We start from the raw sequence: 55,190 nt of genomic DNA on the forward strand, positions 1-55,190 counted from the left end.
GTTTAGAACGTCGTGAGACAGTTCGGTCCCTATCTACCGTGGGCGTTGGAAATTTGAGAGGATCTGCTCCTAGTACGAGAGGACCAGAGTGGACGAACCTCTGGTGTACCGGTTGTGACGCCAGTCGCATCGCCGGGTAGCTATGTTCGGAAGGGATAACCGCTGAAAGCATCTAAGCGGGAAGCCTACCTCAAGATAAGATTTCCCTAGGACTTTATGTCCTCTAAAGAGCCGTTGAAGACTACGACGTTGATAGGTTGGATGTGGAAGCATAGTGATATGTGAAGCTGACCAATACTAATTGCTCGTGAGGCTTGACTATACAACACCCAAACAGTTGGTGTTGTGGTTCAAATCACTGCAAACAACTTGATTTAGTTATAAAGCTAAGTACAATGTGCAAATTAAATTAACTCAGATGTTCTGTTAATAACTCATTTGATGAAAGTTAGGCATACACAATGTGTAAATAAGACCCAACGAATAGTCATAAACAGTTGTGCTGGCGACAATAGCAAGAGTGAACCACCTGATCCCTTCCCGAACTCAGAAGTGAAACCTCTTAGCGCTGATGGTAGTGTGGAGTTATCCATGTGAGAGTAAGTCATCGCCAGCTCATTAATTCAAAATCCCCCTCCGCTAATCGCTGAGGGGGATTTTTTATGCGTGGGAGATAAAAAGGATAATAATGAAAGATGAGGGTAGGAATCTTACGTAATTTGGCGTTTATCTTAATTAAATAAAATGCTCTAAATAGTCATAATTATTATTTAAATTAAAATCTATATTTTTTATTCATATTTTTAATTAATTTTTACTATCAGCTAAATACTATATTTATATCTAATTTAAGTTAGGCTTTTATTGTTGTTTTTTATTTTATTTTCTAAAAGAAAATCGAGTATTAATAGTTGGTTTTATTTATTTTTAATGCGAATTAAATCAATTATTTAGACTAATGTTGAATTTTTATATCATTATAAGTTGTGTGAATATAACACCAAATTACTTTGATGAATGACTTCTGTTTGGGCTGAATTAGCACATTATAAAAACTGAAGGGCGCTAGTTAAAGTGCAATAAAACAATAGCTCATAGGAGGTGAATAATGTCAGCTAAAGCAGTTAATGTGAATGATATTATTGATCGTGCAAAATTTTCGGGTTTCCATTTTCAAGTTGTTGCTTGGTGTTTGCTAATTATTTTATTTGATGGTTATGACTTGGCAATTAATGGTGTGGTATTGCCATTATTAATGGAAGACTGGGGCTTAAGTGCTGTACAGGCGGGTATGCTTGCAAGTACCGCTTTAGCAGGCATGATGTTTGGTGCAATGATATTCGGCTCTTTGGCGGATAAAATTGGCCGTAAAAAAGTCATTATGATCTGTATTGTGCTTTTTAGCGGGCTTACCTGTGCAGGTGGTTTTGCATCAAACCCAACAGAATTTGCGGTTTTACGTTTCCTTGCGGGACTTGGAATTGGTGGGGTAATGCCAAACCTTGTTGCGCTGACATCTGAGTATGCACCACAAAAAATGCGTAGTACCTTAGTAACCACAATGTTTAGTGGTTATGCTGTGGGTGGTGTAATGGCTGCATTGTTAGGTGCGTGGTTTACTCCAAGTTTTGGTTGGCAAATTATGTTCTTTATTGCAGGTATTCCTTTGTTGTTGTTACCTGTTATTTGGAAGTTTTTGCCCGAGTCTTTGACTTTTATTGTGCAACAAAACCGTCAGGCGGAAGCACGTAAAATTGTTCGTCGTTTAGCACCAACGGTGACAGTAAAAGAAGATACAACTTTTGAGTTGCATCAGGTTGATGTGCCAGAATCTGCAAATGTTGTGAGCTTATTTAAACGTGGTCGTGCGGTAAATACCTTGTTGTTTTGGGTGGCGTTCTTCACCTGCTTACTGACTATGTATGCTTTAAGCAGTTGGTTGCCGAAGTTAATGATGGCAGCAGGCTACTCAATGGACAATAGCTTGATGTTTATGATGGTGATGAATATTGGTGCTGTGATTGGTATTGTGGGGGGAGGAGTTTTAGCCGATCGCTTCCATTTGAAACCTGTGCTGATGTGCTTGGGCATGATGGGTGCTGTTGTAATGAGCTTGATGGGCTTTCAATCGAATCAATTCCTTTTATATATTTTAGTATTCTTGGCGGGTGCTGCATCGATCGGTTCGCAAATGCTTCTTTATAGCTATGTCGCCCAGTATTATCCGCTTGCTGTTCGTTCAACTGGGATTGGTTGGTCGTCTGCGATTGGTCGTATGGGTGCAATCATTGGACCAATTTTAATTGGTAGTTTGTTGGGAATGAATTTGCCTGCACACTTTAACTTTATTGCAGTGGGTTTACCTGTGTTGATTACTGCTATTGCGGTTGCACTGATTATGCATGAGGATGAATCTGAAAAGCTTAAGTCTGGTTCGCCAGCGGCGGCCAAGGCTTAAGGCAGAAATTGATAAAAGAAGCCTCCAGTTATTGGGGGCTTTTTTGCATTATTGCTGATCGCATGCGGGCAAAAGGCAATGCCAGGAATTCAGTTCTGTTAAAATTTGATCGAGAATGCATTACCATTGTATTAATGGAAAAATTTAATTTTTCTGGATTTTCGAGGTGAAAAATTTTAGCTGTGCTGGCACTGGCGGGGTGGCTCATCTGCAAGTAAATCATCATCAGCCTATTATTCCTAAATACCCTGATCTAAATGGTCAGGATGCTTTTTATATGCGGATTAAATTTTAAAAAGTATTGAAACTCAATCAAAAACTAATGAATTCAGGATCTGGATTAAATGAAGAATATAAGCATCTTAGTATTTTTAAATTTTCTTTGTTTCTCAAGTTCGGCATTTTGTTCCGTAGAGGACGGTTTAACAGCGTATTCTAAGAAAAATTATACATTGGCTGTTAAAGAGTTTGAAAAATCCTCAGATAGAGGAGATGTTCAAGCAATCCATTATTTAGCAAGCATGTACTATCAAGGATATGGCGTTAAAAAGAATTTAGCCAAATCTGCCGCGTTATTTACACAGTCTGCAAATCAAAATTATGCGCCTTCTCTTTCGAATTTAGCTGTTATGTATTCAAAAGGGGAAGGTGTTAAAAAGGATATGGAAAAATCTTGGGAATATCAGATTAAAGCTGCTCAAGTAGGCGATGCGCAGTCTCAATTTAATTTAGGGCAAATGTATAGAAAAGGGGAATATGTTCAACAAAGTTTTCCTAAAGCGCTCTTATGGTATTTGAAATCAGCTGAACAATTTCATACTCCTGCTTATAATGAGATTGGACTTCTATATGCGCAAGGCCTAGGTATAAAAAAAGATTTTATTATTGGGTATGCATGGATTTATTTAGCTGCAGAAAGTGGCAATTCTGAGGCAAAGCTGAATCTGAAAAATTTTGATCAGATATTAGATTCAGCGCAAAAGCAGCAAGGCCAAACAATTGCTAAGTCTATTCTTCTGCAATATAAGGAAAGCGAAAAGTAGATGGCTTTAATTCAATATGCGTGTCAGAAAGTCATCATTGTGTATTTTTGATTTTTCATCTTAATTTATTATGAGATATTTGCTATGAAACTCAACTCATTCTCCCCAATTCCTGAAAACGATGATGAACTGCATTTACCTGAACTGGTGTATTGGGCTTCTTTAGGTGAACTCGCTGAAGTAGAAAAAAGTCTCGCCAATGGTGTAGATGTGAACTCGACCGATGATGAAGGCTATAGCGCACTTCAAGCAGCGGCTGAAAATGGCTATCTAGAAGTCGTGAAACTATTGGTTGAAAAAGGTGCGAATGTCTACTACAAAGGTGAATACACTGCGCTTCAACTGGCTGAAATGGCAGAACAAGTAGAAATTATTGAATACTTAAAAAGCCTGTAACTTTTAAAGATAAATAAAAGAGCCTGCTCAATATCAGGCTCTTTTGTTTTTATGGAGTCTTAAACGGACGAATTGGATTCAAGTTCTTTCAATATCACTTGATTAAAAGTGGGAAGATCTTCTGGATTACGTGAACTGATGAGTGTCCAACCACCTGCATTACATGTGTGAACGGCTTCATCGACCCATATAGCACCTGCATTTTCCAGATCGAGTCGTATACTTTGATGCGAAGTCAGATGTTTAGCTTGAATCCGTTCAGCATTAATCAAAACCCAAGGCGCATAACAAATCACAGCTATCGGTTTGGCTTGTTTGCTAAAACTCTGGATAATTTCGAGCGCTTTGGGATGTTGGCGTAATAGATCAGTATTAACTGCACCGCCGGGGATAATCAGCAAGTCGTAGTCGTCATAATGAACATGATCCAAATCGACGTCTGGAGGATAGCTTGCTGCCGAGTCTGAGTCCATTTTGACAGTTCGAACATCGCTAGCCTCTATGGCAGCATGAATGCATTCTATGCCTTTGGACTGTAGAAAATGGAGAGGATGAATTAGCTCATCATGCTCTACGCCTACATTTGAGGTTATGAACAATACTTTTTGAGTCATATAAACCCCCTAAAAAATGTCTATGCTTTAGCCTAACAAAGCAGCATGATTCAGATGTTTTGATTTAACGGACTCTTGTAAGTAAGTGAAAGCAGCCGATGTAGTGTTTCGTGTAATTCTGGACTGTGTGAAGGTATTAATGATCCTTTTCAATAATTGATATGCATTAAGACATCCATAAAGTCTAAAACTAGACAGAAAATGAAAAACAATCGGCTCAAAAAATGTAGGTTTTTTGAATTTTCTATGCTATAAAAAATAAAACGGCACAAAAATTGCTTATAAAGCGTGCTTTAAAAATAGTTGTATTGATGAGTAGGGTTTTATGAAGTTATCGGTTGGATTGAAAGTTTCGAACTCTTTGTCGCTAACCCCCCAATTACAACAAGCTATTCGATTGCTTCAATTGTCGAGCCTTGAACTTGAACAGGAAATTCAGATTCAACTCGACAGCAACCCGCTCCTAGAAAAAGTAGAAGAACAGTCATCTATCGAAAGCTTATCCAGTGTGCAAGAGCAAGAACAGGATAAGAAAGATTTGACCAACGAACTCAACGCCGACCATTTACCCGATGATTTACCCGTCGATACCGACTGGGATGATGTCTATACGCATCAACCAACCAGTTTGGGCGCGGCAGAATTTGAAGAGCGAGAAGATAATCGCCAAGGTCATTTGGGCTTAAAAGAGCATATGTTGGAGCAAATCAATCTGTTGCATTTTTCGCAAGTAGATATGTTGATTGCTTATTGCATTATTGACTCGTTGGACGATAAAGGTTTTTTAGACAGTGATATTTCAGAAATAACCACTTCAGTTCAACATCTTTTAACCAGCATGGACTATGACGACGAAGTCGAAGATGACGAAGTGGTTGTGGTGCTCAAGCATATTCAGCGTTTAGACCCACTTGGCGTTGGGGCGCGGAATCTTGCAGAGTGCTTAATGGTACAGTTGGAAGCCTTGCCGATGCAGACCGCGTGTCGAAATGATGCCATGAATCTGCTGAAAAACTATGAACTATTGATCAGCAATGAACTAGCGAAACTGATTAAACAAACGGGTTTAAATCAAGAGCAGCTCAAGTGCGCGGTTGATTTATTGAAAACCCTAAAAGCGTATCCAGGGCTTGAGTTTGAAGATAAAGACTCAGACTATCAAATTCCTGATGTCGTAGTAATGAAGAAAAGCGAACAATGGCAAGTGGCTTTAAATCCTGATGTGATGCCAAAACTTCGTGTGAACTCGTTTTATGCCAATATGATTAAGCGTGCTGATCAAAGTGAAGATAATCAGTACTTACGTAATCAAATGTTGGATGCGAAGAACTTTATTAAAAGTGTCGATGAACGCCATAAAACTTTACTGAAAGTGGCGACGTGTATCATTGAACATCAACGCGCATTTTTAGAAATTGGTGCTGAAGGGATGAAACCGTTGGTACTTCGAGATATTGCAGAAGAAGTTGAATTGCATGAGTCGACCGTCTCTCGGGTGACCACGAACAAATATATGCTGACGCCGCGCGGCTTGTTCGAGTTGAAATATTTCTTTTCAAGCCATGTGGGCACAACTTCAGGCGGTGAAGCATCTTCAACTGCAATTCGTGCCAAGATTAAAAAATTGATTGCTGAAGAGAATGCACGTAAACCGTTGTCTGATAACGCAATTGCTAATCTTTTAAAAGACGATGGGATTGATGTAGCGCGTCGGACAGTGGCGAAGTATCGTGAATCGTTACATATTCCGTCATCTTCTGAACGAAAAGTCTTGATCTAAAATTTAAAATCTGAGTATTCTAGACGTTCATTATGACAACATAATGAACCTTTTTTTTCTTTAAGGAATGGCTAAAATGATTTGATGCTTCTATGCGCGCTGGTTATTTTGTAGTCATTAAATCGTCTTGGCTTTTCCTCATTAATCCTAATGAAGGTGAGGGATAGATATATGCAAATAACAATTCGTGGACATCATTTGAGTATTACCCCAGCTATTGAAGATACCATTCGCTGCAAATTTGCAGAAATGACCAAGCATATTGATCAGGTGAACAGTATGCAGGTGAAGTTAACCAAAGATCATCAGGTCGATAAACATACTAAAAAAGGCAGTAGCAATCATATTGCAGAAGCAATTATCCGTTTACCGGGCATTGAATTTTTTGCTCAGGCTTCAGCAGATGATATGTATACGTCGATTAAAAAATTATCAGAAAAACTAAAAAGACAGCTCGATAAGCACCGTAAAATGCAGCAGGTTTACCAACCGATCGCCATTTAGTTTGATTTTTATGCAAAAAGAGGTTTTTTAAAACCTCTTTTTTTATATATAAAGTGTGCGGGTTTATGATTTATTTTTCAGATTTATAGTAAAATGGCAGGTTTTTACACCGTTGGTCCTATAAGAGGTCTTTGTGATGAATAGTGAACAGCTCACTGAAATTTTAAAAGCTGCTTTTCCTGAAGCTGAAGTTGCAGTTAGTGGGCAAGGCGGAAAGTTTGACTTACGTATTGTCGACGACCAATTCGAAGGCAAACGTCCTGTTGCACGTCAGCAAGCTGTTTATGCACCATTAAATTCTTATATCGCAAGTGGCGAAGTGCATGCGGTGACTATTCGTGCAATGACTAAAGAAGAATGGCGTAAAGCAAGCTTATTCGGAGCTTAAAATTAGATGGATAAATTTTTAATTCAAGGTGGCACTAAGCTCGAAGGCGAAGTTCGTATTTCGGGTGCTAAAAATGCTGCCTTGCCGTTGCTTGCAGCAATGATTTTGCCTGAAACCCCAACCAAGCTCACCAACGTGCCGCATTTAAAAGATGTAAATACCTTGGTGCAGTTGATTGGTGGTCTAGGCATTACCATGACCTATGAAGGTGACACGGTTACTGCGGATACCTCAACACTGGACAATCAGTTTGCACCGTATGAGCTGGTGAAAACTATGCGTGCATCTATTTTAGTGCTGGGCCCATTGGTGGCGCGCTATGGTAGTGCAAAAGTGTCTTTGCCAGGTGGATGTGCGATTGGTTCGCGTCCAGTCGATCAACACTTAAAAGCTTTAGAAGCTTTAGGTGCAGTGATTGAAGTTGAAGCGGGTTATGTACATGCTAAAGTTGATGGCCGTCTGAAAGGTGGCGAAGTCATTTTTGATATGGTGACCGTGGGTGGTACCGAAAATATCTTAATGGCTGCGGCGTTAGCAGAAGGTGTGACTACGATTCGTAATGCGGCACGTGAACCTGAAATTACGGACCTTGCGAAAATGTTGATCGCGATGGGTGCAAAAATTGAAGGATTAGACACAGATACCTTAGTGGTAACAGGTGTTGAAAAACTACATGGCTGTGAATACGCTGTAGTTGCTGACCGTATTGAAACTGGTTCGTATTTGGCTGCTGCGGCCATTACTGGTGGTCGTGTAAAAACTACACATACTGATCCAACTTTGATGGAATCGGTTTTGGAAAAGTTTGAAGAAATGGGCGCGGAAGTGACCCGTGGTGATGATTGGATTGAACTGGATATGATGGGTAAACGCCCGAAAGCAGTGAGTTTCCAAACGCTTCCACATCCAGACTTCCCAACCGATATGCAAGCACAGATTATGGCGGTCAATGCTATTGGCCGTGGTTTTGCTACTATTTCTGAAACGATTTTTGAAAACCGTTTTATGCATGTGCCTGAATTGTCACGTATGGGTGCCAATATTCAGGTCGAAGGTAATGATGCTGTCGTGACGGGTGTAGAGAAACTTTCTGCAGCACCTGTGATGGCAACAGATTTACGCGCTTCTTTCTCGCTGGTGCTAGCTGCACTTGCTGCGGATGGTGAGACGCTGATTGATCGTATCTATCATATTGACCGCGGTTATGAAGATATTGAAGCGAAATTACAAGGTATAGGCGCCCAAATTAAGCGAGTAAGTTCATGAGCGATATGAGAAACGATGATCCAAATTTTGACGTAATGGGCAATTTTGATCATGGTTTAACATTGGCATTGAGTAAAGGTCGTATTTTAAAAGAAACGCTGCCTTTACTTGAAACGGCTGGAATTAACTTACTGGAAGATCCTGATAAATCACGTAAGTTAATTTTCCCAACCACCCATAAACAAGTCCGTATTTTAATTTTACGTGCTTCTGACGTACCCACCTATGTGGAAAATGGTGCGGCTGATATTGGTGTTGCGGGTAAAGACGTGCTTATGGAACATGGCGCGCAAAACGTTTATGAACCGCTCGATTTAAAAATCGCAGTATGTAAACTGATGACCGCGGGCAAAGTTGGCATGGAGCGTCCCAAAGGGCGTTTAAAAATTGCCACTAAATACGTAAACTTAACCCGTCAGTACTATGCAAGCTTAGGTGAGCAAGTCGATGTGATTAAGTTGTACGGTTCAATGGAACTTGCACCGTTGGTGGGTTTGGGCGATTACATTGTTGACGTGGTTGATACTGGGAATACTTTACGTGCCAATGGTTTAGAACCTCTGGAAGAAATTTGTAAAGTGTCTTCACGTTTGATCGTGAACAAGGCAAGTTTCAAACGTAAGCAAGCATTGTTAAACCCAATTCTTGCACAGTTAGAAGCAGCAGTCGCTGAACGTGAAGCGTTAAAAAACAAATAAGTTGATCTTTTTTGTTTAAAGAAACCGCTATCGATGATGGCGGTTTTTTTGTACCTGCTCATTTTTAATATTTTTATTGGATTGAAATACAATAGGACTGAATTTGAGCCAGTTGATTCAAATTGTTAAAAGTATAGACATCACAAGCAGAAATTCGGGATGTCTGCTTGGCGTCATGAAATTGTGCTTCCCCCTGAACAATCACATGATGACCCGTTTGATGAATTGCTTGAATATGGAACTCATGCGCGACCGTCGTAAAATAATGTTCGATAGACTGGCAATGCTTGAGTACTTGATCAAAACCTGAAAGCCGTTGTTCACCCACAATTTCCCATGTAATGGTTTCTGAAAAATGCTGTTGGATTCGGCTAAATTGTCCCGTTGAAAAGTATGTGGCTATGTCCGTGAGGGTCATCTTGTTTTGCCTGTTTTTTAGTCATGTTTAATAATTCTAGTTTAAAAATATTGAATCAGATTCATTTCCCGATGAAGTTAAAAGTAATTTTTCATGACACTCCGTGTTTAGCTGGAGGATTGTTGCCCACAAAATACAGGAAACAAGGTAAACTAAAGCTTCCCTTTATTTTCATTGTGGATAAATTGATGCGACGTTTATCGACTCAAGATCAGAACTTTAAACAAGTCTTTGCTGATTTGTTGGCTTTTGAAACCGTGAGTGACCCAGAACTTTTAAAAACCGTAGATCAAATCATCGCTGATGTTCGTCAGCATGGTAATGCTCATGTTCTTAAACTCACTCAACAGTTCGATCGACATCCCGCGCATCAATTCTCAGATTTAGAACTGACCCAAGCACAGCTAAAAACCGCTTTTGAGGGTTTGAGTAGCGAAGTCCGCGAGGCGTTAGAGCTTGCTGCAAACCGTATTCGTGAGTTTCACCAAGCACAAAAACAAGAAGGCTGGACCTATGTGGACGCCTTGGGGAATACACTTGGGCAAAAAGTAACGCCTTTAGATCGCGTGGGTATTTATGTGCCAGGTGGTCTAGCTTCCTATCCATCTTCTGTGCTGATGAACGCTGTACCTGCGCATGTGGCAGGTGTACCTGAAATTATTATGGTGGTACCTGCACCGAATGGTGAATTGAATCCTTTGGTATTAGCAGCCGCTTATTTGGCTGGTGTCAGCCGTGTCTTTACCATTGGTGGGGCACAAGCGGTTGCGGCTTTAGCCTATGGTACAGAAACGATTCCAGCGGTGGATAAGATTACAGGGCCGGGCAACCGTTTTGTCGCGGCTGCGAAACGTGCAGTATTTGGTCAAGTCGGTATCGACATGATTGCAGGGCCATCTGAAATTTTAGTTTATGCTGAAGGCGTAAATAACGCACAATGGTTGGCAATGGATTTATTGTCCCAAGCTGAACACGATACTGTGGCACAAGCGGTGTTTATTACACCGGATGAACAGTTGTTAAATGATGTAGAACTGGCTATTGAAGCGCATTTGCAAGCTTTACCTAAAGCAGAGATTGCGCGTACATCGATTGCCAATCGTGGCGCATTAGTGCTTGTGAAAGACCGCGCTGAAGCCGTTGAGCTGATTAATCAAGTCGCGCCTGAGCATTTAGAACTGTGCCTAGATGAAGCACAGGAAATGGCTGAAGATATTCGCCATGCAGGCGCAATCTTCATGGGGCGTTATACCCCAGAGGCAATCGGCGACTATTGTGCAGGGCCCAACCACGTTTTGCCAACTTCAGGTACGGCACGCTTTTCCTCGCCGCTGGGTGTATATGATTTCCAAAAACGTTCAAGTTTGATTATGTGCTCTGAGCAAGGTGTGAAAACTTTGGCGAAAACCGCAGATATCTTAGCGCAACAAGAAAACTTAGATGCGCATGCGCGTTCGGCACGTTATCGTTATCAATAATATAAATTTAGATCTCTCATGTGTTCAGTAATGAATGTTCCTCTCCCTATGGGGGAGGTTAGGAGAGAGGAAAATATTTAATTCAGTTTGGGACATCATAAACCTCTCCCAAACCCTCTCCTAGAAGGAGAGGGCTTACATACAAGTAAGTTGAGTGCATAAATGAGATAGTCAATGTCAAATATCACTACAGAACAAATGCGTTTTTGGAGTCCTGAAGTACGTGAATTAGAACCGTATGTGCCAGGTGAACAACCGAAAATTCAAAATTTATTGAAGCTCAATACCAACGAAAACCCATATCCACCCTCACCAAAAGTGGTGGAGGCTGTTCAAGCAATTTTGTCAAACTCCGCAGATGTATTGCGTTTATATCCAGATCCAGATGCTTCTGCGTTAAAGCAGGCGATTGCGAAACAACAAAATGTTGCGGTGGAAAATGTCTTTGTTGGCAATGGTTCAGATGAGGTCTTAGCACATATTTTTAAAGCTTTTTTTGTGCAAGAGCTGCCTGTACTTTATCCCGATATTACCTATAGCTTCTATCCTGTTTATAGCCAATTCTTTGGGGTCAAAACCAAAATTTTGCCACTCAATGATGACTTTGAAATTGTGGTGGATGACTATAAACAAGCCAATGGCGGCATAATTATCACCAATCCAAATGCGCCAACCAGTATAGATATTGGTTTGGCAGCAATTGAGGAAGTACTTCAAGCCAATCCAAATTCAGTCGTGGTGATTGATGAAGCTTATGTGGACTTTGGTGCTGAATCGGCAGTCAGTTTGGTGGAAAAATACGAGAATTTAGTGGTGTGTCAAACCACGTCTAAGTCTCGTTCATTGGCCGGTTTACGGGTTGGTTTTGCGATTGCTCAACCGCATTTGATTGCGGCACTTGAAGCGGTGAAGAATAGTTTTAACTCTTATCCGATGGACCGTTTTGCGATAGCCGCTGCGGTCGCTTCATTTGAAGATCAAGCTTATTTCGAAGCGCAAAATCAAAAAGTGATTCAAAGCCGTGAACATTTGGTTGAACAATTGACCGCGCTGGGCTTTAACGTTTTACCATCAAGTGCCAACTTTATCTTTGCATCATTACCTAGCAAAGATGCGGCTGAATTAGCGGCTGAATTACGTGAACAAGGCATTATTGTGCGTTATTTCAATAAACCGCGTATTAACCAGTTTTTACGTATCACGGTTGGAACTGATCAACAAAATCAACGCTTAGTCGATACATTGAAAAATGATATTTTAAAATAAACTTTCAACAGTTTTGATCTTTGAAAAGTGAACCTTCACTGATGTGAAGGTTCACTTTTTTATTTTGGAGGCTATTCAGCGTCTGTTTGCACAAAGGTATTGAGTAAATTAAGCAGTGCTGAGACCTTGTCAAAACATTCTTGGTATTCAGCCTCACACTCTGATGCAATGGTAATTCCACCGCCAGCCCAAAGCGAAATCTCATCTTGGAATTTTTGAATAGAGCGAATCAGAATGTTCCAAGAACCCGTACCATCGAAATTAAAATAACCCATTGAGCCACAGTACGCTCCACGTGGTGCACCTTCGAGTTCTTCAATAATCTGCATCGCTCGAATTTTAGGTGCGCCTGTAATAGACCCGCCAGGTAGCGCAGAGAGCAGCACGTGAAAGGGATGGACTTCTGCCTTAAGTATTGCTTCGACTTCGCTGACCATATGATGGACTTGATTAAAGCTTTCAATATTAAACAGTTTAGGTGTTTTGACTGAGCCTGTTTCTGCATAAACACTCAAGTCATTACGCAGTAGATCAACAATCATCACATTTTCAGCTTGGTCTTTTTCCGAAGCCATCAAGCATTGTTTAGATTGTTCATCTAAGACTGGATCTGCAAAGCGCGGCATGGTGCCTTTAATCGGCTTAGTGATGATTTTACGATGGGTTTGAAAATCAATAAACAACTCGGGTGAACAGCTTAAGAGCTCAAAATCATCGATACGGAGATAGCCCGAGTAAGGTGCATCAGTCAATTGCCAAAATGCCTCGACCACACTTAGGAGTTGACCGTGTGCTTTGGCGGTAAACTCTTGTGTGAGATTGATTTGATAACAATCCCCAGCTTTGATGTATTCCTGTACTTGTTGAAAGGCTTGCTTGTATTGATTTTTAGTCCAGCGTGCTTGGCAGATTGACTCAAGTTGGAGTGAATGAGTTAAGGCCGATGGCTGTAATAAATACGATTCAATTTTGCGATAAATGCGTTCGGCTTGTGAATCACTACTGCAAAATAGCCAGCCTGCATCAGTCCATTGTAGATAACTGCTGTATAAACCTAAAAATAGGCTTGGCTGTGACTTAATTTGAACCGGAACGTGTTGCTGGGCGGCATAATCATAACTGACGAATCCAATGAGTCCGCCACTAAAAGATGCTTCTTTTTGTTCTGAGCTTGGCTGAATATTACTGGAAATGTCTATTTCTTCGTCATCACGGATATAACAAAAATCCTGTGTGCGTTGAAAGAAAAAGTGCTGGTTTTTTTGAAAAACTTGGTAACGTTCAGGTAAAAAAGCAATGACGGGTGCATCGGCATTTTGTAAATAGACTAACTGTGTGAGCTCATTCAACGCCTGTAGTATATGAGATACAGAGAAGGTTGAATCACAAATTATCTTTTTAAATGATTGGCTTAGAGTCATGCTAACGCAAATAGGATCAAAAAATTCAGGCTATTTTACCGCATTGTGCGTGTACGCATAGAGGAAATACCGTTTATCGGTAAGCTATGGATTGCGACCAACAGCAGTTGATCAAAAAATCACTCAGATATAACGTAGTTCAGGCAATAAAGTCACTCAAGGATAGGTGTTAATACTGCGACAAAATAAAAAAACAGTAACTAACACCGAGTGATCGATATCACAAAAATAAAGCTCTTAGGAGAGGAACACGATGAAAATTATTACTAAACTTGCTTTAGTTTCTTCAATGGCAATCAGTGCAAATGCAATGGCAATGCAAGCAATGGATGATGCTTCGCTCAGTGCCGCTACAGGTCAAGATGGTATAAATATCGGTATCGGTATTTCTAAAATCGAAATTGGTAAAGTCTTTGTTCATGATAATGATGGTTTAGCTGTTGCAAATGGCGGTACTGCCACGGCTGGTGCTATCGTTATTCAAGGTAATGGGAAAGATAATGCTGATGGTACAGCGCATGTAAATAAAGTTAACGGTATTGTCATTGGTGCAAACTATGATAATGCTGGGGCATATTTACTTCCTTCTCGTAACTTAGCTGACTTGAAAATTGACACAGATGCAAACGGTGGTAATGCATTTATTAACATTGCAGCTCAAGTTTCAGGTCTAGATATTAATATTGGTCAAATTGGTGTCGTGGCTTCAGCTGATATGCCTGCAACTGGTGCAACATCTATCCGCCGTGGTGGTACAGGTACGGTGAATCCGATTTTAAGTGGTTTATCACTGAAAACAGGTCCAATGTCTGCAAACATCCAACTAGGTGCTGCACCGCAAGGCGCAATGATCCAATTAAGCGCGACTATGGTTGGTGGTTTAGAAATTAAAGATCTCGGTATCTTAGATAACTCAACTAAAACAGCAACACGTGCAGCAGGCGAAATCTTTGTTGAAAGCATTAAAGTTGCAGATGCAAATTCTCTAGATTTAACACTGAATCAAAAAATTAGTGTGATTGGTGAAGAGGGTGCGAATAAGGGCTATATTCGTATGATTAGCACAAGTGGCGCGCACGATACTTATGTTAAAGGTGTACATTTGGGTAGCCGTAATGCTGCATCCATTGGTGATGTAGAGGTTCAAGGTATGCAAACTTACTTTAGCCCAGCTGCTGGTGTATACATGCCAGGTGCTGTGATTACCATTTCTGGTCACTAAAATTAGAGTTTAAGAAAGCGCGTGAATTCACGCGCTTTTTTTCTAAAATATATTCATAAAAAATGCAAAAAAGACTATTTTTTTTAGATAAAACACAGTATCTTCTTGAATGTATGGATATAGAGTATTAACTCTAAAAACAAAAAATGGGCGGGATGCCTATATTATTAAAAAAAGTAAAAAGCTATGTTAGAGATCGCATTGGGCTCAGCAATGATGTATTACTTTGCCACCGAAGCCTTTGATATTAAGAAAAAACCAGCGGAAGCGGTTTACTATACTGAAGTTTTAGACTCTCGAAATGCATCTTTTACCAGAATGCATCATGAACCTGTCCTAATTAACCCTGCTGTAGAAGACCAATTTCGAGGCATTGTCCGTCAAGCTTATGACTATAGTTGTGGTTCAGCAGCACTGACCACCTTAATCAATGGCTATGTCGGTGCTCAACTTACAGAACAACAAACCATGGATGGCTTGCTTCGCTATGGCGAATATGAGCGAATTATTGAGCGTCGTAGTTTTTCTTTATTGGACATGAAACGCTTTGTGACTGCACTTGGTTTAGAAAGTGGAGGCTACAAGGGCGAATTTGAAGATTTGGTTAAGCAAGGTCAACCTGCCATTGTTCCAATCTCCTATGCTGGTTTTAAACATTTTGTGGTGTATAAGGGCTATAAAGATGGACGGGTCTATGTTGCCGATCCTGCCTTAGGAAATATTAGTTTTGATGAACAACGTTTCAAGGATGTTTGGGAAAATAACACGTTGTTTTTAATTAATGTTCCGACTGAAATGCGTAAAAATATGTTGGCTTTACAGGAAGCCGATCTGCGACATGTAGATGATGCTACGGTCAATCGCTATGCACTCGTCGATATTCAATATCCGCAACACTATATGGAAAAAATAGCCGATCGTGCATCTACAATTCGCCTAGAGCGTAATAAAAATAAAGAGTCGGAATATTATGGACAGCCGACATACAATTTTCTCAGGCTTTATTATAAAAACAAATAAAGTGTGAAAAAAAAATAAAACAAGAACAATGGTGTAGGTAAGGACAATGATGAAGACATGGATGAATAAAACACTCCTCGCAGTGAGTGTGCAGATGATTCTTGGGGTGGCCTATGCTGCGGAAGAACCGAGCTTAGGAGGATATGAAACAGTCGGTGAAACTGTGACAGAACAAGCAGGATCTGATCAAATAAGTGAACCTGAGCAACCAGCAAAATCAGCATCCGTAACTACTGGAAGTGTTGAACAAGCAGCGTCTTCTGCATTGCAGCAGCAAGAGGGTGATGCAACTAAAGAGACCAACTTAGAAGAAGTTTTTACCTCAAATGAACGGCAGTATTCATTGATTAAACAAGGTGATATTTCATCTTATTACGACATTGATTATACCTACTATCGAGATACTCAACTTGATTTAGAGATGGCACAAGGTCAGCTCTATCAACTACGGGTACAAGAGAATGCTACGCACAGTCTAACCAATACCTTTACGGCACAGTATGGTTTAAGAGATAACTTAACCTTAACAGCATCATTGCCTTTGGTTGCCAAAACGGACTTATTAAAAGACACCTCTACAGCAGGTCTTGGGGACATTTCCTTTGGTGCGCGTTGGGAACCTTTTCCACTCAAAGCTGGCCGTTTGCCTTTGATTTTATTTGGTAACGTTTCCACCAAAACTGGGGATAGCCCTTATGAAATTAATGCCACTTCAGACTTAGCAACAGGCAAAGGGTATTATTCAGCAGGTATTGGGGCAAGTACGCGTAAATATATTGATCCCGTGGTGCTGTTTGCATCGGTCTCTGCAAACTATGGGTTTAAAGAATCGGGCTTAGATCAGCGCCGTGGTAGCCGTGTGATTGAAGAGTTTGAACCTGGGATTAGTGGTGGTTTTGCCTTCGGTTTTGCCTATTCCTTTAACTATGATGTCTCGATGACGATGTCATACCAACAAAGTTTCAATACTGGGGCTGAATTTACCTATAGCTCGGGGGAAAGTTACTCTCCAGCAGATCAAACCAGTTCAACTTTTGCGATTTCCTTAGGTGTACGCGTTTCACCTGAAACAATTGTGAATGGAACGGTTGGCCTTGGTTTAACAGAAGATGCACCTGATGTGTCATTAGGGTTGTCTTTCCCGTTAGATATTCTTGGTTTTGGAAAAAAGCTTAAATAATAGGGGAGTCGTATGAAAAATATCCGACTTAGCCCTTTGGTGTCTGCCATATTATTAACGGGCTATTCTAGTGTTACCTTTGCTGCGTTGGGGCAAAACTTATCAGTTGATATTCGCTCTTTGGCTATGGGCAATGCAGTCACTGCTGATCCACCTGGAATCAGTGCTATTCACTTTAACCCAGCAGCACTGACCAAAATTGAAGGCTTACAAACGGATGTGCAGGGTATTCTCGCTGATTTTAATATCGAGCGTGAGTTCTCTGTTCCCGCAGGTTATAACGTGTTTGGCTATTCAGATGACCCAATTGTTTGTAATGATGGGCCTGAAGTTGATGCCGATATCTGTACCGACTTTAAAGGGCCAGTCCGCGGTGATGTTGAATACCCGAGCTTATATGTACCTGGTTTGAAGAAAATGGTGGACTTGGGTAAAGGTATGCCTGTGGCGGCCCCGACTGCGGGTATAGCATATAATCCGCCAGGCTCTAAAATGACATTTGCAACTGCCATGTATGCGCCATTAATTGCAGGATTCGGTGCGGAAGATGGCAATCCTGGCAACTTTATGGGTCAACAAGTTGCGCTAGAACGGATCACCTATTTATCACCGTCTATGGCCTACCAAATCAATGATCAGCTTTCCATTGGTGGTTCAATTGGGATGTCTTATCAAGCTTTAGCATTAAAAAATGATTTACGTTTTCCCAATGAGTTGATTGGGATGCTGCGTATGATTGATGATGTAGTCTGTACCCCATTTAAAGAAAACTCTGATGTGATTACCGACATTCTCTTGCTGGGCATGTGTAATGCTGAAGAGGGAATGAATCCTTTCGGGCGCTTTGGTCAACTCGAACTTTCAGCAGAACAGTCTCTGAGCCCAAGCTATAACTTGGGTGTGCTGTGGGAGCCGACAGAAGATTTTAGTTTTGGTGTAGTCTACCAAAGTGCTGCCAAAATGCGGATGAAAGGTAAATATCACATAGACAATGCTAAAGCACCACAAGAACTCATTAAGGGGTTGATGTCCTCCCCAACAGGACAGATTCTGGCTGCTGTTATGGGATTTCCAAAGTCTGTGCCAGCCAGTGAGTCGGGTCTGGTATCAATGGATTTAGAATATCCAGCACATTTCCAAGCGGGGATTAAATATAAACTTTTACCCGATTTACAAGTCAATGTTGATGTGGGATGGACCGACTATAAAGCATGGGATAAATTTAAATTTGAATTTGACCGTCAAGTTTCGGCGCTCAAAATTGCAAAATTGCTTTCAGCCAATATCTCCGATAGTAGTTTGGCTTTACCTTTGGCTTTTGAGTCACCGTGGAACTACGGTATTGGGATTGAATATTCAGCAACAGATCGTTTAAAACTCCGTGCAGGCTATGAACCACGCACCAGTGCGATCCCTGATGATAAGCGGAATACCATGGTGCCGATTAACAATGCACGCTTGTTTGGTTTGGGTGTTGGTTATCGTTTTGATGCAGATACTGATTTAGATCTATCGATTGGTTTTTTGCAAAGCCGAGATAAAATTCCTGCAAATTCTAGTAGCTTAGCGAACCAAACTGGGGTAAATAATATTTTATTAAACCCGTATGCCGGTTTAAATGTAAAAACAGATACAACCATTACGATTTTAGGGTTGAACTATAGAACACGGTGGTAAGCACATTGAATACAATAAAAAGGATTTTATTGCCCTCATCACTATGCTTATTGGGTTGGATTTCGAATGCAAGTTTTGCGGGAGAGTTTTTTACGATTATTGGTCCAGATGGTAGATCGATGGTGGTACAAGGCAAAGCCAGTGAGTCCCCAGAAAAGCAAGTGAAACAGGGCCGTAAGCAGGAAGAAAAGGAAACGCGTGAAGTCTCTGAGGTCAGAGTACCAGTACTAATGCCCGCTCAGGAATTTGCACCACAGCCGATACAGCCTGTAACCGAAATGAAGGCTCATTTACCAGATACAAAGCCTGCGCCAAAAAAGAAACTTTCTGCTGAGAAGCAAGTCACTTCTTCTACAGTGATTCAGGCTGAGCGTCTATTAAGCAAAACTGAAACCAAGGTACTGGTTCAACAAAAAGTGATTGAAACCACTCAGCAGATCCCGCAAGCCCCAGTGAGTAATACTCAAACCATTAAGCCTGCATCAACGCCTCAAAGCATAACGCATACGGATTCGGTAAGTGCAGAGAAATCAACTGCATCCTCAAACATGTTTAATCAAATGGATGGAACTGATTACGTTCGCAATGAATATTTAGAAGACCGTGAATTTAACTTAGAAGGCAAACGTCGTTTTTATACCATGCCTGAAGGAGTGATTGATCATAAAACTGGAGCGACTCGTTTTCAGGTCATTGAGCGAGAAAAAGGAGTGAGTAAATCTGTCCTTAACGCTATGTTTAAACCAAAGCAAAAAGAAAACTTAGCACCGATTGCCTTAGCATCGACCTATTACCGAATGTCACAACAAGACACGATCGCTAGCTTAGGACAAACCTGTTTTAAGGATAAAAAGCTGAAAAAAGCAAAAAGCTTACAAGCCAATCACGATATTAATGTTTGGCCGAAAAAGCCGATCAAAGAAAATTTTGAATTTGAAATCATCAAAGTGGGCAGCAATATTCAAAATATTCAATTAAATTCGTATGCATCTACACAAAGTGATCCCACATTTTATTGGCCTTTTGCTGTGTTCTTAGACCAAAATGCCTGTGTGCTTGAAGGGGCAGGAGGGTTTAAAAATGATGAAAACTCACCCTCTATGTTATCGCATGAAATGATCGCAGGTATTTTACATGTACCTAAACAAAGCCATTATTTATTGTTGACACCACTCTCTTCCGCTGTAGATGTCGAACATAAAGTTCTAACCAATCATGGTCAGTTAAAATTAATCGCAATTCGCTAAAAATAAATAGAGTATGAAAATGAAAAAACAAATTTTATGGCCATTTACCTTGTCGACATTGGTTGTTGCCTTAGCTGGTTGTGGTGGAGAAAGTGCCAATGTGAATCCAGAGCCGAATCAAGTGAATTCTGTCAACGGAAGCTGTTTGCTAAAAGATAAAAACTGTGTTGAGTTTGCCTTAGATTATCCTGTTGATGGAATTAATTTTGTCTGTAGTAGCGACCCCGATAATACGTATATGACTCTGATGGAGCCGAAAACCAATGCGGCAACAGGCCGATGCTCTGAAGGGGACAAAATTCACTTCTTGTTGACTGGAAGTTCAGATAAACAGGTCGAACTCGGTACAGTTCCCTTATCTGAAATTGGCAATGTGAGTACGGCTTCAGCGTCACTGCCACGCCTCAGTATTTTAGATATGGCAAAAGGGCTAAATGGTAGAACGGCTGTAACCAGTTTGAGTCCAAACGATAAGACCGTAAAAATTGCGATGGCTTTGGCGAAAATTTTTCAAGCTTTAGGTCTAGAGCGTGGTGCTGGGGTGGTTGGTGATGTACAACCTTTTGGTATTTTAGCCTCTAAAAAAGCAGACTTATCACTCCTATTGGCATCAATTAGTGCTGAAGATTATGCTTCGGGAGCGTATGTCGATAAAATCCGACCATGGATTGATGTCAGTCAAGTCAGCAATGAAGATGCTTTTAAAGTGGTCCAAACATTGGTGCTCATGAATAACTCTGCCACTTACCAAGCTGACTTCCCGATTTTTGCAAACGCCCTATCGGACAAGACAGGGATTGGTTTACCGCAAGGCTTATATGGTTGTAATGCTACAGACTGTAAGACCAGTCCTGCTAATCTTCGCCATTTAATTGGAAGCTTTATTATTTTAACGGATCGACAAGGTTATACCTTTGGTTCAGGTGTACAGTGGCGTGGACCATTAAAAGAACAATTAGGCAGTGATTTGGCAACCAGTGTGACGGTCGATTTACTGAAAAATATTGAACCTGCCAAAATGAATGCTTTAGCACAAACGTCTTGGATTAACCCCTTAACTAAAAGTATTCAGCAACCGTTTAAGTTTAATCTGATAGATCCAAATTCGAATGATTTCACCATTACCCAAGGCAAGCTGTTTAATGATTATTTGATTGCAGGGACGGAAAAATTTTATAAACAATTAACTAAGGATCCGAATGCTAGCCCATCATCCTATGGTTTATGGCAGCAAAACTATGGCACAGATACCTTCAAAGGTTCATTTGATGCCTTTAAAATTTTTCCAATTGGCTATTTAGATAATGATGTATTTAAGTCTAAGAGCAATGTAGCGGCTGGACAGAAGTATATTTTTCCACTGTATGCCAACTTAATTTTTAAGGCTAAAAACTCTAGTGATACCATAGCTTTAGGCATTGCAATTGATGAATCGGGTGATATTCGTACTGATATGCAGTCCGCTAGTAATAAAACGACGGCGTGTACACCACTACTAACAACGGGTGCAACCTTAACGACAGATAACAATCAAGTACAGTACCGAATTGGAACACTGGGTGCGACAGATACTTCAAATAAAGCTGTAACCTTCCGTATCCTCTTGGCAAATCCTATCTTTGATAAAATTGATGGCGCGGTTATTGGTGCAAATACCAATATTGTGAGTGATGTAAATAGTGAAGGAAAACAAACCTCTACAGTGATTGGCGGGGCACGTGTTAATCTCGGTAATTTATTGTCTGCCAATGTTAATGAAAGTGCTTATATTTCCCTCAGTGATTTTTCTGGTGCAGGGGTAAAGTGGACCAATATCTATAAAGCGTATTTGAATAACTATTATGAAAAAAATAGCATCGCCAATCGAGCGGCTGCGGACTTCCGTGAGGGTGAGGTTTCAATTGAAATTGCTGAATGCTATAAGGTGTTAGCAAAATAATATCGTTGTAAACACAAAAAAAGCCCATCATCGATGGGCTTTTTTTGATATTAGGCAACATTAACCTGTATGGTCTAAGCGTGTACCTAGGGTTTCGAGATGAAGATTAAATTGATTACTTTTACGGTCAGCAAAATAGTGACGTAAGGTATGTTCGACACTTGGGAAAGCCAGTTCTGACCAAGGAATTTCATCTTCTTCAAATAAACGACATTCAATGCTTTCTTCGCCAGCACCAAATTTTCCATCCACTAAGTTCGCTTTAAAGAGCACATAAATTTGACCAATACGCGGAATATTGTACATGCAATATAGCTGTTCAATTTCAACTTCCGCTTCAGCTTCTTCACGGGTTTCTCGTGCAGCACCTTGTTCCATGGTTTCAAACAATTCCATGTAACCTGCTGGTAAAGTCCATAGCCCATAACGCGGTTCAATAGCGCGGCGGCATAACAATACTTTATTTTCCCAAAGTGCGAGTGCGCCACAAATCACTTTAGGATTCACATAATGAATAGAACTACAAGAGGTGCAAACACGACGCAATTGATGGTCGCCAAGAGGGATTTGTTCTGTTGTTTTTTGTCCGCAATTGCTGCAAAAGTCCATATTCATCATCAATGATAAAGTTCAGACTCAGCATAACTTAAAAATTAAATTTTGGCATCATTTCTCTTTTTTCAGTATCAAATTCAGCTATGATGAAAAAAATAATGATGGGGACGACGTTCAATGGATGAACATTCATTAACAGGCATACTGCAGCAACAGTTACGGTTTTCAAGCAAAATTAAATCGGCAGATGCAGCTGTGTTAATCGCGATCACCAATGAAGACGATCCCAAAGTTTTACTGACCCGTCGCTCTGTTTACCTATCTAATCATGCTGGTGAAGTGTCTTTTCCTGGCGGAAAAAGAGATCCGCAAGATACCAGTAATATCGTGGTTGCCTTGCGTGAAGCCTATGAAGAGACCGCATTGAATCCTTTTGATGTACAGTTGCTCGGTGATTTGCCAATGCAAAAAGCCCGTAATGGCATGCTGGTCAAACCTGTGGTTGGGCTGATTCCGCCTGAAGTTGAACTGGTTGCCCAGCCGACAGAAATTGATCGTATTTTCTTTGCATCACTCAAACAGCTGATGGAAGTGCCTGCGGTGCCTTATGAAGTTCGTTTTGCCCATCAATCTCTCTATTTTCCGAGTATGCGGGTGGAAAATGAAATTGTTTGGGGGCTAACAGCACGGATGTTGATTGCATTATTTCAATATGGTTTGGGCTACCATAAAGAGTGGCCATTTTTAGTCAATTCCCCGACTTTTCGGTTCCCCAAGTAAGTTGAGTATTTTAAGGAAAAAATATGTTGTACAAATTTAAAGGTCATTCCCCACAAGCAATGCATCAACCATGGAATGGTTGGGTTGCGGAAAATGCTACAGTGATCGGTCAAGTCGAATTGGGACAACAGGTTAGTATTTGGTTTGGGGCGGTCGTACGTGCAGACAATTGCAAAATTCGTTTAGGGGACTTTACCAATATTCAGGAAAATGCGGTTTTACATACCGATGCTGGGATTGAAATGAATATTGGCAATTATGTCACGATTGGGCATCAAGCCATGTTGCATGGTTGCACAGTGGGGGATAATAGTCTGATTGGGATTAATGCCGTAGTTTTAAACAATGCTGTGATTGGGAAAAATTGTATTATTGGTGCGAATGCGCTGATTCCGGAAGGTAAAGTCATTCCAAATAATTCTCTAGTCATGGGCTCACCGGGTAAAGTCGTCAAAACTTTGGATGAAACGGCTGAGGCACGTTTGAAAATGAGTGCACTGCATTATGCAGAACACTTTAAACAATTTATCGATTTAGAGCTGGCACAGTTATAAGCTTATTTTTCCCATTTAGCCTAGATTTTTCTAGGCTTTTTTAGCTCTGTTCTGAGAACATCTCGCCTAGTGCTTTTGAGTGGAGTATCATAGCCACGTTTTTATAGATTAAATCATTAAGGTTGTGCATGAAAGTGCTGGCATTGGAATCTGCAAATGAGCAGTGTTCCGTCTCTATTGTAGATGAAAATCAAGAACTTTTTTTCCAATTGGATACGCGCGCAAAAGCACAAACGCAAACGATTCTCCCAATGATTGAACAAGGGTTTTTACAGTTGGATATTAAGACAGAAGATTTGTCTTGTATCGCTTTTAGCCGTGGTCCCGGTTCTTTTAGCGGCGTTCGTATTAATGCCGCCGTGACTCAAGCTTTGGCATGGTCGAATGATTTGCCTGTGGTTCCTGTTTCAACCTTACAAGCGCTCGCACAAGCTGCGCATCGTGTGCATGGTCTAACCACAGTCACAGCAGTTTTAGACGCTCGCATGAGTGAAGTCTATATTGCAAGTTTTCAATTAGATGCAGATGGCATTATGCAAGCCGTCGATAAAGAACAGCTTTTAAGCTATGCAGCGGCTACTGAATGTACACCGTTTATTTTAGTTGGTTCAGGCGCAACCTTAATTGACCCATCACAAATACAATACAAAGATTTGAGTGCAACTGCGCAAGATATTGCCACAATTGCGCGCAAGAATGCACAGCAACAACACTGGGTGAGTGCCGAACTTGCACTTCCAGTCTATTTACGTGATAACGCTTGGAAAAAAATCCCGGAACAGGGCAAAGCATAATTAGGGTTTTTTATGGATCTTTTACTGCTGCTCAAAGCGGCAATTATGGGTATTGTTGAAGGTATTACTGAATTCCTACCCATTTCGAGTACTGGACATTTAATTTTAGCTTCAGAACTCATGAATTTCTGGACCAAAGAAAAAAGTGATGTCTTTGTGATCGCCATTCAAATGGGGGCTATTGCAGCTGTCATTTATGAATATTGGGCACGTTTGTGGGGAGCAGCAACGGGGATTTTTAGTGGTGAACCCCAAGGTCGCCGTCTTGGGATTGGACTAATTTTAGCGTCGATTCCTATTGTGCTGATTGGTCTGACATTTGGTCAAACGGTGAAAGAGCTTTTATTTAATGATATTGCCATTGCCATCGGTTTGATTGTGGGTGGCTTGATTATTATTTGGATTGAAAAGCATCCACCACAAGAGCGCGTCCATGAAGTTGAAGACCTGAGTGTGAAAGATGCGATTTGGATTGGTCTGATTCAAGTGTTGTCTTTAATTCCAGGGACATCACGTTCGGGGGCAACCATTATTGGCGCGATGTTCTTAGGTGTATCGCGCAAAGCAGCCACTGAGTTTTCATTCTTCTTGGGTATTCCAGTAATTATTGGTGCGGGTCTGTTAGATTTGTACCAAAGTGCGCATGTGTTTGACGGACAACAAGATTGGATCGTATTGGCAACAGGCATTATTGTTTCTTTTATCTCGGCTTTACTGTTGATTCGTGCTTTAGTCGCTTATGTGGCGAAGCGTGATTTCATGATTTTTGCATGGTATCGCATCGCTTCAGGCTTAGTGATTCTATTGTTTGCCTTTACGGGTTGGAAGTTATGGTAAGCCCAATGCGCTTATATGTGGAACAAGAGCACTTAGAAAAAGCACAGCACTATGTTGCTGTGCTTTTTTCTCGTGGTGTCGAGGTCAGTATTGAAGTCGCCGAAAAGTTAAATTCACGTTTCTTTCGTTTTCATCCTGAACTGGGTCTGTGTGCCGATGCCGATGGGCTTTGGCTTTGTGCCAATGGCATGAAAATGCAGCCGGATTGGAAAGCTGAAGTTCCACGTTTAAAGCGTGCGTCGTTAAAGTCTGAAATGATTGCTCGTGCTTGCCATTTGACTGAAAAACCTAAGCTCATTGATGCAACAGCAGGGCTTGGGCATGACTCACTGCTCATGGCATATTTGGGCGCCAATGTCACTTTGGTCGAACGCCATCCCATTTTATTCACCTTGTTAGAGTCAAGTAAGGAACAGGCTTTGCAGGATGCATTTTTAAACCCCGTGGTGACTCGAATTGACTTGGTTTTTTCAGATTCCGCACAGTATTTGCAGCAACAAGTAGAGCAGGGTAATACGGTTGATGTGGTTTATCTAGATCCGATGTTTCCACAACGTGATCAAAATCAGCAAGCGGTGAAAAAACAGGCGCAAGTGAAAAAGCAAATGCAGCTTTTACATATGTTACTGCCTGAAGATGGTGAAATGGATTTGGGTGATAATCTGCTTGGCTTAGCGCAAAAAGTGGCAAAACGGGTGGTGGTCAAACGTCCTCGCTTGGCCGTATTTTTGGCAAATCAAGAAACCACTCATCAGTGGCTGGGTGATGCATGCCGTTTTGATGCCTATTTTCAGCATGAACGCTTAGACTGAAGTGGAAGATTGCTTCAAAAGTATGCAAAGATTTGTTATATAGTTAAAAACATCATTGATAAAATGCTGATCAAGCATAAACTTAGTGTGTCCCTACGCAAGTCACAATTTAATTAGAATCTTATGATCGACTTCAAACCCTCCATCAATTTTTGGCATGATTTTAAAAGCAACCAAACTGCGGGGATGTGGTTGTTTCTAGGTTCACGACGCTCTTTGCAAATTGTCCATCCTTCGATTATGCAGCTCATCTTCTGGGGGATTTTAGGTGGCTCAGCCAATACTTTATTTAGCTGGTTGAGCGCAGGAGAGATCGGTGACTTTAACCCACAAGGTTTGGTCAGTTACGCACTTTGGCCTTTTATTGCCCTGATTGTTGGGATTTTTCTGTCTCAACGGGTGAATAATCCGCGTTTGATGTTGGTACCAGCACTGCTCTGGTTGGTGTTGGATACGCATATCGCGTTATTACAAAGTTTTATCCAATATTTGGGCATGGTTGATGTCCTGCCGTATTTCTTCTACGACTACCTGCCGAATGTGTTCATGGTGCTGTTTGTTTGGCAGAGTTTGGCGGTGGTGTGGGTATTTTCGCGTGAGCTGAAATGGCCTTGGTGGGAGCGTGCTCTGATTGTCTTGGCTACGCTGTTTACCCTTGTGGTTTGGCAAATGTCAGTGACCAGTCAGCCGATTTGGAAAGTAGAAGAAACGCCACCAACCTTTGCAGAAGATGCCTTTTATGCACAAAGTCGTTTACTGAATAAAGCACTAGAGTCTGTGCAATATGGTGAATTTGCCCAGTCACATTGGTATTTCCTTGGTGTGGCGGGAGCGAGTTATCAAGATGTATTCCGTTCGGAAGTTGAGCGAATCAAAGAACAGTTCGACACGCGTTTTGGTACGTTGGGCCGTTCGATGATGTTGGTGAATAACCCTGCTACACGAACAGAAATTCCGATTGCCTCTAAACACAGTATTGAAATGGCGCTGCGTCGTATGGGACAGCAGATGAACCGTGAAAGCGATGTGTTATTTTTATATATGACTTCGCATGGTTTACCGAACCAGTTCGAAATGGAAAATGCACCTTTAGACTTAACTCAGGTCGACCCGAAATGGTTACGTGAAACCTTAGATGCATCGGGTATTCGCTGGCGTGTGATTGTTATTTCATCGTGCTTCTCTGGAAGCTTTGTACCAGCACTGCAAAATGACAATACCTTGATCATTACTGCTTCGGCGGCGGACCGTCAGTCTTTTGGGTGTACCAATGAAGCTGATTATACTTATTTTGGTCGGGCGTTTTTTGATCAGGCGATGCGTGAACAAAGCAGTATAGAAACTGCTTTTAGCCAAGCACAAAAAACCGTGAGCCAATGGGAAACAGCACAAGGCTTTGAACCGTCTGAACCACAGTGGTCGATGGGTAAAAATATGGAGCTGATGCTTCCTCAACTTGAACAGCGCTTGTTTCCACCTAAAGCTGCTACAACCCCTTAATTTGGATCTAAAAAGGAACCCTGATGGAATTAGTACAATCTAACCGTAGTTTTGATGGTGAACAGCGTATTTACCGATTTAATTCCATCAGCCTTCAAGGCGAGAGCAAGTTTGGTATTTATTTACCCGCTCAAGCGCTAGCGGGGCAAGCGTGTCCAACATTATTTTATTTGGCAGGTTTAACCTGTACTGAAGATACCTTTGCCATTAAAGCGCATGCACAGCGTTTAGCAGCACAGCTAGGTCTGATTTTGGTAACGCCTGATACTTCTCCTCGTGGTGAACAGGTTGCGCAAGGTGATCATTGGGATATTGGGCAAGGGGCAGGTTTTTATATCAATGCCACCCAAGCGCCGTGGGCCAAGCATTTCCAGATGGAAAGCTATGTCGCTGAAGAGTTGTATGATTTAGTGATTCAGCAATTTTCTGTACAAGCAGAGCGTATTGGGATTTTCGGGCACAGCATGGGCGGTCATGGTGCTTTAACCTTGGCCTTGAAATATCCTGAGAAGTTTAAGTCGGTGTCTGCATTTGCCCCGATTTGTGCACCAAGCCAATGTCCTTGGGGTGAAAAAGCGTTTTCAAACTATTTAGGTTCAGATCAAGCTGAGTGGCTGAAACATGATGCAAGCGCTTTGGTCCAAACAAAAACAGCCCATTTCCCTGATATTTTAATTGATCAGGGTTTGAGTGATCAATTTTATAGTCAGCTCAATCCTGCATTATTTCAGCAAGCCTGTCAGGCTGCGGGCCAGCCACTGACGCTTCGCGAACATGCAGGCTATGACCATGGTTATTACTTTATTCAAAGTTTTATTGATGATCACCTACACTTTCATGCCGTACAGCTCGAATCTTAAATCTTGATTTGTCATATTTATTCTTAATTTTTGACTAGAAATCATCCAGCACTGGCATTAACATGGTTGGGTGATTGATTTTTGTTCTTAAAAAATAAAACAGTAAAATAATAGATAGGGTATACATGCAAAATTCAGAGGCATCTTTGCCACCTGTAGAGGCTTCTTTTGAAGCAAGCTGGCCACCTCCACCAGCCGTTCCCACGGATGAGCCAAACGCCTATTTGGGACAGACCTTTCGTTTCCAATTACGTGGTAATGCCCGAGAGTACTTTGGCATTTGGATTGTGAATATCTTATTGACCATTGTTACCTTCAGTTTATATGCACCTTGGGCGAAGGTTAGACGCTTACGCTATTTTTATGGCAATACGGTGTTTTATCGCCGCAAGTTTGATTTTACGGGTGTACCTACACGCATCCTGATTGGTCGAATTATTGCTTTGGGCGTGTACTTTGGCGCTTCAGCTTTGGCTCAAGTATCTTGGCAAGCTTCTTTAATTGGTTTCCTCATCATATTTCTACTTGTGCCGTGGTTGGTACGTTCTACTATTCGCTTTCGTGCCAGAAACAGTAAATTTGGTAATAGCCGCTTTTATTTTACAGGCACAAACAAAGAAGCCTATATCTTGGCGCTGAAAGGCATTTTGATTTACATCTTTACCCTCGGGATCTTTTTCCCAGTGCTGTTTTGGTATTTTAAAAAATACACGCTGGATAATTTACAACTCGGGCAGTTACGTTTTGAGCTACATGCCGATTGGCCTGACTATATGCGTGCCATGTATGTCCCAGTGTTTTTATTTATTGGGATCGTCTTTGTTTTAGGGTTATTCGTTGCCTTCACCCTTCAAGTTGGGAGCAGTTCTCCAACCCAGTTTGGGATCATCGTGGCGGTAATTTATATGATTGCTGCTTTTATGATTTGGCCGTTGATGATGGCTCGTATTTTTATTACCACATGGAATAAAGCCACGTTGGGGCGTAGTCCTTTCCAAACGGACTGTGGTCAAATGCATTATGCATGGATCGTGATGACCAACTGGATTTTAAAAATCCTCTCACTCGGTTTGTTATCGGCATGGGCTGCGGTACGTTTATATCAGTATCAAATTGAGTCATTAACTTTAACTCTAAAAAATGATCCAGATCGTATGTACAATTTGGCTCAAGATGACCCGAATGCCATTGCTGAAGAGCTGAGTGATATTTTTGACATCGATATTTCGCTGTAACGAGGCTTAAATGCAGGAACAAAACATCACCTTTTACGATGGGCAGATTTCTAAGCCTTATCCAGCCACGATTGCACCGATAGACCGAGAAACGGTGTTGATCTGTTATAACCAGCAGCAACGTCGTTATTACTATGCCGATATGCAGTTGATTGGGGCGTTGGGGCAGATTCAACCTGTGATTGAGTTGAAAGATGATGCAAGGATTGAATTTCCACAAGCATTGCCTGACTGGTTTGAGCTGAACAAAAAGCATGTACAGCATTCGATTTGGAAATTAGAGCGCTCACCAAGTCTTATTTTATTTAGTGTGGTGTTTGTTGCCGCTTTTATCTTCGCCATTTTAAGATGGGGTATCCCAAGCGCAGCACATTATGTCGCGATGCAACTACCTGCCGATACCATCTATAAACTCGGCGATGAAGCGCAAGAACAAGTGTTTAAGCTGACGGGACCTTCGACTGTCCCTCTTGCACGTCAAAAACAAATCATACAAAGCTATCAAGACCTTGTTGCCAATGGACAACCTGCCAAAGTACTGTTTCGTGCAGGTGGACAAATTGGAACGAATGCTTTAGCGCTGCCAAACAACACCATTATTCTGACCGATGAACTGGTTAATTTAGCCAAAGATGATCATGAAATTATTGGGGTTTTAGCACATGAGCAAGGGCACTTGGTCGAGCGACATAGCTTACAGCAAGCCTTATCGAGTTTAGGTTTTAGTGTGCTGTTGATTGCAGTGACGGGGGACAGTTCGGCCTTATTTACAACTTTGCCTGTGGCTTTGGTTGGTGCCAGCTATTCACGCAATTTTGAAAGTGATGCAGACTTGTATGCCATGCAAGTGCTGGATAAAAACCATATCTCCAGCTTACATTTGGCAAACTTTTTAGCGCGTATGGAAGCCGATGCACGTGCCGAAGAGGAAGAAAAGCAGCCGCAAGGGAAGTCCGAAGAAGAGGAGGAAGCTGGCATTGGTTCATTCTTCCAAAGTCACCCTGCGACCCAAGAGCGTATTGCGGCTATTCGCCAATTTAACCAACAGCAACGGTTATCAAACTAATTCATTCAGCCGCTGACTTAAACTTGTGTCCATGTTGCCGTGAGCGGCGTTTGTCCCATACGGATCAGGTGATCTAAAACTACGTGTTCTAAGTGACTCAGTTTCTCTTCACTCGCCTCAATGCTGACATGTAAATGTTCGGCTTGAGGGCTTAACCGTACCTGTGCTTCAGGCATGATAATGGTAAAACTACTGGGTTCTTGTTCGATTTCAAACTTATGTTTCCAGTGATTCACCAGTCGTTTTGCAATTCGAGCCGCATCTGTCGTGACAATATCCGCAGTACTTTTCATATTTACCTCGTCGATTGATCACTTACCATAACAGTTTCAAGCCAAATGAAAAGTTGAATGTTGCAACGCTACGTTGCAAATTTAGAAAGCTTAACGCTTTCTTTTTTCACAAGGCCCAGTTCAAAAGCTGAATTTGCTATAATGCTTTTATTCCCTTTTGTATAAGCCAGGTACACGCATGTCCAAGCCTTATTTAATTGCACCATCTATTCTCTCTGCTGACTTTGCCCGTTTAGGTGAAGACGTTGAACATGTACTTGCAGCAGGTGCAGACGTGGTTCACTTTGATGTGATGGATAACCACTATGTGCCAAACCTGACTTTTGGTGCGGGTATTTGTAAGGCACTCAAGAACTACGGCATCAAAGCCCCAATTGATGTGCATTTGATGGTAAAACCTGTCGATCGCATGATTGGTGACTTCTTAGAAGCAGGCGCTGACATTATTACCTTTCATCCAGAAGCCTCTGACCATATCGACCGTTCTTTACAGTTGATTAAATCAGGCGGTGCAAAAGCTGGTTTGGTCTTTAACCCAGCAACGCCGTTACATTATTTAGATTATGTGCTCGATAAAGTCGATCAAATTTTGTTGATGAGTGTGAACCCAGGTTTTGGCGGTCAAAAATTTATTCCGATGACTTTAGACAAACTACGTGAAGCACGCAAAATTATTGATGCTTCAGGGCGTGATATTCGCTTAGAAGTCGATGGTGGCGTGTCGCCTGCAAATATTCGCGAGATTGCAGAAGCGGGTGCAGATATGTTTGTTGCTGGTTCAGCTATTTTTGGAAAACCAGATTATAAAGCTGTGATTGATGATATGCGTGCAGAGCTTGCAAAAGTGGGTGCGGTAAAGGTTTAAGCTCGCAGGTATAAATACTATGCGTTCTGTGGATAACTTTATGGATAAGGTGGTGGATATCTATGTTGATAACGATATGGATAACTTGATTAATATTCAAACGTTTACACAGCAATGGTTTAGTATTTAGACGTTAAATGTATAAAAAGGACTCATTTGAGTCCTTTTTTATGGTGTGAAAGCCTGATTGTTACTGGTGCTTTATTCATCTGTGCTTAAAAATAGCGCTGTTTAAAAAATAACTTTATTGTTTAAGTGTGCGTAGGCGCTAAACTGTCGCAGTAATTGAATTTAAATTTATAATCTTGTGTATAAGCCATTCTTTGCTTATCCTGTTGATTGGGATCAGCAACAAAAGCTCAGGCATTTACATGCACAGAGCGTTTTGTTGCGTTGAAATATCATTCTTCACTGACTAAATAGGATTGATTGTGCGTTCATTGCTCAAGACACATTCTTGGTTTGTCTTACTCATTACCTTGGTAATGGGGTGGAGTGGTATTGCCCAAGCTTCGGCAGCGCCGATGCATCAAATGATGCAGCTGAGTATGCAGGCTGCAACCAGTGAGCAAAGTTCTGCGCATGCAACAGGTATGCAAACCATGCCGGACTGTCATCAAGCGAAATCATCGAGTCCAGTCTCTGGACATCAAATGCATATGGCTCAAAGCGACATGACAGCGAAGAGCAACTGTCATGCGTCGGATATGCTGCACAATAAGCAAGTTCAGTGTCAGGAGTGTGCACAGTATCACTGCCAAACAACGCTGACACTTTTAGAGGTTGAACCGCTTGCATTGGTTCAGCTTGAAGCCGCTTTAGCACAATCAACACCCCATTTTCGCTATCAAGCTCAACATTTAGTGGGCTATTGGCAAGAAATTCTACGTCCTCCTAAAGCCTAATCCTGATTTTTAAAACTTTATTTTTAAAATTATTAGGATTTAGTCATGTCTATTCAATTTAAACAAAGCCTCATCCTTGGGCTGTGTCTGATGTCATCTTCTTGGAGCTTTGCCGCAGTCAAAGAATACCAATTGGTGATTGATGAAAGTCCCGTCAACTTAACCGGTAAGTCGCTCAAACGGATTAGTGTCAACGGACAGTTTCCAGCTCCCTTGCTCGAATTTGAAGAGGGCGATGAGGCGGTCATTCGCGTTAAAAACAACTTAAACAAACAAGATTCATCGATCCACTGGCATGGTTTGCTTCTGCCCGGGCTGATGGATGGTGTGCCCGGTTTTAACGGTTTCAATGGTATTCAGCCGAAGAGCGAATTTGTCTATAAGTTCAAAGTGCGCCAAAGTGGCACCTATTGGTACCATGCGCATTCTAAAGGACAGGAACAAGATGGGCTGTATGGTGCATTGGTTATCTATCCCAAAGATAAAAAGCCTTTAGTTCAGCATGAAAAAGTAGAGCGTGATTATGTGGTGATGCTGTCGGACTTCCATGAGCAGAGCAGTGAACAAATTCAGAAGAATTTGAAAATTTCTGCCGAGTATTATCAAAATCAGCGTGAAACCGTTGGTGACGTGTGGAAACAAGTACAGCGCGAGGGCTTAAAAGCCGCGTGGCAAGACCGTTCCATGTGGAACCAAATGCGCATGCTAAAAACTGATCTGTCGGATGTCACGGGTTATACCTTCCTGATTAATGGTAAAACGCCTGAGCAGAACTGGACAGGTATGTTTAAGCCGAATGAAAAGGTTCGGTTGCGTTTTATCAATGCCTCCGCCATGTCTTTTTTTGATATCCGTATTCCTAATCTAAAAATGACCGTGGTCAGTGCAGATGGTCAACCCGTCAAACCCGTTGCAGTGGATGAGTTTAGGATTGGAACGGCTGAAACTTATGATGTGATTGTGGAACCGAAAGCAGGGCATTATCAAATTGAAGCAGAGTCGATTGACCGTTCAGGCTACGCCATTGGAACTTTACACAATGAGTTGACTCCAATGGCACAGAGCATACATATGCCTGCGCCACGTCCACGCTCATTGTTGACCATGGAAGATATGGGACACGGCTCAGAACATTCAGGTATGGATCATTCACAGATGAACCATGAAACAATGCCTGAAATGGATCACTCAAAGATGAATCATGAAGCGATGCCTGCAATGGATCATTCAAAGATGAATCATGAAGCCATGTCTGCAATGGATCATTCGAAGATGAACCATGAAACAATGCCTGAAATGGATCACTCAAAGATGAATCATGAAGCGATGCCTGAAATGGATCATTCGAAGATGAATCATGCGGCGATGGCTGGTATGGATCATTCAAAGATGAATCATGAGACCATGTCTGAGATGGATCATACACAGATGGGTCATGTGCAACAGAATACGACAGCAAGTTTGGTACAGAAAGCTGTTACACCAGTGTATGGTTGGGCGAATGCCTCTACGCCTAAAGGTGATAAGGCATTGCAATATAGCGATCTCAAATCCTTAGAGCCTCAAAAAGATACCCGTGAGGCGACGAGCGAGTTAGTGATTCGTTTGGGTGGAACTATGGAGCGCTATTTGTGGACCATCAACGGGAAAAAATTTAGCGACGCTGAACCGTTGAAAGTGAAGTACGGCGAGCGTATTCGGATCAAATTTATCAATGACAGCATGATGGCGCATCCGATGCATTTGCACGGTATGTTTATGCAACTGGAAAATGGGCAAGCCGCAGCTGATATGCCGAATAAGCACACTTTGATTGTGCCACCGGGCAAAACAGTGACTGCTTTACTAACTGCCGATGAGTTAGGCGAATGGGCCATTCACTGTCATCTGCTTTACCACATGAGCTCAGGCATGATGAATAAACTGATTGTGGCCAATGTCAGTGACGCTCAAGTGTCCACCACGCCAATTCAAGGGCAAAAAACAGCAGCTCAAGCTGAGCCAAAAGGAGATGAACATGCGCATCACTAATCTTTTTTCAGGTTTTGTCTTAGCTGTTAGTGTCTTATTGAGTTCGTTTGCCATGGCTGCTGAATCTCATGCACAGCATGAAAAACAAAAAGCCAAATCAACAAGCCAAGTTCAGTCCAAAGATATGGCACATGAGCATCATCAGCATAGTGCCGATGAGCATGTTCAGATGCAGAAACAGAAAAATGCGGTTGGTCAGCCTTCATCGGAGAAGCAAGCTCAGACTCAACCAAGTAAGCAGTCGAAGGCTCAGAAAGGAGATCATCATGCGCACCATTAATCTTTTTTCAAAAAGCATATTGAGCAGTTCTTTAGTGTTGATGAGTGCTACGGCTATGGCGCATGAAGGGCATCATATGCCTGCTGAAGCAAATGAAAATATGTCCATGACAACCGAGTCTGTGATGTCACAACATACACAGCATCAGGCGATGACCACTCCAACTCAAGCTGCTCCACAGGCTAGCGCACAACATGTACAGCAGATGAATCATGATTCAACAGCACATACGCATGATCACCGCAAAGAGCACGGTGCACAAATTTATGCGGTCACCACCGTCGATAACAAGTGGTTGCTGAATGAAGACGGCGATGGTGGTTTAAAGTCTGAGTTTGAAACCCGTATCGGGACAGATGAAAATAAGCTGTTTATCAAAGTGCATGCGGATAAGCAGGAATCGCATAAGGCTGAGTATGATGCCAAAGTGCTGTATAGCCGTATGATCTCAGACTTTTGGGATATACAGGCGGGTGCACGATACCGAGCTGAAAAGGTGGAGTATGAACAGCATGGATGGGATACGGAAGAAAAAGTGGATGGGGTACTTGGCTTACATGGTTTAGCGCCGTATTTCTTTGAAACCGATGCCTACGTATATGCTGGTGCAGACAACTATGCTGCGTTTAGTTTAGAAACTGAGCGAGACTTGTTACTGACCCAAAAGCTGATTTTTAAACCTTATTTAGATATGAACATTATTTTCAGTGATGACTCTAAATATGCCAAAAAATCTGGTCTCAGTAGCGCAGCCGTCGGTCTTGAGACGCGTTATGAGATCAGCAAAAAAGTCATGCCTTATGTGGACATTGCCTATGAATATAGCAAAGGCAGTGAAGCGACGGCTTGGCAAGCTGAAAGCGATGAAGAGAAAGGTTGGCAGTATGGAATGGGTCTTCGCTTTAAGTTTTAAGTCGGACGTTTAGGTTTAAAGTGAATATCTGAGATTGCACCAAGGTTGTGCTGAAAGAGTGATCTGCTGGTTCAGATCACTCTTTTTTGCGCTTTAATGATTTCTAAGTGTGAAAATAATTCATTTTGGTGCGTGTTTTGCTATAATTTAAGGCATATTTAGGAGGAACGACCTCCCTCATATTGAGAAAATTCGTCAGGACGGCCTGACTCTAGTAAAGAGGAGTCAGTAGCATGGCTTGGGTTTTTCTTATCTTTGCAGGTCTGTTTGAAATCGTTTGGGCATATTCAATGAAGCTGTCCGAAGGGTTTAGCAAACTTACACCCAGCATCATTACCATTGTGTTCATGATTTTAAGTTTTGGTTTACTGGCCTATGCAATGCGAACCTTGCCGCTAGGGACCGCGTATACCATTTGGACAGGAATTGGTGCGATTGGATCTTTCTTGGTGGGGATTTTTATTTTAGGTGAGCCCGCAACAGCTATGCGGATGTTTGCTGCGGTGCTGATTGTATCGGGTCTGATTTTGATGAAACTCTCATCAAGCTAAATTCATTCAAATATGTAGAGCTTCAAGCGATCCTTCGTTTGAAGCTTTGTTGTTTCTGCTCTGAATAAAAGGTGTGTTGCGTATGGCGTGGGTGATTTTAATTATCGCAGGTTTGCTCGAAGTGGTTTGGGCTTATGCGATGAAAGTATCGGATGGTTTTACTAAACTGACGCCGAGTATTTTGACCCTCGTATTTATGGTGGCCAGTTTTGCGCTGCTGTCTTATGCCATGAAGACCTTACCTTTGGGCACTGCCTATACCGTTTGGACAGGGATTGGCGCGATTGGTTCATTTTTGGTTGGTATTTTGATTTTGGGTGAACCTGCCAATGCCATGCGGATGCTCGCAGCCGTTTTAATCATTTCTGGACTTGTACTAATGAAACTTTCATCGTCATAATGTTGCATACATAGACAATTTTTGCGGTGAAGCATGCGCTTATTTTTTAAATATATGCCATCTCCTGTCGGGGTACTGAGACTGGTGGCACATGATCAAGCCTTGGTTGCCGTATTGTGGGAAAATGAAAACCCAAAACGGGTACGCTTAGCTGAGTTGGTTGAACACAATCAGCATCCGATTTTGTTGGAAACAGAGAAACAGTTGAGCGAGTATTTTGAGGCAAAGCGTCAAAGTTTTGATTTGCCTTTGGATTTTGCTGGAACAGATTTTCAGAAGCGAGTTTGGCAGGCTTTATTGCAAATTCCGTTTGGTGAAACCCGAAGCTATAAAGATATTGCGCTACAGATTGGCAATGTAAAAGCCGTTCGTGCAGTGGGTGCAGCCAATGGTAAAAATCCGATTTCAATTATTGCGCCGTGTCATCGGGTTGTGGGTGCGAATGGAAAATTGGTCGGCTTTGCAGGCGGTCTGGACAATAAAGATATTTTATTGACGCTTGAGAAAATTGCGAATTAAGATCGTTTTTCGGAGTTTTTATGCTCGTATTTTAGTTTAATAATTTTAAAATCAGTACCTTGTCTTTTAATCTGTATTCTTTTGAAGAATCGTGTCTCTAACTCAAATAACGATGAATAATATGATGAGTCAAATTGTGGGGAATGTGTTTTCAGAACTGTGGTGGATGCTACTGATCTTGTTCGGGATCGGCCTTTTAAAAGCGTTTAAGCCTTATCTGAAAGGAAAATTCGGCGAGTTCGCAGTTCAAGCGCATGTGAAATTATATTTGGATGAGCGTTATACTTTAATTAACGATGTGACTTTGCCTGATGAGCAGGGCGGAACGACTCAAATTGACCATATTGTATTGAGCCCCTTTGGTGTTTTTGTGATTGAAACCAAAAACTATAAGGGATGGATTTTTGGTGGTGAACGACAAAAGATGTGGACGCAGAAAATTTATAAAAAGAGCTTTAAATTTCAAAATCCGCTGCATCAAAATTATAAACACATCAAAGTGCTGCAAAGTGTGTTGCAAGATATTGTTGATGTAGATTATATCCATTCTGCTGTGGTGTTTATGCCTGAATGCGAGTTTAAAACTGCGATGCCCAGTACGGTATTTAAAGGTAAGGCATGGGTCGATTATATTAAGACCTTTAACACAGAAGTGATTCCAGCGATGAAACTGAAACGGATTCAGCTTCGGATTGAAAAAGAAGTGTTAGAAAAGTCATGGAAAACCAACCGTGAGCATGTGGCACATTTAAAACAACGCCATCAAGATGGTTAAATACTCCATTCCAAAGGTGACACATTCATTTTGCGCCGAAAATAAAATCTAGAATTTAAAAAAAAGCCAGTCCATTTCTTAATGGACTGGCTTTTACCTTTGCAGTTTTTTTCTAACTTAAAAACGCTTTGGAATTTTTTGACCGCCTTCAACAGGTGTTTCTGCCTGTTTTAATACGCCAAAGAGCCATGTTTCGGCATGATGTACTGCGACTTTAACACTGTCACCTTGTGCCAAACGACCAGCAATAAAACTTGCCAGCGAACAACCTGAACCGTGATATTCACCGGCTAAACGCGGGCAGCGAGTTTCAGAAATGAGCTCGCTATTCACAAACAGGGCATTACGAATATAGTCTGGTGTGTCTTCATGACCACCTTTGACCAGTACCGCTTTGGCACCCATTTCGAACAGTTTTTGTGTTGCGGCATCTAAGTCATCAAGACCTGTTAACGCTCGTAGTTCAACTGTATTTGGGGTAATAATGTCCGCCAATGGGATCAGCTCAACAAAGGCTTTGACTAAGGTTGCTTGATCACCCAATGAACCCCCACTGTTCGCCACTAAAACAGGGTCGAGCACATACTTGTACTCAGGATATTCACGTAGAAACTCAGCCAGTGCTGCAATATTATCTGTGGTACCTAACATGCCAGATTTTACGGCTTTAATCGGTAAATCACCGACAACAGCGTGCGCCTGAGCTAACAGCAATTCTTTTGACGTCGCTTCAAAGCCAAACACTTGTTGCGAGTTTTGAACAGTGAGTGCTGTACACGCAATGGCTGCATGCGCACCACTTTGACCAATCGCTTCGATATCGGCCTGTAAACCAGCACCACCTGAAGGGTCTAAACCAGAAAAGCACAGTACGGTTGCGCGCACAGAAATATCCTTGTTGCGAAAATTTGCGATAGTATAGGCAACTTTGGCAGAACTCTCGATAGTATTTTATTTAAAGCCCAAGAAGGATCAGCTGTGATTAAAAATATTTTGCTAGATTTAGATGGAACATTAACAGATCCGAAAGTTGGCATTACCACCAGTGCGCGTTATGGCTTAAACAAAGTCGGACATCCCATTGCTGAAGATCTAAATATTGACTGGATTATTGGGCCACCACTAAAAGCATCTTTGGCAAAACTCTTAAATGTTGCAGTGGACGATGTTTTGGCAGAGCAAGCTTTATTGGGCTATCGTGAGCGTTTTGCGGTGAAAGGTTTATATGAAAACCATTTATTTGCCGATGTTGAACCGACCTTAAAAAAACTAATCGAGCAGGGCTATCACTTGTATTTGGCGACAGCAAAACCAGAAGTCTATGCCCGTCAAATCTTAGAGCATTTCAATTTACTGCAATACTTTGTGCACCCTTATGGCAGTGAATTGAATGGTGAGCGGACCAATAAGGGAGAGTTGATTGCTTATATTTTAGAAAAAGAGCAGTTAAAAGCAGAAGAATGTCTGATGGTTGGCGATCGTGAGCATGACATTTTGGGTGCACGTCGCAACGGCATTGAAACCATTGCGGTGGAATACGGTTATGGTTCTGATCAAGAGTTGACGGAAGCCGCACCTAAAGCGCGAATTAAAACCTTTGCCGATGTCTTGGACTTGATTTAACGCAGATAGGGTTTAATTCGGACAGAATTTAAAGAACGTCTTTTCGGCTGCGCACGACTTTTCTATATTGAAACAGTCGTGCGCAGTGATTAAAAATTAAATGCCTAATATTATTCTAATTTAATTCGCTAACAGTGCAGGATTGGCCTGTTGATGGGGAATGCTAAGGCTGTTGAAGCCATCACCGCGAAATTTACGATCCACTTCTAAAAGCACATGGGTTTGATGTTGCTCTGCCACAAAGGACACTTCAACTTCATTGATACTGTTGAACAATTGCGTAGGTTTAAATTCAAGTTCTTGATAACAACCAATGCTCGAGTGGAAGCCATGGCCACGCAGTTGACCTTTTTCAACATCGACGGTCATCAACTGAAAACCGCATTGCTGCATGGCTTGAATAAACGCCTGCATAGCCGGTGTCGGTAAGATCTGTAAATAGTCTTTGTCAGTGGCATCGAGTCCCCAGTCCACATCGAGATGCGTATGTAACCACACTCGGGTTTTATTGACACGGCAAGGCACATCTGTAACTGGCGTTTCAAAGGGTAGTTGAATCGAAAAAGGAAATGCGTGTGATTGATGGGCTTGTAACTCAAAAGCCCCGCTAATGTGCCATTCGGCAATACTTAAGGCGCTATTGTATTCAGCATCATCTGACTCAACCTCGGCTGTGGTCATGAGCTTTAAATAAATACCGTTGATAATTTTATTAGACGCGGCACCTTTAAAAATAACCTCACCCTGAATGGCTTGACCCGCTTGTGGCGCGGTGGTGTGTAAACGAGTATCGACTTGAATGCCTTGTAAGCCAAGACTAGACATAAGTTTGTTAAACATGGTGCAGAACTTCCAATAGGGAATCGATAGATTTTAAACATTTAAAGTGAATGCATTTTTAAAATGCGTATTTTTAATAAGCTGTTAGCGAATGTCCAAATAAAAACTTTCTTTGACTTCTTCCATCACAATATAACTGTGTGATGACGCTGAAGAGGGCAGTTTTTTCAGTAAATCACCCAATAGGCGTCGGTAGGCACTCATTTCTTTTAAACGGGCTTTGACCAAATAATCGAATTCACCTGAAATCAGATGGCATTCTAAAACCTCAGGGATTTCGACCAAGTCACGTGCCACTTGATCAAACACATCGCCAGACTTGGCTGATAGCTTAATTTCTAAAAACACCAATAAGTTTCGATCGACCAGTTGTGGATTGAGGCGTGCGTAGTAACCCATGATAATACCATCGCGCTCTAAGCGTTTGACGCGTTCCGAACACGGCGTGGTCGAAAGGTTAACGCGAGAGGCCAATTCACTAATCGCAATTCGTCCATCACGCTGCAAAATGTCTAAAATCTGCTGATCAATCCGATCTAATTTACGCATTATAAATTTCCTATGTTTAGAATTTTAGCGCGACAAAAATGGCGATTTACCTAGATTATAATGTTAAAAACAGTGAAAAAAACTATTAACCTAAAAATATACTAGTGAAATAAACTAGTGTATGTAAGGGATCAGTCATGCGTGTAATTGTCTTAGGTAGTGGTGTCATCGGTGTTGCAAGTGCGTATTACCTTGCACAACAAGGCGCAAGCGTTACGGTTTTAGACCGTCAAGCTGGTCCTGCTGAAGAAACTAGCTTTGGTAACGCAGGGCAAATCTCTCCAGGTTATTCTACACCGTGGGCTGCACCTGGTATTCCGTTTAAAGCCGTAAAGTGGATGTTCCAACATCATGCACCGTTAGCGATTAACATTGATGGTAGCATGTGGCAGTTAAATTGGATGGCGCAAATGTTGAAAAACTGCAATCCACAAAGCTATGCCATTAACAAAGAGCGTATGACGCGTGTTGCTGAATACAGCCGTGACTGCTTACGTGAACTGCGTAAAGAAACAGGCATTCACTATGAAAACCGTGCGAAAGGAACTTTGCAGGTTTTCCGTAATGAAGCACAGCTTGATGCAGTACAACGTGACATCCAAGTGTTAAAAGAATGTGGCGTCGACTACGAATTATTATTGAAAGATGACTTAGCCAAAGTTGAGCCAGCTTTAGCCTATGCCAAAGACAAACTGGTCGGTGGTTTACATTTGCCGAATGATGAAACAGGTGACTGTTACTTATTTACCAATGCTTTGGCAAATCTTGCGAAAGACATGGGCGTAGAATTTAAATTTAACCAAAATGTTGAAAAACTAGTGGTTGACGGGGATGAAATCAAAGGTGTAGTGGTTGATGGTCAAGTGCTTACAGCAGACCGTTATGTGCTTGCTTTCGGTAGTTATTCACGTGATTTCTTAAAACCATTGAATTTGAATTTGCCTGTATATCCTGTCAAAGGCTACTCACTGACCATTCCAATTGTAGATCCTGCATTTGCACCACAGTCTACGGTGCTTGATGAAACTTATAAAATTGCCATTACGCGTTTTGACCAACGTATCCGTGTGGGTGGTATGGCTGAACTGAGTGGTTTCAACCACGGTTTAAACCAAGACCGCCGTGCGACCTTGGAGATGGTGACTCAAGACTTATTCCCAGGTGGAAATTTAGCTGAAGCAAGTTTCTGGACGGGTTTACGTCCAATGACACCAGACTCTACACCAATTATTGGTGCAACTCGTTTTAAAAACTTATTCTTGAATACAGGACATGGCACCTTGGGTTGGACCATGGCATGTGGTTCAGGCAAGCTTATTAGTGACTTGGTGATGAATCATCAACCAGACATCAGTACTGAAGGTCTATCGATTCAACGTTATCCTTCAGCAGCCTAATTCGTTTTAGGTCATATTGATTCAAGGAAGAAGAAAATGCCACGTCCAATTACTGCAGTGATTCATAGTCAATCACTGCAGCATAATTTAAATGTTGCTCGCACGAAAATGCCGAATAGCCAAGTCTATGCGGTGGTCAAAGCCAATGCCTATGGTCATGGGATTGAACGCGTTTATCAAGCGTTCAAGTCTGCTGATGGTTTTGCGCTGCTTGATTTGGCAGAAGCAAAACGCATCCGTGCTTTGGGCTGGACAGGCCCAGTTCTGTTACTCGAAGGTATTTTCTCAGAGCAAGACTTATTCGACTGTCATGAGTTGGGTCTCAGCTTCAGTATTCATAGTGAATATCAACTCGAGTGGCTAGCGCGTTTTCCGCTGGCGGCACAGTTCGATGTCTATTTAAAAATGAACAGCGGCATGAACCGTTTAGGTTTCCGTCCTGAACAGTACCGTCAAGTGTGGCAACAGCTTTCCAATTTGCCTCAAGTTCAACGTTTGACCCATATGATGCATTTTTCGGATGCCGATGGCGAGCGTTTCGGACGTGATGGCATTGAGCATCAATGTCAGTTATTTGATGCCATTACGCATGATCTACCAGGTGCACGTTCAGTCAGTAACAGTGCAGCCATCTTACGCCATGAGCAGTTGCAGTCGGATGTGATCCGTAGCGGCATCATGCTCTATGGCAGCTCTCCAGATTATCCAAGCCACTCGATTCAAGACTGGGACTTGCAACCAGCCATGAGTTTGCGTAGTGAGCTGATTGCTATTCAGCAGCTAAAAGCAGGCGATAGCGTCGGGTATGGCTCAAAGTTCATTGCTGAAAGCGACATGCGTGTGGGTATCGTGGCTTGTGGTTATGCCGATGGTTATCAACGGATTACCGCAACAGGTACACCTATTTTAGTCGATGGACAACGCAGTAGCTTAGTCGGACGTGTCAGCATGGATATGTTGGCGGTCGATTTATCTCACCTCCCAAATGCCCAAGTCGGCAGTGAAGTGGTGCTGTGGGGTACATCGAAACAGGGCACTGTGCTCAGCATTGATGAAGTCGCAGCAGGTTCAGGCACGATTGGCTATGAGCTGATGTGTGCTGTCACTGCACGTGTCAATTTCATCCAAGATTAAATTTTATTTTTATACAGTTTCATACAAGGAAAGACCTATGTCACATTCAGACATTCAAAAATTCAACACCAACGAAGTCATGAGTGCAGTCACTGTGTTTAATCAAGTGGTGTATTTGTCAGGGCAAGTGCCAAAAAATACCGACAATGATGTCGCAGGTCAGACCCGTGAAATTTTAGCAACAATTGATGAGCTTTTAGCTTTGGCAAATACAGATAAATCACGTTTGTTATCTGCTCAGCTTTACATCAAAAATCTCTCTGATTTTTCTACAGTCAATGCTATTTGGATTGATTGGATGAATGGTTGTGTAGCGCCTTCACGTGCCACGATTCAGGCTGATTTGGTTAATCCAAACTGGTTGATCGAAATTGCAGTAACTGCTGCACAAAACTAATTTTTTAAACTCTCCCCGTGTATATCAGCGCTTGGGTTTCAACCGAAGTGCTGATGAGCGTATAAATGCCGCCCGTTAGGATAACGAGCACTGTATGAACATGGTTTATACGCAAAAAAGGACTTTAACAGGATGTTAAATTATGACGACTACCCCACAAGCTGACGGTGCAAATGCATCATCGCATGAATTACAACGGAAATTATCCAACCGCCACCTGCAATTGATTGCCATTGGTGGCGCGATTGGTACGGGCCTGTTCATGGGTTCGGGCAAAACTATCTCTCTTGCTGGTCCTTCTATCCTAATCATTTATATGATTATCGGGACCATGTTCTTCTTCCTAATGCGTGCATTGGGCGAAATTTTATTGTCAAATTTGCACTATAAGTCGTTTATCGACATGGCTCATGATCTGATTGGGCCAGGTGCGGGTTACTATATCGGTTGGTCTTATTGGCTCGGTTGGGTCTTAGTCGGTATTGCGGACTTGGCAGCCATTATTAACTATCTCGGCTTTTGGCTCCCGCCAGACATGGCCTTTACTCCCATGGGGCAGGCTTTAATCAGTGTCGGCTGTGTGCTGTTTGTCCTTGGGTTAAATTTGCTGACTGTGAAACTCTTTGGTGAAATTGAATTTTGGTTTGCTTTAATCAAAATTTTAGCCATTTTAGGGCTGATCGTGATAGGCGGCTTTATGGTATTCAGCCATTTTCACTCACCGGATGGCACGGCTTCCAGCTTTACCAATGTCTGGTCGCATGGCGGCATGTTTCCTAAAGGTGCCGATGGCTTCTTGGCCGGTTTTCAAATTGCACTCTTTGCCTTTGTCGGTGTAGAGCTAATTGGAACCATGGCTGCTGAAACCAAAGATCCTGAAAAGAACTTACCGAAAGCAGTGAATGCGATTCCAACCCGTATCATTTTGTTCTATGTCTTGTCATTATTTGTAGTGATGTCGGTGACTCCGTGGAATCAAATTCCTGCGGATCAAAGCCCGTTCGTTTCACTATTTTTACATGCAGGTATCCCAACTTCAGCCATCATTATGAACTTGGTTGTGCTGTCTTCAGTGATGTCTTCAATGAATAGTGGTGTGTTCTCTACATCACGGATGCTGTTTGGTTTGGCAAGAGAAGGGCAAGCACCACAGAGCCTAGCGCGTCTATCAAAACGTGCGGTGCCAGCAAAAGGCTTATTCTTCTCATGTGCTTTTATCATGGCAGGTGCTGCGCTGCAGTACTTTGTACCAAACACGGTTGAAGCCTTTACATTAGCCAGCTCATTGTGTGTGATTCTGTTCATCAGTATCTGGAGCATTATTATGGTGTGCTATATCCGCTACCGTAAATTGCGTCCTGAGCTTCATGCAAAATCGACCTTTAAGATGCCGGGCGGTGTTTGGATGTCTTATGTGGTCTTAATCTTCTTGTTCTTTACGTTGATTATTTTGAGTTTAGAGGCGGATACTCTTCGTGCACTCATGATCAGTCCACTATGGGTGATTATTTTAGCCGTGACGTATCAACTGCTGTACAAACCACGTATGAAAAAACGTCTGTTAGGGCAGCAATTGGATAACTAAGTAACATTTATTCTGTACTCGTGATGTTTGAAAGAAAGCCCTGCATAAGTAGGGCTTTCTTTTTACTTGAGCTGAATTAATGGGTTCTAACTAAGTGTTAGATAATTGTATGATTTTATATATAAAAGCTGTCTAAATCAGGTGATTTTACTTTTAATGAGGCACTTTAAAATTTTAACAATGATTTATGCGTAATTATAAAATAGACATCCTGCGTGGCGTGTCCATCCTGTTGGTACTGATTCACCATTTCAATATTCCTTATAAATTACACGATACCTTTCTCGGCATCTCAATTGGGGGCGAGAGCTTAAGTACTTTGATTGCAAGAAATGGCAACTATGGTGTGACCATGTTTTTTGTCATTTCAGGTTTTTTGATTACTCAGCATACCTTGCAGCGCAGTGGTTCTTTAGCGCAGATTAAGCTGAAAGATTTTTATATCCGTCGTATTGCCCGAATCATGCCGTGTCTGGTGTTATTGGTCGCGATGGTCAGTGTGCTTGGAAGCTTAGGATTGCAACCCTTTATCAATCAGTCGCCCAATGGCAAAGAGGTGTCCTATGCTGTGACTGTTCTTTCAGCTTTGAGTTTCTGGATGAATCTATTGATTATTGAATACGGCTGGGTGAACTATGCCTTGGGCGTATTGTGGTCTTTATCGGTTGAAGAGGTCTTCTATTTAGCATTTCCTATACTGTATTTAGTGCTTGGTCGAGGTAAAGGCTTTATTGTTTTTCTGTTCGCTGTCATCGCGTATGCACCATATTTTCGTGCCCTCCATTTTGGTGAGGAAAGTGGTGCTTATTTGTATCATTATTTTTCTAGTTTCGATGGAATTGCCATTGGCTGCCTTACCGCAATGTATGCACAACATTTTAAAGCTGCTATTTACAATCCAAAAGTAATTGTTGCTGTGACAGTGTTGCTGATGACTGCTTTATATTTTTATGCACCCATCAAAGAGGTGAGTACTTGGGGCATCAGTGCATTTGCGCTACTTACGGCGTTACTCATATTGTGTTTTACCCAAGACCCGAAGTTAAACCTACCTCATCCACGGCACGGAGTTTGGTCTGGATTGGACAGCGCAGCTATGAAATGTATCTGTTTCATTTGATTGTTCTCGGCTTAATGAAGGTGGTGTATTTCCCAAAAGAAACTTTAGCGGCTGAAAAGCTGATGTTGTTGCCTGTTTATTTTATCGCGGTGTTTATTTTGAGTTGGGCGATTGAGAAATATTATTAGACCCCGCTCAATTTGAAGATTCGTCAATCTTGGATACGCTCGTAGCGTGGATCTTGAGTTGTACTGTTGATTTTTTTACAGACATTAAAAAGCCCCGAATCAATCGGGGCCTTTTAAGTGTGGGATTTTAAAATGTCGGTTTAACCACGACTAAAATCACCACAGCAAATAAAATGAGGGTCGGCATTTCATTAAAGAAGCGCCAGAACTTGTGTGACTTGTAGTGCGCATGACCAATCAATTTCTTACGGTAATAACCGCAAACAAAATGGTAAATCACCAACAGTCCAACCAAGCCGACTTTGAGGTAGAACCACAGGGCTTCATGGTAGTGGCGCGTTGCATCACCCCAATCCACCAAGAAGTGTGCCGTGATCAGTGTTGCAATCATCGACGGCCACATAATGCCACGGTACAACTTGCGTTCCATAACCTCGAAACGTTGATGACTGACGGCATCATCACTCATGGCATGGTAAACATAGAGCCGTGGTAAGTAGAACAATGCAGCGAACCAACACACCACGGCAATAATATGTAATGCTTTTACCCACAAGAAAGCATCAGAAGGAGCATCCATCAAGTCACCCTAAAATGGGCGGCTTAGCCTTCCCATTTTTTGAAAATGAGACATGCATTTACGCCGCCAAAACCGAAACTGTTACTCATCACAGTATTCAATTTTGCGTCACGTTTTTCAAGCACGATATCAAATGGTTTTGCGCCTTCATCCAGTTCAGTCACGTTGATGTTTGGTGCAATAAAGTCATTTTGCATCATTAGGACTGAGTAGATCGCTTCTTGCACACCAGCAGCACCCAAGCTATGACCTGTCATTGACTTGGTTGAACTCAGCGGAGGAACTTGACCTTCGCCAAATGCACGTTCCATTGCTTTTAATTCAGTGATGTCACCAGCAGGCGTCGACGTACCATGCGTATTCACATAGTCAATTTTGTCTACGCCGTGTTGTTTTGCTTCTTCAAGTGCCATCAGTACACAACGTGTCGCACCTTCACCCGATGGCGCAACCATGTCTGCACCGTCAGAGTTTGCAGCATAGCCTACAACTTCAGCCAAAATATTGGCACCACGTGCTTGCGCATGTTCTAAAGACTCAAGCACTACAAAACCGCCACCGCCAGCAATCACGAAACCATCGCGGTCAGCAGAGTAAGGACGAGACGCTGTTTCTGGTGTGTCATTGTATTTTGAGCACAGTGCACCCATCGCATCAAACAACAAGCTTTGAGACCAGTGATCTTCTTCACCACCGCCTGCAAGCATTAAGTCTTGCTTGCCCAATTGAATCAGGTTATAGGCATAACCAATTGCATCAGCAGACGTTGCGCATGCGCTGGTAATGGTGTGTGCAACACCTTGCATTTTAAAAGCAACACCAACGTTTGCCGTAATTGTGTTCGACATATTACGTGGTACGAAGAACGGACCAACTTTACGTGCACCTTTGGTGTCTAACAATTCTTTCATTTCAACTACAGATGCAGTTGAACCACCACCTGAACCGCCCGCGATACCATAGCGTGGATTGCCACCAATTTGCTCTGCTGTTAAGCCTGCATTTTCAACCGCAGCAACCGCAGCATTGTATGCATACATGGCACAAACACCCATAAAGCGTTTTAGCTTACGGTCGATACCATCAAAGTCTTGTTCAGCAGCAGCACTGATATGGCTTTTAAAATTAAGTTCAGCATAGGTTGGGTTAAAACGTGTCCCAGAAATCCCGTTTTGTAATGCATGAGTAACTTCTTCCAAAGTATTACCGATACATGAGTTGATACCCATGCCAGTGATTACTACACGTTTCATTTAAAGATCCCTTATATGGTGGTTTTGCAGAGTTGCGCTTAAAGATGAATCAACAATTTATTTCTAAGCCAATTGCAACTCTTATGTTTTCAATGCAGATCATAATAGCAGAAAGAATTTTTAATTCTTATGGCAAATCCTATGCCAATTTGACTTGTCTTAAAATCGGGAGCAGGGCATTTCAACTTTACTAAAAGACACATATTCTTATTGAGATAAATGCGTACTACACCTAGTATTTAGCTAGAAATGAAAGATTATAAAGTACGGGGTACGGAATGGCGGATTCAAACAATAAACAGCGCAGTGGTTTCTTTTCAAATGCCTTCGGAGTGGCTAAAAAGCTCAGCCATACAGGTTTAAACATATTAAACCAAGTGAACCCAGATACGGCCTCAGCACTGACCAATGCTACAACTGGTGATAGTGCGAGTACGAAAACAAAATCGAAAAATAAGCGTTATGAACACCCGCAGCAAGTCTTAAGAGACCATCTGCCGACAGTATCACGTCATTTATTAGGACGTCATTATGTCAACGCAAATCGAGTGGCACATTTTGTGTCGCCACAACTTTCCGATAAAGCCGCAGATTATTTTTTTAGCCAGCTCAATCAATTTAGCTCGAGTATGAGCTCGGTCGATGCCGTTTTAGATGAAGCGGGCGTGCGTGATTTAGAAATGCTGACCCAAGATGTCGACCGTTCAAAACGGATTAGCCAGGCATTGTCCGAACAAAATAAAATTATTGCTATCTTGCAAGGCGCACTGACTGGAGCAACGGGCTTTGTGGGCTCAACGGTAGATGTACCCGCTTCCTTGGTGATGTCGTTACGTATGATTTACCAAGTGGGGCGTTCTTATGGTTTTGACTTAACTAAAGAATCCGATCAAGACATCGTCCAGTTTATTTTTAAACAGATTGATCTTGGGCTGATTGCGGAAAAACAAACTTTGTTGATGGCGATAAAAGCCATTTCAAGTACCTTGCAAACCCATGATGTCTCTCAGTTACAACAGCTTTTAGGTTCAAGTAATGATATTGAAGCCTTAAAGAAATGGTTGACCAATGCCGATGGTCAGCTGAAATGGGGGCAGTCGATTGCCAACTTATCACTACTGAATAAGCTAGCAAAACTCACACCCATTGCCAGTGCAGGGGTGAGCGCAGCCTATAGTTGGCGCCTTGTTGATGATGTACACCAAAAAGCACAACTGGTTTTTTCACAAGCCCGCCAGTATATCATCCAACAAAAAGATACCAGCCTGAGTGCTTTAACTGCATATGAGCGCTCACTTGAGCTTTTGGTGAAAGCCTCGCCAAGACTGCTGTCACAGCGCAGTACATCAGATACCGATGGCCCAAATTTAAAGCTTGGGGCTGAAGTAGAGTTAAGTGGTCATCAAAGCATTGCCAAGGTTAAAATCCAGAAAAAGTCCGACAAAGTCACAGAGCCTGTCGCAACTGAAGAGCGAGTTCAACAAGGGTTGGAACAGCTCGCAGATCAAATGGTTGAACCCCATGATGCTGTCGCACCGCAGCAACCAGCCTTACACGTGGAAGAAGATCTTGCAGATTTATATCCAATGGATGAGGTTGAAGAGACCATACAGAATAATAATGATTCTTTAGTACCAAATGAACCTACTACGGCTTCAAAAGTTGCAGCAAAACCTGCGGTAGAGCCGACTGAAAAAAAGGTTACAAAAAGACGAAATGCTCCAAGTAAAAAATAAACCCTTTAAAATAGATAGAAATTTGTAAAAGCCCTGATTTGGTCAGCATTACATGTATTTTGAAATGTTGACCATTTTTACGTCTTAGCTTACAATTGCATGCCCTCAAAAAGTCGTCTTTTTTTGGTTTTTTTTTTAAGGGAGAATTGCCAAATGGCAACAACAAATAAGTTGATCCGTAAGGGTCGTACGACTTTAGTTGAAAAATCTAAAGTTCCTGCGTTGAAGGCTTGTCCACAACGTCGTGGTGTTTGTACACGTGTTTACACAACTACACCTAAAAAACCTAACTCAGCAATGCGTAAAGTTTGCCGTGTGCGTTTAACTTCTGGCTTTGAAGTTTCTAGCTACATCGGTGGTGAAGGCCACAACCTACAAGAGCACAGTGTTGTTCTTATCCGTGGTGGTCGTGTTAAAGACTTACCAGGTGTACGTTACCATACCGTTCGTGGTTCTTTAGACTGTGCTGGTGTGAAAGATCGTAACCAGTCTCGTTCTAAATACGGTACTAAACGTCCTAAGAAATAATCTTTCGAGATTAACCTCTTAGTTCGCTAGAACTGCAATCCTTTATCGTCTCGCTTGTCTGATTTCTGCATTAATTTTGTGAAATTCAAGCGACGTGTAGTAAGGCCAGCGAAAGCACATGACACTTTGTGCTACGGCTGGATTAACCTGAAGTGTCATATATATAGGTAGTTTAAAATGCCAAGACGTCGCGTAGTTGCTGCTCGTGAAATCCTTCCGGATCCTAAGTTCAGCAGCCAAACAATCGCTAAATTCATGAACCACGTAATGCAAGATGGTAAAAAATCTATTGCTGAAAGTATCGTTTACGGTGCTTTAGACCGCGTTCAAGAAAAAAACAAAGTAGACCCAGTTGAATTTTTCGAGACTACTCTTGAAAAAGTTCGTCCTATGGTTGAAGTAAAAGCACGCCGTGTTGGTGGTGCTACTTATCAAGTACCTATGGAAGTACGCCCATCCCGTCGTACTGCTCTAGCTATGCGTTGGTTAGTAGATGCTGCTGCTAAGCGTTCTGAAAAAACTATGGCTTTACGTCTTGCTGGTGAGTTGCTTGATGCAGCTGAAGGTAAAGGCGCAGCGGTTAAAAAACGTGATGACGTGCATCGTATGGCTGAAGCCAACAAAGCATTCTCTCACTACCGCTTCTAAGCGACTAAAACAGCCCCTATTCAGGAGGGTGACAGCTTGGTTTACGCCAAACTGTCATCGAATCGCTTTAAGCTGTTCGTCAGCTTAAAGCGCCTGTTTTAAACAACAAAATTTAGGAATGCAAGAAATCATGGCTCGTCAAACCCCAATTTCTCGTTATCGTAACATTGGTATTTCTGCGCACATTGATGCGGGTAAAACCAAAACTACAGAACTTTTTTTTTTATACACTGGTTTATCAAAAAAATTTGGTTAAGAACACGACGGTGCAGCAACAATGGACTGGATGGAGCAAGAGCAAGAACGTGGTATTACCATTACTTCTGCTGCTACGACTACATTCTGGTCAGGTATGTCTAAACAGTTCCCTGAACACCGTATCAACGTAATTGATACACCGGGACACGTTGACTTCACAATTGAAGTTGAACGTTCTATGCGTGTTCTTGATGGTGCGTGTATGGTTTACTGTGCTGTAGGTGGTGTACAACCTCAGTCTGAAACTGTATGGCGTCAAGCGAATAAATACCAAGTGCCTCGTTTAGCATTCGTGAACAAGATGGACCGTACTGGTGCAAACTTCTTCCGTGTTGTTGAACAAATGAAGACACGTTTAGGTGCAGCTCCTGTACCTGTAGTAATCCCTGTTGGCGCTGAAGAAAACTTCCAAGGCGTAATCGACTTGATCGAAATGAAAGCGATCATTTGGGATGAAGCTTCACAAGGTATGCAGTTCGAATACGGTGAAATCCCAGCTGAACTTCAAGCTACTGCTGAAGAATGGCGTGTAAACATGGTTGAAGCTGCTGCTGAAGCTTCTGAAGAGCTAATGGACAAATACCTAGAAGAAGGCGAACTATCTAAAGAAGATATCGTTGCTGGTCTACGTGTTCAAACTTTGGCTTGTCAAATTCAACCAATGCTTTGTGGTACAGCGTTCAAAAACAAAGGTGTTCAACGTATGTTGGACGCAGTAATTGAATTCTTACCGTCGCCTACAGAAGTTAAAGCGATTGAAGGTGTTCTTGACGACAAAGCTGAAACTAAAGCGATTCGTGAAGCATCTGACGAAGCTCCGTTCTCTGCGCTTGCGTTCAAAATCATGAACGACAAATTCGTAGGTAACTTAACTTTCGTACGTGTTTACTCTGGTGTACTTAAACAAGGTGATTCTGTTTATAACCCAGTTAAATCTAAACGTGAACGTATCGGCCGTATCGTGCAAATGCACGCGAACGATCGTCAAGACGTTGAAGAAATTCGTGCGGGTGATATCGCTGCGTGTGTAGGTCTTAAAGACGTTACGACGGGTGATACACTTTGTGATGAGAAAAATGTCATCACACTTGAGCGTATGGAATTCCCAGAGCCAGTAATTGCATTGGCTGTTGAACCAAAAACTAAAGCTGACCAAGAAAAAATGTCAATTGCTTTAGGTCGTTTGGCTAAGGAAGATCCATCATTCCGCGTTCGTACTGACGAAGAGTCAGGTCAAACAATTATTGCTGGTATGGGTGAACTTCACCTTGACATCATTGTTGACCGTATGAAGCGTGAATTCGGTGTTGAAGCAAACATTGGTAAACCAATGGTTTCTTACCGTGAAACGATCAAGAAGACAGTTGAACAAGAGGGTAAATTCGTACGTCAAACTGGTGGTAAAGGTAAATTTGGTCACGTATACGTACGTTTAGAGCCAATGGATCCTGAATCAGAAAAAGATTACGAATTCGTTGAAGAAGTTGTTGGTGGTGTAGTTCCTAAAGAATTCTTCGGTGCTGTGGATAAAGGTATCCAAGAGCGTATGAAGAATGGTGTCCTTGCTGGTTACCCAGTTGTTGGCATCAAAGCTACATTGTTTGACGGTTCTTACCACGATGTCGATTCGGACGAATTATCGTTCAAAATGGCAGGTTCTTACGCATTCCGTGACGGTTTCATGAAAGCAGATCCGATCTTGCTTGAACCGATCATGAAAGTTGAAGTAGAAACTCCAGAAGACTACATGGGCGATATCATGGGTGACTTAAACCGTCGTCGTGGTATGGTTCAAGGTATGGATGACTTGCCTGGTGGTACTAAAGCAATTAAAGCTGAAGTTCCACTTGCAGAGATGTTTGGTTACGCGACTCAAATGCGTTCTATGTCTCAAGGCCGTGCAACATACTCTATGGAATTTGCTAAATATGCTGAAACTCCACGTAACGTGGCTGAAGGCATCATTTCTAAATTCCAGTCTGGCGGTAAAAAAGGTGACGACGAGTAATCTTTCGATTACTATAAGCCCAAACTAATTCATAGTTAAAAACCAAGTGCTCATGCAGTGATCCTGCATGAGTAGTTTAAAAAGGAAGATCTCATGGCTAAGGCTAAGTTTGAACGTAATAAGCCACACGTTAACGTGGGCACAATCGGTCACGTTGACCATGGTAAAACAACTTTAACAGCTGCAATTGCAACTGTATGTGCGAAGAAATTCGGTGGCGAAGCGAAAGACTACGCTGCAATTGACTCTGCACCAGAAGAAAAAGCACGTGGTATTACAATTAATACTTCACACGTAGAATACGATTCTCCAACTCGTCACTACGCACACGTAGACTGCCCGGGCCACGCCGATTATGTTAAAAACATGATTACTGGTGCTGCTCAGATGGACGGCGCGATCCTTGTATGTGCTGCGACTGATGGTCCAATGCCACAGACTCGTGAACACATCCTTCTTTCTCGTCAGGTTGGTGTACCTTACATTCTTGTATTCCTTAACAAGTGTGACCTTGTTGATGATGAAGAACTTCTTGAATTAGTAGAAATGGAAGTTCGTGAACTTCTTTCTACTTATGACTTCCCAGGTGATGACACTCCAGTTATCCGTGGTTCAGCTCTTCTTGCACTTAACGGTGACGCTGGTCAGTATGGCGAAGAAGCAGTTGTTGCTCTTGTTGACGCACTTGACACTTACATTCCAGAGCCAGTACGTGCAATCGACCAAGCATTCTTAATGCCAATCGAAGACGTATTCTCTATTTCTGGTCGTGGTACAGTAGTAACTGGCCGTGTAGAAACTGGTATTGTGAAAGTAGGCGAATCAGTTGAAATCGTTGGTATCCGTGATACTCAAGTAACTACAGT

Annotated in this window: 53 protein-coding genes, 2 rRNA genes and 2 pseudogenes; 47 read left to right on the plus strand and 10 right to left on the minus strand. The window is 42.0% G+C overall.

The window, feature by feature from the left end; translation table 11 throughout:
• The 5 genes from WH214_RS12720 to WH214_RS12740 all read left to right on the plus strand — a co-directional run.
• Positions 1-322: ribosomal RNA gene (locus tag WH214_RS12720) — 23S ribosomal RNA — on the plus strand; the annotation flags it as partial.
• A gap of 179 nt (positions 323-501) precedes the next feature.
• Positions 502-616, plus strand: a 5S ribosomal RNA gene (gene rrf / locus WH214_RS12725).
• 492 nt (positions 617-1,108) lie between these two features.
• The gene (locus WH214_RS12730; protein WP_339421668.1) at positions 1,109-2,458 is read left to right on the plus strand and encodes an aromatic acid/H+ symport family MFS transporter; all 1,350 of its coding nucleotides are present in this window, start codon (positions 1,109-1,111) and stop codon (positions 2,456-2,458) included.
• A 344-nt stretch (positions 2,459-2,802) separates the two neighbouring features.
• Positions 2,803-3,501 carry a tetratricopeptide repeat protein gene (locus tag WH214_RS12735; RefSeq protein WP_078426241.1) on the plus strand — a complete coding sequence of 233 codons (699 nt, stop codon included), beginning with the start codon at positions 2,803-2,805 and terminating at the stop codon, positions 3,499-3,501.
• Positions 3,502-3,585: 84 nt separating this feature from the next.
• Complete coding sequence (locus tag WH214_RS12740) at positions 3,586-3,897, plus strand: ankyrin repeat domain-containing protein (RefSeq protein WP_058868985.1); 312 nt, start codon at positions 3,586-3,588, stop codon at positions 3,895-3,897.
• A gap of 59 nt (positions 3,898-3,956) precedes the next feature.
• On the opposite strand, the gene WH214_RS12745 is transcribed toward WH214_RS12740, so the two are convergent.
• Positions 3,957-4,511, minus strand: a complete 555-nt coding sequence (locus WH214_RS12745; RefSeq protein WP_335999679.1) for a DJ-1/PfpI family protein — start codon at positions 4,509-4,511, stop codon at positions 3,957-3,959.
• A 325-nt stretch (positions 4,512-4,836) separates the two neighbouring features.
• On the opposite strand from WH214_RS12745, the gene WH214_RS12750 reads away from it, so the two are divergent.
• From WH214_RS12750 to hisG, 5 genes are all read left to right on the plus strand, one after another.
• Entirely contained in the window at positions 4,837-6,291 is a 1,455-nt protein-coding gene (locus tag WH214_RS12750) for an RNA polymerase factor sigma-54 (RefSeq protein WP_339421667.1), read from the plus strand.
• Positions 6,292-6,462: 171 nt separating this feature from the next.
• The gene (hpf, locus tag WH214_RS12755; RefSeq protein ID WP_004695021.1) at positions 6,463-6,795 is read left to right on the plus strand and encodes a ribosome hibernation-promoting factor, HPF/YfiA family; all 333 of its coding nucleotides are present in this window, start codon (positions 6,463-6,465) and stop codon (positions 6,793-6,795) included.
• A 136-nt stretch (positions 6,796-6,931) separates the two neighbouring features.
• Entirely contained in the window at positions 6,932-7,183 is a 252-nt protein-coding gene (ibaG, locus tag WH214_RS12760) for a BolA family iron metabolism protein IbaG (protein ID WP_004695019.1), read from the plus strand.
• A gap of 6 nt (positions 7,184-7,189) precedes the next feature.
• Positions 7,190-8,449, plus strand: a complete 1,260-nt coding sequence (murA, locus tag WH214_RS12765) for a UDP-N-acetylglucosamine 1-carboxyvinyltransferase (RefSeq protein WP_339421666.1) — start codon at positions 7,190-7,192, stop codon at positions 8,447-8,449.
• The gene (hisG, locus tag WH214_RS12770; RefSeq protein ID WP_339421665.1) at positions 8,446-9,147 is read left to right on the plus strand and encodes an ATP phosphoribosyltransferase; all 702 of its coding nucleotides are present in this window, start codon (positions 8,446-8,448) and stop codon (positions 9,145-9,147) included. Before murA ends, hisG begins: the two co-directional genes overlap by 4 nt.
• Positions 9,148-9,220: 73 nt before the next feature.
• Here the strand turns inward: hisG and WH214_RS12775 are convergent, their stop codons facing one another.
• A complete protein-coding gene (locus WH214_RS12775) occupies positions 9,221-9,565 on the minus strand; it encodes a nuclear transport factor 2 family protein (protein WP_339421664.1) in 345 nt (114 codons plus the stop codon).
• 176 nt (positions 9,566-9,741) lie between these two features.
• On the opposite strand from WH214_RS12775, the gene hisD reads away from it, so the two are divergent.
• Both hisD and hisC read left to right on the plus strand, forming a co-directional pair.
• The gene (gene hisD, locus WH214_RS12780; protein ID WP_339421663.1) at positions 9,742-11,043 is read left to right on the plus strand and encodes a histidinol dehydrogenase; all 1,302 of its coding nucleotides are present in this window, start codon (positions 9,742-9,744) and stop codon (positions 11,041-11,043) included.
• Between the two features lie 174 nt (positions 11,044-11,217).
• On the plus strand, positions 11,218-12,309 hold the full coding sequence (gene hisC, locus WH214_RS12785) for a histidinol-phosphate transaminase (protein WP_339421662.1): 1,092 nt from the start codon (positions 11,218-11,220) through the stop codon (positions 12,307-12,309).
• Between the two features lie 71 nt (positions 12,310-12,380).
• On the opposite strand, the gene WH214_RS12790 is transcribed toward hisC, so the two are convergent.
• Positions 12,381-13,730: an anthranilate synthase component I family protein gene (locus WH214_RS12790; protein WP_339421661.1), complete on the minus strand. Its 1,350-nt coding sequence runs from the start codon at positions 13,728-13,730 to the stop codon at positions 12,381-12,383.
• A 253-nt stretch (positions 13,731-13,983) separates the two neighbouring features.
• Here WH214_RS12790 and filA point away from each other — a divergent pair, with 253 nt between their 5' ends.
• The 6 genes from filA to filF all read left to right on the plus strand — a co-directional run bounded on the left by filA (position 13,984) and on the right by filF (position 22,015).
• The gene (gene filA / locus WH214_RS12795; protein ID WP_234304013.1) at positions 13,984-14,952 is read left to right on the plus strand and encodes a putative pilus system protein FilA; all 969 of its coding nucleotides are present in this window, start codon (positions 13,984-13,986) and stop codon (positions 14,950-14,952) included.
• Between the two features lie 186 nt (positions 14,953-15,138).
• Positions 15,139-15,972: a putative pilus system C39 family peptidase FilB gene (gene filB, locus WH214_RS12800; RefSeq protein WP_004695004.1), complete on the plus strand. Its 834-nt coding sequence runs from the start codon at positions 15,139-15,141 to the stop codon at positions 15,970-15,972.
• A gap of 46 nt (positions 15,973-16,018) precedes the next feature.
• Complete coding sequence (gene filC, locus WH214_RS12805) at positions 16,019-17,152, plus strand: putative pilus system protein FilC (protein ID WP_339421660.1); 1,134 nt, start codon at positions 16,019-16,021, stop codon at positions 17,150-17,152.
• Between the two features lie 12 nt (positions 17,153-17,164).
• Positions 17,165-18,829, plus strand: coding sequence for a putative pilus system OmpP1/FadL family transporter FilD (gene filD, locus WH214_RS12810; RefSeq protein WP_339421659.1), 1,665 nt, complete (start codon positions 17,165-17,167; stop codon positions 18,827-18,829).
• Positions 18,830-18,858: 29 nt separating this feature from the next.
• Positions 18,859-20,076 carry a putative pilus assembly protein FilE gene (gene filE / locus WH214_RS12815; RefSeq protein WP_339421658.1) on the plus strand — a complete coding sequence of 406 codons (1,218 nt, stop codon included), beginning with the start codon at positions 18,859-18,861 and terminating at the stop codon, positions 20,074-20,076.
• Between the two features lie 19 nt (positions 20,077-20,095).
• Positions 20,096-22,015 (plus strand): putative pilus system protein FilF, encoded by a 1,920-nt coding sequence (gene filF, locus WH214_RS12820; RefSeq protein WP_339421657.1) that lies wholly within the window; start codon positions 20,096-20,098, stop codon positions 22,013-22,015.
• A gap of 60 nt (positions 22,016-22,075) precedes the next feature.
• Here filF and WH214_RS12825 read toward each other — a convergent pair whose 3' ends face one another.
• Positions 22,076-22,624 (minus strand): NUDIX hydrolase, encoded by a 549-nt coding sequence (locus WH214_RS12825; RefSeq protein ID WP_010325974.1) that lies wholly within the window; start codon positions 22,622-22,624, stop codon positions 22,076-22,078.
• 123 nt (positions 22,625-22,747) lie between these two features.
• Between WH214_RS12825 and WH214_RS12830 the strand changes: the two genes are divergently transcribed.
• The 9 genes from WH214_RS12830 (at position 22,748) to WH214_RS12870 (ending at position 31,008) form a co-directional block, all read left to right on the plus strand.
• Positions 22,748-23,350, plus strand: a complete 603-nt coding sequence (locus tag WH214_RS12830) for an NUDIX hydrolase (protein ID WP_339421656.1) — start codon at positions 22,748-22,750, stop codon at positions 23,348-23,350.
• Between the two features lie 23 nt (positions 23,351-23,373).
• Positions 23,374-23,904, plus strand: a complete 531-nt coding sequence (locus WH214_RS12835) for a gamma carbonic anhydrase family protein (RefSeq protein ID WP_339421655.1) — start codon at positions 23,374-23,376, stop codon at positions 23,902-23,904.
• Positions 23,905-24,032: 128 nt separating this feature from the next.
• Positions 24,033-24,698 carry a tRNA (adenosine(37)-N6)-threonylcarbamoyltransferase complex dimerization subunit type 1 TsaB gene (tsaB, locus tag WH214_RS12840; protein ID WP_339421654.1) on the plus strand — a complete coding sequence of 222 codons (666 nt, stop codon included), beginning with the start codon at positions 24,033-24,035 and terminating at the stop codon, positions 24,696-24,698.
• A gap of 12 nt (positions 24,699-24,710) precedes the next feature.
• The gene (locus tag WH214_RS12845) at positions 24,711-25,535 is read left to right on the plus strand and encodes an undecaprenyl-diphosphate phosphatase (RefSeq protein ID WP_058869001.1); all 825 of its coding nucleotides are present in this window, start codon (positions 24,711-24,713) and stop codon (positions 25,533-25,535) included.
• On the plus strand, positions 25,529-26,347 hold the full coding sequence (locus WH214_RS12850; protein ID WP_445206369.1) for a class I SAM-dependent methyltransferase: 819 nt from the start codon (positions 25,529-25,531) through the stop codon (positions 26,345-26,347). The genes WH214_RS12845 and WH214_RS12850 overlap by 7 nt, the downstream gene beginning before the upstream one ends.
• Before the next feature lie 123 nt (positions 26,348-26,470).
• Positions 26,471-27,847, plus strand: coding sequence for a C13 family peptidase (locus WH214_RS12855; protein WP_326942884.1), 1,377 nt, complete (start codon positions 26,471-26,473; stop codon positions 27,845-27,847).
• 23 nt (positions 27,848-27,870) lie between these two features.
• A complete protein-coding gene (fghA, locus tag WH214_RS12860; protein WP_339421652.1) occupies positions 27,871-28,707 on the plus strand; it encodes an S-formylglutathione hydrolase in 837 nt (278 codons plus the stop codon).
• 125 nt (positions 28,708-28,832) lie between these two features.
• Positions 28,833-29,942 carry a YjgN family protein gene (locus WH214_RS12865; protein WP_339993502.1) on the plus strand — a complete coding sequence of 370 codons (1,110 nt, stop codon included), beginning with the start codon at positions 28,833-28,835 and terminating at the stop codon, positions 29,940-29,942.
• A gap of 10 nt (positions 29,943-29,952) precedes the next feature.
• On the plus strand, positions 29,953-31,008 hold the full coding sequence (locus WH214_RS12870) for a M48 family metallopeptidase (protein WP_339421650.1): 1,056 nt from the start codon (positions 29,953-29,955) through the stop codon (positions 31,006-31,008).
• A 17-nt stretch (positions 31,009-31,025) separates the two neighbouring features.
• On the opposite strand, the gene WH214_RS12875 is transcribed toward WH214_RS12870, so the two are convergent.
• Positions 31,026-31,301, minus strand: coding sequence for a DUF2218 domain-containing protein (locus WH214_RS12875; protein WP_339421649.1), 276 nt, complete (start codon positions 31,299-31,301; stop codon positions 31,026-31,028).
• A 178-nt stretch (positions 31,302-31,479) separates the two neighbouring features.
• Here WH214_RS12875 and rpe point away from each other — a divergent pair, with 178 nt between their 5' ends.
• From rpe to WH214_RS12920, 9 genes are all read left to right on the plus strand, one after another.
• Complete coding sequence (rpe, locus tag WH214_RS12880; RefSeq protein ID WP_004694978.1) at positions 31,480-32,166, plus strand: ribulose-phosphate 3-epimerase; 687 nt, start codon at positions 31,480-31,482, stop codon at positions 32,164-32,166.
• Between the two features lie 431 nt (positions 32,167-32,597).
• The gene (locus tag WH214_RS12885; RefSeq protein WP_339421648.1) at positions 32,598-33,071 is read left to right on the plus strand and encodes a hypothetical protein; all 474 of its coding nucleotides are present in this window, start codon (positions 32,598-32,600) and stop codon (positions 33,069-33,071) included.
• Positions 33,072-33,116: 45 nt separating this feature from the next.
• The gene (locus WH214_RS12890) at positions 33,117-35,102 is read left to right on the plus strand and encodes a multicopper oxidase domain-containing protein (RefSeq protein ID WP_339421647.1); all 1,986 of its coding nucleotides are present in this window, start codon (positions 33,117-33,119) and stop codon (positions 35,100-35,102) included.
• Positions 35,089-35,382, plus strand: coding sequence for a hypothetical protein (locus tag WH214_RS12895; protein ID WP_339421646.1), 294 nt, complete (start codon positions 35,089-35,091; stop codon positions 35,380-35,382). Before WH214_RS12890 ends, WH214_RS12895 begins: the two co-directional genes overlap by 14 nt.
• On the plus strand, positions 35,369-36,295 hold the full coding sequence (locus WH214_RS12900; RefSeq protein WP_339421645.1) for a copper resistance protein B: 927 nt from the start codon (positions 35,369-35,371) through the stop codon (positions 36,293-36,295). Before WH214_RS12895 ends, WH214_RS12900 begins: the two co-directional genes overlap by 14 nt.
• A 233-nt stretch (positions 36,296-36,528) precedes the next feature.
• A complete protein-coding gene (gene sugE, locus WH214_RS12905) occupies positions 36,529-36,846 on the plus strand; it encodes a quaternary ammonium compound efflux SMR transporter SugE (RefSeq protein WP_005400191.1) in 318 nt (105 codons plus the stop codon).
• Positions 36,847-36,928: 82 nt separating this feature from the next.
• Entirely contained in the window at positions 36,929-37,246 is a 318-nt protein-coding gene (gene sugE, locus WH214_RS12910; protein WP_339421644.1) for a quaternary ammonium compound efflux SMR transporter SugE, read from the plus strand.
• 33 nt (positions 37,247-37,279) lie between these two features.
• The gene (locus WH214_RS12915) at positions 37,280-37,765 is read left to right on the plus strand and encodes a methylated-DNA--[protein]-cysteine S-methyltransferase (protein WP_339421643.1); all 486 of its coding nucleotides are present in this window, start codon (positions 37,280-37,282) and stop codon (positions 37,763-37,765) included.
• Between the two features lie 121 nt (positions 37,766-37,886).
• The gene (locus WH214_RS12920; RefSeq protein WP_445206370.1) at positions 37,887-38,540 is read left to right on the plus strand and encodes a nuclease-related domain-containing protein; all 654 of its coding nucleotides are present in this window, start codon (positions 37,887-37,889) and stop codon (positions 38,538-38,540) included.
• Between the two features lie 117 nt (positions 38,541-38,657).
• Here the strand turns inward: WH214_RS12920 and WH214_RS12925 are convergent, their stop codons facing one another.
• Complete coding sequence (locus WH214_RS12925) at positions 38,658-39,425, minus strand: hydroxymethylpyrimidine/phosphomethylpyrimidine kinase (protein WP_339421641.1); 768 nt, start codon at positions 39,423-39,425, stop codon at positions 38,658-38,660.
• Between the two features lie 93 nt (positions 39,426-39,518).
• Here WH214_RS12925 and WH214_RS12930 point away from each other — a divergent pair, with 93 nt between their 5' ends.
• Positions 39,519-40,163, plus strand: coding sequence for an HAD-IA family hydrolase (locus tag WH214_RS12930; RefSeq protein WP_339421640.1), 645 nt, complete (start codon positions 39,519-39,521; stop codon positions 40,161-40,163).
• Positions 40,164-40,283: 120 nt separating this feature from the next.
• On the opposite strand, the gene WH214_RS12935 is transcribed toward WH214_RS12930, so the two are convergent.
• Both WH214_RS12935 and WH214_RS12940 read right to left on the minus strand, forming a co-directional pair.
• On the minus strand, positions 40,284-41,003 hold the full coding sequence (locus tag WH214_RS12935) for a sporulation protein (RefSeq protein ID WP_339993508.1): 720 nt from the start codon (positions 41,001-41,003) through the stop codon (positions 40,284-40,286).
• An 84-nt stretch (positions 41,004-41,087) separates the two neighbouring features.
• On the minus strand, positions 41,088-41,552 hold the full coding sequence (locus WH214_RS12940; RefSeq protein ID WP_004694947.1) for an Lrp/AsnC ligand binding domain-containing protein: 465 nt from the start codon (positions 41,550-41,552) through the stop codon (positions 41,088-41,090).
• 137 nt (positions 41,553-41,689) lie between these two features.
• Here WH214_RS12940 and WH214_RS12945 point away from each other — a divergent pair, with 137 nt between their 5' ends.
• The 5 genes and pseudogenes from WH214_RS12945 to WH214_RS12965 all read left to right on the plus strand — a co-directional run bounded on the left by WH214_RS12945 (position 41,690) and on the right by WH214_RS12965 (position 47,313).
• Positions 41,690-42,949 carry a D-amino acid dehydrogenase gene (locus WH214_RS12945; RefSeq protein ID WP_339421638.1) on the plus strand — a complete coding sequence of 420 codons (1,260 nt, stop codon included), beginning with the start codon at positions 41,690-41,692 and terminating at the stop codon, positions 42,947-42,949.
• Between the two features lie 36 nt (positions 42,950-42,985).
• Complete coding sequence (gene alr / locus WH214_RS12950; protein WP_339421637.1) at positions 42,986-44,083, plus strand: alanine racemase; 1,098 nt, start codon at positions 42,986-42,988, stop codon at positions 44,081-44,083.
• A 37-nt stretch (positions 44,084-44,120) separates the two neighbouring features.
• The gene (locus WH214_RS12955) at positions 44,121-44,480 is read left to right on the plus strand and encodes a RidA family protein (RefSeq protein ID WP_004694941.1); all 360 of its coding nucleotides are present in this window, start codon (positions 44,121-44,123) and stop codon (positions 44,478-44,480) included.
• Between the two features lie 142 nt (positions 44,481-44,622).
• Complete coding sequence (locus tag WH214_RS12960) at positions 44,623-46,065, plus strand: amino acid permease (protein ID WP_058869021.1); 1,443 nt, start codon at positions 44,623-44,625, stop codon at positions 46,063-46,065.
• A gap of 187 nt (positions 46,066-46,252) precedes the next feature.
• Positions 46,253-47,313, plus strand: a pseudogene (locus tag WH214_RS12965) (acyltransferase family protein).
• 127 nt (positions 47,314-47,440) lie between these two features.
• Here WH214_RS12965 and WH214_RS12970 read toward each other — a convergent pair.
• Both WH214_RS12970 and WH214_RS12975 read right to left on the minus strand, forming a co-directional pair.
• Positions 47,441-47,893 (minus strand): CopD family protein, encoded by a 453-nt coding sequence (locus WH214_RS12970; RefSeq protein WP_005011820.1) that lies wholly within the window; start codon positions 47,891-47,893, stop codon positions 47,441-47,443.
• 23 nt (positions 47,894-47,916) lie between these two features.
• Entirely contained in the window at positions 47,917-49,146 is a 1,230-nt protein-coding gene (locus WH214_RS12975; protein WP_004694933.1) for a beta-ketoacyl synthase N-terminal-like domain-containing protein, read from the minus strand.
• A 278-nt stretch (positions 49,147-49,424) separates the two neighbouring features.
• Between WH214_RS12975 and WH214_RS12980 the strand changes: the two genes are divergently transcribed.
• The 5 genes and pseudogenes from WH214_RS12980 to WH214_RS13000 form a co-directional block, all read left to right on the plus strand.
• The gene (locus WH214_RS12980; RefSeq protein WP_339421636.1) at positions 49,425-50,882 is read left to right on the plus strand and encodes an EcsC family protein; all 1,458 of its coding nucleotides are present in this window, start codon (positions 49,425-49,427) and stop codon (positions 50,880-50,882) included.
• A 153-nt stretch (positions 50,883-51,035) separates the two neighbouring features.
• Positions 51,036-51,410 carry a 30S ribosomal protein S12 gene (gene rpsL, locus WH214_RS12985; RefSeq protein ID WP_339993513.1) on the plus strand — a complete coding sequence of 125 codons (375 nt, stop codon included), beginning with the start codon at positions 51,036-51,038 and terminating at the stop codon, positions 51,408-51,410.
• Between the two features lie 177 nt (positions 51,411-51,587).
• Entirely contained in the window at positions 51,588-52,058 is a 471-nt protein-coding gene (gene rpsG, locus WH214_RS12990) for a 30S ribosomal protein S7 (RefSeq protein ID WP_004694929.1), read from the plus strand.
• A gap of 130 nt (positions 52,059-52,188) precedes the next feature.
• A pseudogene (gene fusA / locus WH214_RS12995) lies at positions 52,189-54,324 on the plus strand (elongation factor G).
• 93 nt (positions 54,325-54,417) lie between these two features.
• Positions 54,418-55,190 (plus strand): elongation factor Tu (locus WH214_RS13000; protein ID WP_339993515.1); only part of this gene is annotated, 773 nt, incomplete at its 3' end.

Origin of the sequence: Acinetobacter sp. MYb191, from assembly GCF_037572605.1 — a bacterium.
GTDB classification, from domain to species: domain Bacteria; phylum Pseudomonadota; class Gammaproteobacteria; order Pseudomonadales; family Moraxellaceae; genus Acinetobacter; species Acinetobacter johnsonii.

Coding starts and splice junctions, on each gene's coding strand:
- WH214_RS12730 (WP_339421668.1), top strand. CDS start 1,109: ATGTCAGCTAAAGCAGTTAATGTGAATGATATTATTGATCGTGCAAAA.
- WH214_RS12735 (WP_078426241.1), top strand. CDS start 2,803: ATGAAGAATATAAGCATCTTAGTATTTTTAAATTTTCTTTGTTTCTCA.
- WH214_RS12740 (WP_058868985.1), top strand. CDS start 3,586: ATGAAACTCAACTCATTCTCCCCAATTCCTGAAAACGATGATGAACTG.
- WH214_RS12745 (WP_335999679.1), bottom strand. CDS start 4,511: ATGACTCAAAAAGTATTGTTCATAACCTCAAATGTAGGCGTAGAGCAT.
- WH214_RS12750 (WP_339421667.1), top strand. CDS start 4,837: ATGAAGTTATCGGTTGGATTGAAAGTTTCGAACTCTTTGTCGCTAACC.
- hpf (WP_004695021.1), top strand. CDS start 6,463: ATGCAAATAACAATTCGTGGACATCATTTGAGTATTACCCCAGCTATT.
- ibaG (WP_004695019.1), top strand. CDS start 6,932: ATGAATAGTGAACAGCTCACTGAAATTTTAAAAGCTGCTTTTCCTGAA.
- murA (WP_339421666.1), top strand. CDS start 7,190: ATGGATAAATTTTTAATTCAAGGTGGCACTAAGCTCGAAGGCGAAGTT.
- hisG (WP_339421665.1), top strand. CDS start 8,446: ATGAGCGATATGAGAAACGATGATCCAAATTTTGACGTAATGGGCAAT.
- WH214_RS12775 (WP_339421664.1), bottom strand. CDS start 9,565: ATGACCCTCACGGACATAGCCACATACTTTTCAACGGGACAATTTAGC.
- hisC (WP_339421662.1), top strand. CDS start 11,218: ATGTCAAATATCACTACAGAACAAATGCGTTTTTGGAGTCCTGAAGTA.
- WH214_RS12790 (WP_339421661.1), bottom strand. CDS start 13,730: ATGACTCTAAGCCAATCATTTAAAAAGATAATTTGTGATTCAACCTTC.
- filA (WP_234304013.1), top strand. CDS start 13,984: ATGAAAATTATTACTAAACTTGCTTTAGTTTCTTCAATGGCAATCAGT.
- filB (WP_004695004.1), top strand. CDS start 15,139: ATGTTAGAGATCGCATTGGGCTCAGCAATGATGTATTACTTTGCCACC.
- filC (WP_339421660.1), top strand. CDS start 16,019: ATGATGAAGACATGGATGAATAAAACACTCCTCGCAGTGAGTGTGCAG.
- filD (WP_339421659.1), top strand. CDS start 17,165: ATGAAAAATATCCGACTTAGCCCTTTGGTGTCTGCCATATTATTAACG.
- filF (WP_339421657.1), top strand. CDS start 20,096: ATGAAAAAACAAATTTTATGGCCATTTACCTTGTCGACATTGGTTGTT.
- WH214_RS12825 (WP_010325974.1), bottom strand. CDS start 22,624: ATGGACTTTTGCAGCAATTGCGGACAAAAAACAACAGAACAAATCCCT.
- WH214_RS12830 (WP_339421656.1), top strand. CDS start 22,748: ATGGATGAACATTCATTAACAGGCATACTGCAGCAACAGTTACGGTTT.
- WH214_RS12835 (WP_339421655.1), top strand. CDS start 23,374: ATGTTGTACAAATTTAAAGGTCATTCCCCACAAGCAATGCATCAACCA.
- tsaB (WP_339421654.1), top strand. CDS start 24,033: ATGAAAGTGCTGGCATTGGAATCTGCAAATGAGCAGTGTTCCGTCTCT.
- WH214_RS12845 (WP_058869001.1), top strand. CDS start 24,711: ATGGATCTTTTACTGCTGCTCAAAGCGGCAATTATGGGTATTGTTGAA.
- WH214_RS12850 (WP_445206369.1), top strand. CDS start 25,529: ATGGTAAGCCCAATGCGCTTATATGTGGAACAAGAGCACTTAGAAAAA.
- WH214_RS12855 (WP_326942884.1), top strand. CDS start 26,471: ATGATCGACTTCAAACCCTCCATCAATTTTTGGCATGATTTTAAAAGC.
- fghA (WP_339421652.1), top strand. CDS start 27,871: ATGGAATTAGTACAATCTAACCGTAGTTTTGATGGTGAACAGCGTATT.
- WH214_RS12865 (WP_339993502.1), top strand. CDS start 28,833: ATGCAAAATTCAGAGGCATCTTTGCCACCTGTAGAGGCTTCTTTTGAA.
- WH214_RS12870 (WP_339421650.1), top strand. CDS start 29,953: ATGCAGGAACAAAACATCACCTTTTACGATGGGCAGATTTCTAAGCCT.
- WH214_RS12875 (WP_339421649.1), bottom strand. CDS start 31,301: ATGAAAAGTACTGCGGATATTGTCACGACAGATGCGGCTCGAATTGCA.
- rpe (WP_004694978.1), top strand. CDS start 31,480: ATGTCCAAGCCTTATTTAATTGCACCATCTATTCTCTCTGCTGACTTT.
- WH214_RS12890 (WP_339421647.1), top strand. CDS start 33,117: ATGTCTATTCAATTTAAACAAAGCCTCATCCTTGGGCTGTGTCTGATG.
- WH214_RS12895 (WP_339421646.1), top strand. CDS start 35,089: ATGCGCATCACTAATCTTTTTTCAGGTTTTGTCTTAGCTGTTAGTGTC.
- WH214_RS12900 (WP_339421645.1), top strand. CDS start 35,369: ATGCGCACCATTAATCTTTTTTCAAAAAGCATATTGAGCAGTTCTTTA.
- sugE (WP_005400191.1), top strand. CDS start 36,529: ATGGCTTGGGTTTTTCTTATCTTTGCAGGTCTGTTTGAAATCGTTTGG.
- sugE (WP_339421644.1), top strand. CDS start 36,929: ATGGCGTGGGTGATTTTAATTATCGCAGGTTTGCTCGAAGTGGTTTGG.
- WH214_RS12915 (WP_339421643.1), top strand. CDS start 37,280: ATGCGCTTATTTTTTAAATATATGCCATCTCCTGTCGGGGTACTGAGA.
- WH214_RS12920 (WP_445206370.1), top strand. CDS start 37,887: ATGATGAGTCAAATTGTGGGGAATGTGTTTTCAGAACTGTGGTGGATG.
- WH214_RS12935 (WP_339993508.1), bottom strand. CDS start 41,003: ATGTTTAACAAACTTATGTCTAGTCTTGGCTTACAAGGCATTCAAGTC.
- WH214_RS12940 (WP_004694947.1), bottom strand. CDS start 41,552: ATGCGTAAATTAGATCGGATTGATCAGCAGATTTTAGACATTTTGCAG.
- WH214_RS12945 (WP_339421638.1), top strand. CDS start 41,690: ATGCGTGTAATTGTCTTAGGTAGTGGTGTCATCGGTGTTGCAAGTGCG.
- alr (WP_339421637.1), top strand. CDS start 42,986: ATGCCACGTCCAATTACTGCAGTGATTCATAGTCAATCACTGCAGCAT.
- WH214_RS12955 (WP_004694941.1), top strand. CDS start 44,121: ATGTCACATTCAGACATTCAAAAATTCAACACCAACGAAGTCATGAGT.
- WH214_RS12960 (WP_058869021.1), top strand. CDS start 44,623: ATGACGACTACCCCACAAGCTGACGGTGCAAATGCATCATCGCATGAA.
- WH214_RS12970 (WP_005011820.1), bottom strand. CDS start 47,893: ATGGATGCTCCTTCTGATGCTTTCTTGTGGGTAAAAGCATTACATATT.
- WH214_RS12975 (WP_004694933.1), bottom strand. CDS start 49,146: ATGAAACGTGTAGTAATCACTGGCATGGGTATCAACTCATGTATCGGT.
- WH214_RS12980 (WP_339421636.1), top strand. CDS start 49,425: ATGGCGGATTCAAACAATAAACAGCGCAGTGGTTTCTTTTCAAATGCC.
- rpsL (WP_339993513.1), top strand. CDS start 51,036: ATGGCAACAACAAATAAGTTGATCCGTAAGGGTCGTACGACTTTAGTT.
- rpsG (WP_004694929.1), top strand. CDS start 51,588: ATGCCAAGACGTCGCGTAGTTGCTGCTCGTGAAATCCTTCCGGATCCT.